Annotated in this window: 47 protein-coding genes and 1 riboswitch (1 of these 48 cut by a window edge); of the genes, 25 read left to right on the top strand and 22 right to left on the bottom strand. The window is 68.2% G+C overall.

Annotation, left to right across the window (positions count from 1 at the left end; genetic code table 11):
• The first annotated feature begins 7 nt into the window (after positions 1–7).
• Entirely contained in the window at positions 8–1,507 is a 1,500-nt protein-coding gene (locus ACFQGD_RS06675) for an SMP-30/gluconolactonase/LRE family protein (RefSeq protein WP_345405894.1), read from the top strand.
• Positions 1,507–2,274, top strand: a complete 768-nt coding sequence (locus ACFQGD_RS06670; protein WP_345405891.1) for an SDR family oxidoreductase — start codon at positions 1,507–1,509, stop codon at positions 2,272–2,274. The genes ACFQGD_RS06675 and ACFQGD_RS06670 overlap by 1 nt, the downstream gene beginning before the upstream one ends.
• Before the next feature lie 66 nt (positions 2,275–2,340).
• On the opposite strand, the gene ACFQGD_RS06665 is transcribed toward ACFQGD_RS06670, so the two are convergent.
• The 3 genes from ACFQGD_RS06665 to ACFQGD_RS06655 all read right to left on the bottom strand — a co-directional run bounded on the left by ACFQGD_RS06665 (position 2,341) and on the right by ACFQGD_RS06655 (position 6,076).
• Positions 2,341–2,679, bottom strand: a complete 339-nt coding sequence (locus ACFQGD_RS06665) for a hypothetical protein (RefSeq protein ID WP_345405888.1) — start codon at positions 2,677–2,679, stop codon at positions 2,341–2,343.
• Positions 2,680–2,710: 31 nt separating this feature from the next.
• Positions 2,711–4,195, bottom strand: a complete 1,485-nt coding sequence (locus tag ACFQGD_RS06660; protein ID WP_345405885.1) for an acyl-CoA synthetase — start codon at positions 4,193–4,195, stop codon at positions 2,711–2,713.
• A gap of 687 nt (positions 4,196–4,882) precedes the next feature.
• Complete coding sequence (locus ACFQGD_RS06655) at positions 4,883–6,076, bottom strand: ROK family transcriptional regulator (protein WP_345405882.1); 1,194 nt, start codon at positions 6,074–6,076, stop codon at positions 4,883–4,885.
• 65 nt (positions 6,077–6,141) lie between these two features.
• On the opposite strand from ACFQGD_RS06655, the gene xylA reads away from it, so the two are divergent.
• Both xylA and ACFQGD_RS06645 read left to right on the top strand, forming a co-directional pair.
• Positions 6,142–7,320 carry a xylose isomerase gene (gene xylA, locus ACFQGD_RS06650; protein WP_345405879.1) on the top strand — a complete coding sequence of 393 codons (1,179 nt, stop codon included), beginning with the start codon at positions 6,142–6,144 and terminating at the stop codon, positions 7,318–7,320.
• Positions 7,317–8,783, top strand: a complete 1,467-nt coding sequence (locus ACFQGD_RS06645; RefSeq protein ID WP_345405876.1) for a xylulokinase — start codon at positions 7,317–7,319, stop codon at positions 8,781–8,783. The genes xylA and ACFQGD_RS06645 overlap by 4 nt, the downstream gene beginning before the upstream one ends.
• A gap of 6 nt (positions 8,784–8,789) precedes the next feature.
• Here ACFQGD_RS06645 and ACFQGD_RS06640 read toward each other — a convergent pair whose 3' ends face one another.
• The 7 genes from ACFQGD_RS06640 to ACFQGD_RS06610 form a co-directional block, all read right to left on the bottom strand.
• Complete coding sequence (locus ACFQGD_RS06640) at positions 8,790–9,221, bottom strand: type II toxin-antitoxin system VapC family toxin (RefSeq protein WP_345405873.1); 432 nt, start codon at positions 9,219–9,221, stop codon at positions 8,790–8,792.
• Positions 9,208–9,465, bottom strand: a complete 258-nt coding sequence (locus tag ACFQGD_RS06635; protein ID WP_345405870.1) for a ribbon-helix-helix domain-containing protein — start codon at positions 9,463–9,465, stop codon at positions 9,208–9,210. The genes ACFQGD_RS06640 and ACFQGD_RS06635 overlap by 14 nt, the downstream gene beginning before the upstream one ends.
• Before the next feature lie 28 nt (positions 9,466–9,493).
• The gene (locus ACFQGD_RS06630) at positions 9,494–10,495 is read right to left on the bottom strand and encodes an ABC transporter substrate-binding protein (protein WP_345405867.1); all 1,002 of its coding nucleotides are present in this window, start codon (positions 10,493–10,495) and stop codon (positions 9,494–9,496) included.
• Complete coding sequence (locus tag ACFQGD_RS06625; protein WP_345405864.1) at positions 10,492–11,316, bottom strand: ABC transporter ATP-binding protein; 825 nt, start codon at positions 11,314–11,316, stop codon at positions 10,492–10,494. Before ACFQGD_RS06625 ends, ACFQGD_RS06630 begins: the two co-directional genes overlap by 4 nt.
• Positions 11,313–12,380 carry a FecCD family ABC transporter permease gene (locus ACFQGD_RS06620; protein ID WP_345405861.1) on the bottom strand — a complete coding sequence of 356 codons (1,068 nt, stop codon included), beginning with the start codon at positions 12,378–12,380 and terminating at the stop codon, positions 11,313–11,315. The genes ACFQGD_RS06625 and ACFQGD_RS06620 overlap by 4 nt, the downstream gene beginning before the upstream one ends.
• 118 nt (positions 12,381–12,498) lie before the next feature.
• A riboswitch (cobalamin riboswitch) is annotated at positions 12,499–12,682 on the bottom strand.
• Positions 12,683–12,782: 100 nt separating this feature from the next.
• Positions 12,783–13,772 carry a pirin family protein gene (locus tag ACFQGD_RS06615; protein WP_345405858.1) on the bottom strand — a complete coding sequence of 330 codons (990 nt, stop codon included), beginning with the start codon at positions 13,770–13,772 and terminating at the stop codon, positions 12,783–12,785.
• A gap of 132 nt (positions 13,773–13,904) precedes the next feature.
• Complete coding sequence (locus ACFQGD_RS06610) at positions 13,905–15,821, bottom strand: propionyl-CoA synthetase (protein WP_345406119.1); 1,917 nt, start codon at positions 15,819–15,821, stop codon at positions 13,905–13,907.
• A 98-nt stretch (positions 15,822–15,919) separates the two neighbouring features.
• Between ACFQGD_RS06610 and ACFQGD_RS06605 the strand changes: the two genes are divergently transcribed.
• Positions 15,920–16,171 (top strand): FitA-like ribbon-helix-helix domain-containing protein, encoded by a 252-nt coding sequence (locus ACFQGD_RS06605; RefSeq protein WP_345405855.1) that lies wholly within the window; start codon positions 15,920–15,922, stop codon positions 16,169–16,171.
• Positions 16,168–16,572: a type II toxin-antitoxin system VapC family toxin gene (locus ACFQGD_RS06600; RefSeq protein ID WP_345405852.1), complete on the top strand. Its 405-nt coding sequence runs from the start codon at positions 16,168–16,170 to the stop codon at positions 16,570–16,572. The genes ACFQGD_RS06605 and ACFQGD_RS06600 overlap by 4 nt, the downstream gene beginning before the upstream one ends.
• 79 nt (positions 16,573–16,651) lie before the next feature.
• On the opposite strand, the gene ACFQGD_RS06595 is transcribed toward ACFQGD_RS06600, so the two are convergent.
• Both ACFQGD_RS06595 and ACFQGD_RS06590 read right to left on the bottom strand, forming a co-directional pair.
• The gene (locus ACFQGD_RS06595) at positions 16,652–18,193 is read right to left on the bottom strand and encodes an FAD-dependent oxidoreductase (protein WP_345405849.1); all 1,542 of its coding nucleotides are present in this window, start codon (positions 18,191–18,193) and stop codon (positions 16,652–16,654) included.
• A 4-nt stretch (positions 18,194–18,197) separates the two neighbouring features.
• The gene (locus ACFQGD_RS06590; protein ID WP_345405846.1) at positions 18,198–19,100 is read right to left on the bottom strand and encodes an AurF N-oxygenase family protein; all 903 of its coding nucleotides are present in this window, start codon (positions 19,098–19,100) and stop codon (positions 18,198–18,200) included.
• 264 nt (positions 19,101–19,364) lie between these two features.
• Here ACFQGD_RS06590 and ACFQGD_RS06585 point away from each other — a divergent pair, with 264 nt between their 5' ends.
• From ACFQGD_RS06585 to ACFQGD_RS06545, 9 genes are all read left to right on the top strand, one after another.
• Positions 19,365–20,195: an SDR family NAD(P)-dependent oxidoreductase gene (locus ACFQGD_RS06585; protein WP_345405843.1), complete on the top strand. Its 831-nt coding sequence runs from the start codon at positions 19,365–19,367 to the stop codon at positions 20,193–20,195.
• Positions 20,192–20,629, top strand: a complete 438-nt coding sequence (locus tag ACFQGD_RS06580) for a Zn-ribbon domain-containing OB-fold protein (protein ID WP_345405840.1) — start codon at positions 20,192–20,194, stop codon at positions 20,627–20,629. Before ACFQGD_RS06585 ends, ACFQGD_RS06580 begins: the two co-directional genes overlap by 4 nt.
• Positions 20,626–21,105: a Zn-ribbon domain-containing OB-fold protein gene (locus tag ACFQGD_RS06575; RefSeq protein WP_345405837.1), complete on the top strand. Its 480-nt coding sequence runs from the start codon at positions 20,626–20,628 to the stop codon at positions 21,103–21,105. The genes ACFQGD_RS06580 and ACFQGD_RS06575 overlap by 4 nt, the downstream gene beginning before the upstream one ends.
• Entirely contained in the window at positions 21,098–22,168 is a 1,071-nt protein-coding gene (locus ACFQGD_RS06570; RefSeq protein WP_345405834.1) for a lipid-transfer protein, read from the top strand. The genes ACFQGD_RS06575 and ACFQGD_RS06570 overlap by 8 nt, the downstream gene beginning before the upstream one ends.
• Positions 22,165–23,328 carry a thiolase domain-containing protein gene (locus tag ACFQGD_RS06565; protein WP_345405831.1) on the top strand — a complete coding sequence of 388 codons (1,164 nt, stop codon included), beginning with the start codon at positions 22,165–22,167 and terminating at the stop codon, positions 23,326–23,328. The genes ACFQGD_RS06570 and ACFQGD_RS06565 overlap by 4 nt, the downstream gene beginning before the upstream one ends.
• Positions 23,325–24,503: a thiolase C-terminal domain-containing protein gene (locus ACFQGD_RS06560; protein ID WP_345405828.1), complete on the top strand. Its 1,179-nt coding sequence runs from the start codon at positions 23,325–23,327 to the stop codon at positions 24,501–24,503. Before ACFQGD_RS06565 ends, ACFQGD_RS06560 begins: the two co-directional genes overlap by 4 nt.
• A gap of 16 nt (positions 24,504–24,519) precedes the next feature.
• Positions 24,520–26,100, top strand: coding sequence for a fatty-acid--CoA ligase FadD8 (gene fadD8 / locus ACFQGD_RS06555; protein WP_345405825.1), 1,581 nt, complete (start codon positions 24,520–24,522; stop codon positions 26,098–26,100).
• 176 nt (positions 26,101–26,276) lie between these two features.
• On the top strand, positions 26,277–26,969 hold the full coding sequence (locus ACFQGD_RS06550; RefSeq protein ID WP_345405822.1) for a hypothetical protein: 693 nt from the start codon (positions 26,277–26,279) through the stop codon (positions 26,967–26,969).
• A 158-nt stretch (positions 26,970–27,127) separates the two neighbouring features.
• The gene (locus tag ACFQGD_RS06545) at positions 27,128–27,817 is read left to right on the top strand and encodes a class I SAM-dependent methyltransferase (RefSeq protein ID WP_345405819.1); all 690 of its coding nucleotides are present in this window, start codon (positions 27,128–27,130) and stop codon (positions 27,815–27,817) included.
• On the opposite strand, the gene ACFQGD_RS06540 is transcribed toward ACFQGD_RS06545, so the two are convergent.
• Positions 27,797–30,109, bottom strand: coding sequence for a DUF6351 family protein (locus ACFQGD_RS06540; RefSeq protein ID WP_345405816.1), 2,313 nt, complete (start codon positions 30,107–30,109; stop codon positions 27,797–27,799). The two genes, ACFQGD_RS06545 and ACFQGD_RS06540, sit on opposite strands and share 21 nt — an antisense overlap.
• A gap of 83 nt (positions 30,110–30,192) precedes the next feature.
• Positions 30,193–31,230 (bottom strand): NAD(P)H-dependent flavin oxidoreductase, encoded by a 1,038-nt coding sequence (locus ACFQGD_RS06535; protein ID WP_345405813.1) that lies wholly within the window; start codon positions 31,228–31,230, stop codon positions 30,193–30,195.
• A 239-nt stretch (positions 31,231–31,469) separates the two neighbouring features.
• On the opposite strand from ACFQGD_RS06535, the gene ACFQGD_RS06530 reads away from it, so the two are divergent.
• From ACFQGD_RS06530 to ACFQGD_RS06505, 6 genes are all read left to right on the top strand, one after another.
• A complete protein-coding gene (locus tag ACFQGD_RS06530) occupies positions 31,470–32,879 on the top strand; it encodes an alpha-amylase (protein WP_345405810.1) in 1,410 nt (469 codons plus the stop codon).
• A 123-nt stretch (positions 32,880–33,002) separates the two neighbouring features.
• Entirely contained in the window at positions 33,003–34,304 is a 1,302-nt protein-coding gene (locus ACFQGD_RS06525) for an extracellular solute-binding protein (RefSeq protein WP_345405807.1), read from the top strand.
• Positions 34,301–35,308, top strand: a complete 1,008-nt coding sequence (locus ACFQGD_RS06520) for a carbohydrate ABC transporter permease (RefSeq protein WP_345405804.1) — start codon at positions 34,301–34,303, stop codon at positions 35,306–35,308. The genes ACFQGD_RS06525 and ACFQGD_RS06520 overlap by 4 nt, the downstream gene beginning before the upstream one ends.
• A complete protein-coding gene (locus ACFQGD_RS06515; protein ID WP_345405801.1) occupies positions 35,305–36,141 on the top strand; it encodes a sugar ABC transporter permease in 837 nt (278 codons plus the stop codon). Before ACFQGD_RS06520 ends, ACFQGD_RS06515 begins: the two co-directional genes overlap by 4 nt.
• Before the next feature lie 10 nt (positions 36,142–36,151).
• Positions 36,152–37,744 carry a glycoside hydrolase family 13 protein gene (locus ACFQGD_RS06510; protein WP_345405798.1) on the top strand — a complete coding sequence of 531 codons (1,593 nt, stop codon included), beginning with the start codon at positions 36,152–36,154 and terminating at the stop codon, positions 37,742–37,744.
• Complete coding sequence (locus tag ACFQGD_RS06505) at positions 37,737–38,774, top strand: LacI family DNA-binding transcriptional regulator (RefSeq protein ID WP_345405795.1); 1,038 nt, start codon at positions 37,737–37,739, stop codon at positions 38,772–38,774. The genes ACFQGD_RS06510 and ACFQGD_RS06505 overlap by 8 nt, the downstream gene beginning before the upstream one ends.
• Before the next feature lie 12 nt (positions 38,775–38,786).
• On the opposite strand, the gene ACFQGD_RS06500 is transcribed toward ACFQGD_RS06505, so the two are convergent.
• Positions 38,787–39,959 (bottom strand): 4-hydroxybenzoate 3-monooxygenase, encoded by a 1,173-nt coding sequence (locus ACFQGD_RS06500; RefSeq protein ID WP_345405792.1) that lies wholly within the window; start codon positions 39,957–39,959, stop codon positions 38,787–38,789.
• Positions 39,960–40,107: 148 nt separating this feature from the next.
• Between ACFQGD_RS06500 and ACFQGD_RS06495 the strand changes: the two genes are divergently transcribed.
• On the top strand, positions 40,108–40,926 hold the full coding sequence (locus tag ACFQGD_RS06495; RefSeq protein ID WP_345405789.1) for an IclR family transcriptional regulator: 819 nt from the start codon (positions 40,108–40,110) through the stop codon (positions 40,924–40,926).
• 157 nt (positions 40,927–41,083) lie between these two features.
• Positions 41,084–42,067, top strand: a complete 984-nt coding sequence (locus ACFQGD_RS06490; protein WP_345405786.1) for a type IV toxin-antitoxin system AbiEi family antitoxin domain-containing protein — start codon at positions 41,084–41,086, stop codon at positions 42,065–42,067.
• 99 nt (positions 42,068–42,166) lie between these two features.
• Here the strand turns inward: ACFQGD_RS06490 and ACFQGD_RS06485 are convergent, their stop codons facing one another.
• Positions 42,167–45,031, bottom strand: a complete 2,865-nt coding sequence (locus ACFQGD_RS06485; RefSeq protein ID WP_345405783.1) for a patatin-like phospholipase family protein — start codon at positions 45,029–45,031, stop codon at positions 42,167–42,169.
• 238 nt (positions 45,032–45,269) lie between these two features.
• Between ACFQGD_RS06485 and ACFQGD_RS06480 the strand changes: the two genes are divergently transcribed.
• Entirely contained in the window at positions 45,270–45,449 is a 180-nt protein-coding gene (locus ACFQGD_RS06480; RefSeq protein WP_345405780.1) for a hypothetical protein, read from the top strand.
• Here ACFQGD_RS06480 and ACFQGD_RS06475 read toward each other — a convergent pair.
• The 6 genes from ACFQGD_RS06475 to ACFQGD_RS06450 form a co-directional block, all read right to left on the bottom strand.
• On the bottom strand, positions 45,418–46,035 hold the full coding sequence (locus tag ACFQGD_RS06475) for a hypothetical protein (RefSeq protein ID WP_390183707.1): 618 nt from the start codon (positions 46,033–46,035) through the stop codon (positions 45,418–45,420). The two genes, ACFQGD_RS06480 and ACFQGD_RS06475, sit on opposite strands and share 32 nt — an antisense overlap.
• A gap of 32 nt (positions 46,036–46,067) precedes the next feature.
• A complete protein-coding gene (locus tag ACFQGD_RS06470) occupies positions 46,068–46,481 on the bottom strand; it encodes an acyl-CoA thioesterase (protein WP_345405777.1) in 414 nt (137 codons plus the stop codon).
• Entirely contained in the window at positions 46,478–51,958 is a 5,481-nt protein-coding gene (locus ACFQGD_RS06465; RefSeq protein WP_345405774.1) for a type I polyketide synthase, read from the bottom strand. Before ACFQGD_RS06465 ends, ACFQGD_RS06470 begins: the two co-directional genes overlap by 4 nt.
• Complete coding sequence (locus ACFQGD_RS06460; RefSeq protein ID WP_345405771.1) at positions 51,955–52,947, bottom strand: enediyne biosynthesis protein UnbU; 993 nt, start codon at positions 52,945–52,947, stop codon at positions 51,955–51,957. Before ACFQGD_RS06460 ends, ACFQGD_RS06465 begins: the two co-directional genes overlap by 4 nt.
• Positions 52,944–54,791 (bottom strand): CRTAC1 family protein, encoded by a 1,848-nt coding sequence (locus tag ACFQGD_RS06455; RefSeq protein ID WP_345405768.1) that lies wholly within the window; start codon positions 54,789–54,791, stop codon positions 52,944–52,946. Before ACFQGD_RS06455 ends, ACFQGD_RS06460 begins: the two co-directional genes overlap by 4 nt.
• 64 nt (positions 54,792–54,855) lie before the next feature.
• Positions 54,856–55,743, bottom strand: coding sequence for a DUF1702 family protein (locus ACFQGD_RS06450; protein WP_345405765.1), 888 nt, complete (start codon positions 55,741–55,743; stop codon positions 54,856–54,858).
• Between the two features lie 669 nt (positions 55,744–56,412).
• On the opposite strand from ACFQGD_RS06450, the gene ACFQGD_RS06445 reads away from it, so the two are divergent.
• Positions 56,413–57,671, top strand: the 5' portion of a protein-coding gene (locus ACFQGD_RS06445) for a TldD/PmbA family protein (protein WP_345405763.1). 244 nt of this gene lie beyond the right edge of the window; the window shows 1,259 of its 1,503 coding nt (coding positions 1–1,259); it begins with the start codon at positions 56,413–56,415; the stop codon falls past the right edge of the window.

Below are 57,671 nucleotides of genomic sequence, written 5' to 3'. Positions count from 1 at the left end.
AGGCGTCATGGCGGCGAGGGTGTTCCTACGCGCGGCAGCGATATGCGCGACGATCGTTATCGCGGCGACCAGCGTGCCCGCGGCGTCGGCGCAGGTCTGGCTACCGATCCCGCCAGGACCGGCCGACCACCTCGTGCCACGGTTCGAAGGGGCGCCCGCCGTCGCCAAGCCCGTGGCCTCCGCGCCGATTCCCGAGCATCCGTTCCTCGCGGACAACGGGATGAGCAGCATGCACAACGACGCCTACGCTTCCGACGCCTACTCCTGGGGTGGTCCGCTCGGTGAGGACCCGCGGGTCACCTCAGCGACCTACGGCATCGAGGAGTGCGCCACGATGGCCTTCGACAGCGCGGGCCGCATCGTCGCGCTGTGCGGCGGCCTCGAGGGTTCACGGCTGATGCTGCTCGACCCGGAGAGTCTGGCCGTGCTCGGCGCCCATCCGCTCCCGCCGCGCCAGTTGAACCTGGAGAAGTCTCCGCTGGAGGACATCTGCGCCGGGGCGTACTTCTACCTCGACCACCGCGACCGCGCGGTGATCGCGACGACGAACGCCCAGATCTGGGTCGTCGGCCAGAAAGCAGGTCCGCCCGGGTTCGCCCTCGAACGCACCTACGACCTCAGCGCGCACATCCCCGATGACGACTGTCTCGTCGCGCAGCTTCCCGACTGGAGCGGCCACATCTGGTTCGTCACACAAGAAGGCGGTGTCGGCACCGTCGACCCGGACTCCGGCGCGGTGCGGTCGATTCGACTGCCCGGTGAGCGGATCGTGAACTCCTTCGCGGTGGACGAGACGGGCGGCGTCTTCATCGTCAGCACGCACGCGCTGTACCGGTTCGACCGTGGGTCTGACGGCAAGCCGCACGTGACATGGCGTGAAGAGTACGACCGCGGGTCGACGCGGAAGCCAGGGCAGTTGTCACAAGGCTCGGGCACGACGCCAACGTTGGTGGGCGACGATCTAGTGGTCATCACCGACAACGCCGACCCGAGGATGCACGTGATCGCCTACCGGCGAACGGCACAGGAGCGGCCACGGCGGAAGGTGTGTGCCGAGCCAGTCTTCGAGCCAGGGGCGAGCGCCACCGAGAACAGCATTGTCGCGGCGGGCCGGTCGGTCATCGTGGAGAACAACTACGGCTACACCGGTCCGCTATCGACGATGTTGGGCAAGAGCACCGCACCGGGCATCGCGCGGGTGGCGTTCTCACCGTCCGGGTGCGAGACGCGGTGGACGTCAGATGAGATCGCCCCGACGAACGTTCCCAAAGCATCGCTGGCGAACGGGCTGCTCTACGTCTACACCAAACCAGACGGAGTGTGGTGGGACCCGTGGTACTTCACCGCTGTCGACGTCCACACCGGACGGACCGTCTGGAAGCGACTTACGGGTACCGGCGTGCAGTGGAACAACCACTATGCGTCGATCTATCTCGGCCCTGATGGCACCGCGTACCTCGCGACCATCGCCGGCGTCATCAGAATCGCCGACGGCGAGACGTCGTGATGGGAACCTACGTCGTCACCGGATCGGCGTCCGGGATCGGTGCCGCGACGGCGTCGCGACTGCGGGAGGACGGCCACTACGTCATCGGAGTCGACCGCACGCCCGCGGACGTGACGATTGATCTGTCCACAGTAGCCGGACGGAGTGCCGCCCTTGAGCGGATCGTCGCCCTGGCACCGAATGGGCTCGCTGGCGTGGTGCCGTGTGCGGGCATCGGCGGGTTCACCGACACCGACCCTACGGACGTCGTGTCTTTGAACTACTTCGGCGCGGTCGAACTGTGCGCCGCGCTGCGGCCGCTACTCGTAGCACCGGCGGCCGTGGTCTTGCTGAGCTCGAACTCGGTCACCTGCCAACCCGGCTGGGCTCGCGAGATCGCGGACCTGTGCCTCGCGGGCGACGAAGCGGAGGCCCGCACAAGCGCCGCCGCGCACGACGCCGTGCACGTGTACCCCGCGACGAAGGCGGCACTGGCCTGGTGGGCCCGCCGCGAAGGCGTCAAGCCGGAATGGATTGGCGCCGGAATCCGGATCAACGCCGTCGCACCAGGGATGGTCGACACCGCGATGACACAGCGGCTGCGCGACGACGCGCTACTCGGCCAGTTCGCGGACGCCTACCCGTCCGCGATCGGCCGCCCGGGGCACCCGGAAGAGGTGGCCGAGGTCATCGCGTTCCTGCTCTCCGAGCGCGCCAGGCTGGTCGTCGGCGCGACGTTGACCGTGGACGGCGGCACCGAGGCGATGCTGTTCCCGACTGGGACGTGAGCTCGCTTGGCGCGGGGCTCCTGGGGTTATTGCGCGCAAAACCGGGATGAATCGGGCACTAATCTGTCACAGTCCCAGGAAGCCCACAGCGTCCGCTAGCTCGGGGAAGCGCACTTCCCATAGCTCCCGCACCCGTTGCGGCAGAAAGAGCCGCCGCCACACCACAGGCAGCATCGGCCCGTTGAGGTAGCGGCGCAGGTCCTGGACGTCCATGGCTTCGCTGAGCACGACCTCGTACATGAGATTCAGCTCGCAGGGCTCATCCAGGTTGTAGGTACCCTGCTCGGACCAGTCCAGGCGCAACGGCAGTTCGACGAGGCCAACCGTCGGCCCCACCAGCTCGTCGAGGCTGTCCGCCACGAGGTAGGGCCGCTGCTCGCTGTAAAGCACCCGCTTCTCGGCCATGCACCCAATATGACCGATCGCTCGCCGCGCGCTAGCCAGAACCGCGGGAAGGCTCCGCCCGTAGCAGGTCCCGGCCCTTACCTCGGGCGGCCTTGCCGGTCGTGGTGCGGGGTAGCTCGTCGACGAACCGGATCACGCGCGGGTACTTGTACGGCGCCGTGACCGTCCGGACGTGCCGCTGCAACGCCGCCGCCAGGTCATCCGAAGCGTCCGCCTCTGACGCGTCGCCGTTGGCGACAACCAGCGCGGCCACGACCTCGCCCCGCTGCGCGTCCGGTATCCCAGCGACGAGGCAGTCGGCCACCGCGTCGTGACCGCGCAACGCCGTCTCCACCTCCACGGGGTCGATCCGGTACCCGGACGACAGGATGACGTCGTCGGCGCGCGACTTGAAGAACAGCCAGCCATCGTCGTCCTGCTCGAACAGGTCGCCCGTCGGCCACCATCGGCCGTCCACCAGGTCGGTGTCGGGCACGAGCGACAGCGTGGGCAACGTCGTCGCGTCCACCTGCAGCTCGCCGTCGCGCAGCCGCGTCGCGACGCCGGGCAGCGGACGTCCCGCCGAACCAGGCGGCGAGTCCACGCCGGGCGGGGTGCCCGCGATGTGGCCGGTCTCTGTCTGCCCGTAGCCGTCGGCTATGGTCAGCCCGGTCGCGGCGCGCCACCGGGCGATCGTCTCCTTGTCCAACGGTTCTCCCGCCGCGACCAACCGCCGTAGTGATGGCAGCGCGGGTGGATCCCCGGCCGACAGCAGCATCCGCCACTCGGTCGGTGACATGCACAGCACGGTGACGCCTTCGTCCCGAATCCTCGCCAACCGCTGCTCGACGTCGAACCGTGCCTCGTGCAGCACCGCGACCGCTCCCATCAGCCACGGCGCGAGGAACGCGTTGCGGGTGGACTTCGACCAGCCGGGCGCGGCGGTACTCCACACGACGTCCCCGGAGCGGGCACCCAGCCAGTGTTCGGCTTGCGACCGTTGCCCCCAGACGTAGCGCTGGCCGTGCCAAACCGGCTTGGGCGTACCCGTTGACCCCGACGTGAACAGCAGGAACGCAGGGTCGTCATCCGGCAGATCCGGAGCGGATGGGACGTCGTCACCGGGCTCGGCATCCCAGGTGTCCCATGCGGACAGCGGCAGCACGTTGTCGTCGAGCCCTGCCTCGGTGAGGACGTCGAGGTACTGGTCGTCGGCGACCACTAGCCTTGGCTCGGCGGTCCGCGCGCGGGTGCGCAGGTCATGGGCGCGCAGCATTGGACTGCACGGAGCCATCACCGCGCCAAGTCGGAGGCACGCGAGCATAGTCAGCACCCACTCGCCGCGCGATCCGCACAGGGTGTACACAACGTCCCCGCGCCGCACGCCAAGCGCGGCGAACCGGGCCGCCGTCGCGCGAGCGCCGTCAGCCAGCTCACCAAACGTCCACGCACGACGGCGCTTTGCCGCGTCGATGGTGACCAGCGCTGTCTGGCCCCGCGGCGCTTGCTCGACCAGATCCCACGTCACGTTCGCCATCAATCCACCTCGCCGTCCGACAGCGCCGCGATCGCCCTCGGCGGGCGGCGCGACCCAGGTCGCGAGGTTAACCGATGCTGACGGGACGGGCGGTCTGGTGGGATCAGCCGCACACCTTCCGCCGCACGTGATCCGGTTGATTGCCGGGGCAGTGTTCCGGTGGCTCAGCCTCCGATCGATCGGCCTCCGTCGTGGTCGGAGGCGTCGGGGCACGCCGAGTCGTCGTGGTGGGCCGCGCATGTCGAGTCGCGGTCGGGGACGCGGCGCTGGACGACGTGGCGTTCGGTCGCGCGGTCCGCGACGTTCGGGTCGTGGCGGACGTCTTGGCGGTCGTGCTGGTCGTGGTCGGAACGTCGCTGGAGACCGTCCGTTTCGACGTGAGCGGCCGGGCTGGTTCTCGCGTCGACACATCTGGCTGGGAACCACCAGTGAGCAACAAGACCGCGCCGGTGACCAACGCCGACATCGTCAGTCCACCGACCACTGGCCAGACAACCGCGAACGCGCCGATCGAGCCGTTCACCCGGTGCCGACCGGCCGACCGCGACCCTGACACTCTCACCGCACCCTCTTCTCGCGCCGGCTTCAACGGCACGACGGACCCCGAAACGAATGCTAGTTGTCCCTCCAGGAGCAACCACAAGACGGCCAAACGGCGTAAGCCTCAACAGAGCGGTCAACCGGACCTCACCCGGTCGCCGCGACGATCCACGGCGTCGGGTCGTCGACGACAGCTCGCAGCGACGTCGCCGCTCCCCCGGTCAGCGCGGCGTGGTCCGCGACGGGCGCGGCGGAGACGTCGACCGGCGCCCACGGCGCGCCAAGCACCCGCGTTCGCAGCTGCTCGGTGATCTGCGGCCGTAGCAGCGGCACGAGGCCGGTGTAGACGCCGCCGAGCAGCACGCGGTCGATGTCGAGCAGGTTCACCGCGTCCGCCATCGCCTGCCCCAGCGCGGCTCCCGCCGTGCCGACCACCGAGTGGGCATCCGCGGCGCTGAGCCGATCGACCAGAACGTCGTTCGCGACATCGATGTCCAGCCCGAGCCCGGTGACCAGGGCCTCCTTCCCCGCGTAGCGCTCAAGACATCCACTCGCCCCACACCGGCACGTCGGCCCGGCGGGGTCGATGGTGACGTGCCCCAACTCGCCACTCCAACCATGCCTGCCGCTGAACAGCTCACCGTCGATGACGATCGCGGCACCGATACCGACGTCGCCGGAGACGTACAGGAACGTGCGGGAGGTGCGCTCGACGACAGGGCACCCCCACAACTGCGCGAGCGCGGCGAGCTTCGCCTCGTTGCCGACCCTTACCGGAACACCGGCGGGCAGCCCGAGCAACGGCAACGGCTCGACGTCCGACCAGCCGAGGTTCGGCGCGACCCGTAGCACGCTGGAACGCGTGTCCACCAGGCCAGGCAGCGCGAGGTGCGCGCCGGCCACCCGCATGCCCCGCGACGTCACCCGCGCGATGAGGTCGCGGGCGAGGCGGCCAAGCCGCCCCAGCGTCGCCGATGCGGGGCTGCCACGCAGGTTCTCCATGAGGACGATCTCGTCGACGACCGCGCCGGTCAGGTCGACCACCCTGCCACCGAGGTAGTCGACGTTGACCTCAAGACCGAGCCCGACGACCGTGCGCGCGGCGGGCGCCAGCGGGACGGCGGGACGTCCTGGCCCCGACGACACCGCGGGCAACTCGGTGAGCAGTCCGGCCTCGACGAGTTGATCGACAAGGGTGGACACCGTCGCCCGCGTCATGCCGGTGCGCGCGGCGACGTCCGCCCTGGACAGCGGCTCGGGAGCGTCGACGACCGCGCGCGCCACGATCGCGAGGTTGCGCTCACGCAGCGATGCTTGGCGGGCGGGTCCGGTGGTGGTCACGTCTTGACCCTAACGCCATCGGCGAATAAGTTCAGTGGATATACAAACTTTCTGAGGAGGTCCTCGTGCCCGGTGAGCAAATCCCCTTCTCGTTCGGTCTCTGGACGGTCGGCTGGCAGGCGCAGGACCCGTTCGGCGCCGCGACCCGGCCGGTGCTCGACCCGTCCTACGCGGTGCACAAGCTCGCTGAGCTCGGCGCGTGGGGGTTCACCTTCCACGACGACGACGTCGTACCGTTCGACGCGGACGACGACACCCGCGAGCGCGCACTCGCGTCCGTACGCAAGGCCGCCGACGAGACCGGCCTGGTCATCGAGATGCTGACCACCAATCTGTTCGGCCATCCCGTTTTCAAGGACGGCGCGCTGACGTCGAACGATCGTTCGGTGCGACGATTCGCCCTACGAAAGGTGCTGCGCAACGTCGACCTCGCCGCCGAGCTCGGCGCGCGCACGTTCGTGATGTGGGGCGGTCGCGAGGGCACTGAGTACGACGGCGCGAAGGACCTCCACGCCGCGCATGAGCGCTACGCCGAGGGCATCGACACCGTGGCGGCGCACATCAAGCAGCGGGACTACGACCTGCGGATCGCACTGGAGCCGAAACCGAACGAGCCGCGCGGCGACCTGCTGCTGCCGACCATTGGACACGCCCTCGCGCTGATCGCGCGGTTGGACAACGGCGACATCGTCGGGCTCAACCCCGAGGTCGGCCACGAGCAGATGGCTGGCCTGAACTTCACGCACGGCATCGCGCAGGCGCTGTGGGCTGGCAAGCTGTTCCACCTCGACCTCAACGGGCAGCGCTCCATCAAGTACGACCAGGACCTCGTCTTCGGCCACGGCGACCTGTTGTCCGCGTTCTTCACCGTCGATCTGCTTGAGCATGGTTTCCCAGCTGGTGGCCCGCGCTACGAGGGCGCGCGGCACTTCGACTACAAGCCGTCGCGCACCGAGACCGAGCGCGGCGTCTGGGAATCCGCGCAGGCCAATATGGACACCTATCGCAAGCTGGCCGAGCGAACCGCGGCGTACCGGGCCGATCCGCGCGTGCGGGACGCGATGCTGCGGGCGGGCCTATTCGAGTTGGCCGAGCCGACCCTCAGTGCGGGCGAATCCATCGGCGACTTGCTGGCCGATCGGTCGGCGTACGAGGACTTCGACGCTTATGCCGCCGCCGAACGTGACTACGGCTTCGTGCGGCTGAACCAGCTCGCCGTCGAGCACCTACTCGGAGGGTCATGACACTGGTCGCCGGCGTGGATTCGTCCACGCAGTCCTGCACCATCGTCGTCCGCGACGCCCACACCGGGCGGCTCGTCCGCTCCGGCGGCGCGCCGCATCCGGATGGCACCGAGGTCGACCCAGCCGCATGGTGGGACGCCTTCCGCGCCGCCGCTGAAACCGCCGGTGGGCTGACCGACGTCGCGGCGATCGCCGTGGGCGGGCAGCAGCACGGGATGGTGGCACTCGACGTCGACGGCGCGGTGGTGCGGCCCGCGTTGCTGTGGAACGACACCCGGTCGGCGGATGCCGCCACCGACCTGATCCGCGACCTCGGCAGCCAACGGGCGTGGGCGGAAGCGGTGGGGTCGGTGCCGGTCGCGTCGTTCACCGCGAGCAAGCTGCGCTGGCTGCGCGACCACGAGCCGGACAACGCCGCGCGGGTGGCCGCAGTCGCGTTGCCGCACGACTGGTTGTCGTGGCGTATCGCCGGGCACGGGCCCGGTGACGGCTCGGGACGCGGGCGGCACGCCGCCGGGCGCGCGTCTGACGGCGGGTCCGCCCTGGACGCCCTGGTGACCGACCGTTCCGAGGCGTCCGGCACCGGCTACTGGTCCCCGCGGGACGGCGATTACCGGCGCGACCTACTCGACCTCGCCGTAGGCCGCGAGGTACAGGTGCCCCGCGTGCTAGAACCCGCCGAGTCGGTGGTCGCGCGGGGCTCCGAGGTGGTGGCCGACGGCACCGTCGTCGGTGCGGGCGCTGGGGACAACGCGGCCGCCGCGCTCGCACTGGATATGCGACCCGGCGACGTGACGGTGTCGATCGGCACGTCCGGTGTGGTGTCCGCCGTCAACGCGGCGGCGACCGCCGATCCGTCCGGCAAGGTCGCCGGGTTCGCGGACGCGACCGGCGCATACCTACCGCTGGCATGCACCCTGAACGCCAGCCGCGTGCTGGACGCCGCGTGCGAGTTGCTCGGCATCGACCACGACCGGCTAGCTGAGCTGGCATTGGCCGCGCCGCCCGGCGCCGATGGACTCACGTTAGTCCCGTACCTCGAAGGCGAGCGGACACCGAATCGCCCGGACGCTACCGGCACGCTGCACGGACTGCGACTCGCCACGACCACGCCGGAACACCTGGCCCGGGCCGCCGTCGAGGGCATGCTATGTGGGCTGGCCGACGCGCTCGACGCGCTGCGCGCCCACGACGTCCCGGTCAACCGGCTGCGGTTAATCGGTGGTGGCGCCCGGTCCGAGGCGGTACGGCGGATCGCACCACAGGTGTTCGGCCTGCCGGTCGAAGTGCCGGAACCTGGGGAATACGTCGCCGATGGCGCGGCGCGGCAGGCCGCGTGGGCGCTGTCCGGTTCCGCGACGCCGCCAGCGTGGGACGCCGCTGAGCCGCCAGTCGTCTACGACGGCCCCGCCGAGCCGCACATCCGTCAGCGCTACGCCGAGGTGCGCGACCTCGCGCCGTGAGGCAACCTAATCTTCCAACGGATGTACCCAGCGCACTCGTTTAAAACGGGCGAACCCTCGGTCCGCGCTGAGCCACGTGGCGTTGTTGTCAAGCGCGTAGGCCGCGAGGTAAGCGTCGGGAACGTCGTTGCCACGCGCGTCGATGTCGTCAGCAAGTTGCCGGAACAGGTCCCAGTGACGGGGACTTGGTGACAACTTCATTGCCGCCGGTGAAGCCAACAAGGCATCGACCGCCTGCCATGCTTCGTCGGTAGGCATCGGCTTCGCGAAGACCCGGCGGTTCGTGATCAGCCGGACGAAGCCGCTCAGAACAAGGTCGGGCAACCCCAGTGGCTCGTCATCATTGGCGAGCCGCTCGAGCAACGGCCGGTAATCGGCATGCTCCGCCAGGTCCGCGCGATGCGCGTAGACGAGGACGTTGACATCAACGCAGCGCATCGAGCGGTTCGCCTTCGTCCATCGCCTCGGCGATTGCGGCGTTCGAGGATAGGTCGACACCAGGCTGCAGCCCACCTTCACCGAACGGCCGGACGACGTAGCGACCAGCCTTCCGCTGCTCAGGAGCGTGCAGCCCTCGCCGAACCGCGTCCTCAAGAACGGAAGCCACGGTGCGCCCGGAGCGTGCCGCCTTCTCCTTCAGTTCGCGGTAGAGCTCGTCGTCAAGCCGAATCGTGGTGCGCATGGTGTCATCTTAGCATTAGACTTAAGCATCAAGATGCTTCCGGCACGAGATCCCACCCTTCCAGCGCCGCCCGTACCTGCTCGGCGGCGTCGATATTCAGTGGCCCCGACGTCCACAGCGCGTACGGCAGGTTCAGGAACCGCTCCTCGCGCACCGCTTCGAGGTCCTTCGTCGCCGCGTGTTCCTTCAGAATCCGCACCTTGTCCTCGAACGTCTGTGGCGGGTAGTCAACGAACAGGATCGCGTCCGGCTCCGCCGAGGCGAGCCGTTCCCACGACACCTCGGTCCACGTGTCCTTGAGGTCGTCCAGCGCGTTTCGGCCACCACCCGCGGTGATGATCGCCTGCGGCGCGCCGAGGTTGCCGCTGGAGAAGATCGTCTTGTCGCCGCTGTCGAACAGGAAGATCGTCGGCGGCTCCTCGGCCTGCGGCGCGGCTTCCAGCGCGTTCAGGCGCTCGTCGATGTCCGCGACGACCTCGTCGGCCCGGTCCTCACGACCAGTGATCGCGCCGAGATTCCGCAGGTCCGTGCGTAGCGCCGTCCACGGATCGACGATGCCGCGCGCCGACCCGGCCCCCTGGCGGCAGCTCTCGGTCAATACATAGGCGTCGATCCCGTGCTGGCCGAGCGACGCTGGGGTGAGCTTTTTCGTCTCGTCGTAGCCGTAGTTCCAGCCCGCGACGACGACGTCCGGTCGCTGCGCCAGCACGGTCTCCCTACTCGGGTACGTCTTCGCGACGTCGTTGAGTTCGTCGACCGAGTCGCCGTAGTGCTCGCGCAGCACCGGACGGTCACGCTGCACGCTGCTCACGGCCGCCACCTGCTCCTGCGCACCGAGCGCGAGCACCATCGAGATCATGTTGCCGTCGTTGACGAACAGCCGCTCGGCGGGCGACGGGAACGACACCTCCTGGCCGCAGTTCGTCACGGTCACGTCGCCGCCCGACGCCGTGTCCGACTCGGCGGTGGAGCAGGCGGACAGCACCGCCGCGGCGGCCAGTGCTGGGGCGAGGATGCGAGCAGGTCTCACGGGTGAGGCTCCGTTTCGTCGGCGGAAAACAACAGATGGGTGCGCCCGGTCCGGGGATGGGTAACCGGGGTGGCGAGCACGCCGAACGCGTCGTGGATGACGGTCGGGGTCAGCGCGTCCGCCGGGGTACCGATGGTCAGCAGGGTGCCGTCGTGCAGCACCGCGATGCGGTCGCAGAACGTGGCCGCGAGGTCGAGGTCGTGCATGGCCACGACGACGGTCTTGCCCAGTCCGCGCACCGTGCGGAGCAGGCCAAGCTGGTGGCGCAGGTCGAGGTGATTGGTGGGCTCATCCAACAGCATCAACGGCGTCTGCTGCGCCAGTCCCCGCGCGAGCAAGGCACGACGTCGTTCGCCGCCGGAGAGCTGCTCGACAGGATGGTCGACGGCGTAAGCGAGGCCGACCTGGTCGAGCGCGGCCAACACGGCGGCGCGTTCGGCCGCGTCGCCCCCTGCCCACGGCGGGCGGTGCGGCGTGCGGCCCAGCGCGACCATCTCGCCAACGACGAGGTCCGCAGGCAGCGCTTCCTCCTGCCCGACCAGCGTGATCGCCCGCGCGCGACGCCTGGCGGACAACTGGCCAAGCGGGACGTCGTCCAGCAACACATCGCCCGCGACGGGCTTGCGGACCCCGCCGAGCGCGCGCAGCAACGTCGACTTGCCCGAGCCGTTCGGGCCGACCAGCGCCAGCAGCTCGCCGCGTCGCACCGCGAAGTCGACGTCGCGCAGCACGACACGCTTGCCCGCAGCGCAGGCGAGGCCCGACACGGTGAGGTGGTCGTCGGTGGCCTGGATCGGCTGGGTCTCTGCTGGCGCGGTCATTGGTCGGCTCCGAATCGGTAGTGCCTGCGGCCCATCAGCACCAGAAACACCGGCGCGCCGATCAGCCCGGTGACGACGCTGAGCGGGATCTCAGTGGGACGCACCGCGACGCGTGCGGCGATGTCCACCCAAATCAGGAACACCGCACCCGACAGCGCGGCCACCGGCAGCACGGCTCGATGTCGGACGCCGACCAGCATCCGGCTGATGTGCGGGAGGACGAGGCCGACGAACCCGATGCTGCCCGCGACGGCGACCAGCACGCCGACCAGCGTGGCGAGCAGCACGAACAGGCCGCCACGTAGCGCGCGGACCGGTACGCCCAGCGCGGCGGCGGTGTCCGGGCTCGTGGCGAGCGCGTCCAGCCAGCCGCTGCCCGCGACGAGCACCGCGCCGATGACGACGACCGCGCCCGCGACCAGCGGCAGCTGGTTCCACGCCGCACCGGAGAGGCTGCCGAGCAGCCAGAACAACACCGACTGCGCGGCCTGCGGGTTGTCGCTGCGGAACACGAGAAAGCTGGCGATCGCGGAGAACGCGGCGGAGAGCACCGTGCCGATCAACACCAGCCGTAGCGGGGTGAGCCCACCCTGAGCCATGGCGACGCCGAACACCAGCAGCGCGGCACCCAGTGCGCCGAGCAGCGCGCCGACGGACAGCGCCCACAACCCGGCCGCCGCCAGCACGCCGAACGTGATCACGGCCGTCGCACCGACGCTGGCTCCCGCAGACACGCCGAGCAGGTACGGGTCCGCGAGTGGGTTGCGCACGAGTGTCTGGATGCCGACTCCGGCGACCGCGAGACCAGCGCCGACGACGATCGCCAGCAGTGTTCGGGGCACCCGGATGTCCCACACGATGATGTCGTACGTCGCGTCGCCGGTGCCGTCGGTCAGCCGATTGGCCAGCGCGTCGATGACGACGGACCACGCCAGCGGCTCCGCGCCGAACCCGACCGACGCGATCGCGCTCGCGGCGAGCAGCACCAGCAGGACGGGGACGACGACCGGCGCTGGCAGCCGTCGCGCGGACTTGCGCCGCGGGACGTCCTCAAACGTGTGCACGGCCTGCCCCGTCCAGCGGCGGCAGGACAGGCGGGCGACAGGGCGGCTCGGCGGTGGTGCCTCGGTGACGGTTCATGCGTTACGACCTTTGCGCTCGGGAGCTTGTACGCGAAGCTCGGATCGGCTCGGCGAGCCAGCAGGTCTTCGGACTCGGGTTCACCCGGACGAGGCACCTTCCCAGACCCGCTGATCCAGTGGCGTGTCGCCTCGCCCGTCGCCCTCACCGCTGCGCGTCAGTTCCGGAGTCGCACCGGATTCCCCTGCATCCGCTATCGGATGCGACTGGCTCGACGTCGGATCGTAGCGGGTATCGCCTCGCCGGGCGGGCCGGGTGTGGCGTGACCGACACCCGTGTGCGTCGTTGGCTCGGGCGTCACCATCCCGCGCGTCACGGCCGCCGAGTCAGCGTCCCGGACGACGTCGCGGGCGGAGCCGGACCTTCGGCAGCGGCGGCGCGGGCAGCCGCATCGGCTCGCCGACGTAGCCCTCTACCTGCCCGAACCGCTCCGACTCCTGCTGCCACGCCGCCCGAAACCGCACGATCTCGTCGTGGCTCCGGCCGACGAAGTTCCACCACATGACGATGTCTTCCTCGAACGGTTCCCCGCCGAGCAGCACCACCCGCGCCTGCTCCGGTGAGGGGTTGGCAAGTCGCAGACAGGCGGCGCCGACGCCCACGTAACCCAGCTGGGCTGGCGCGATGGAGGTCTCGCTGACGCGGACCGGCCCCCGGTCCACCAGCACGCCGTGCTCGAAGCTCGGATCGACGTCCAGCTCGACGACGGATTCCGGCGCGAGCGTGATCTCCGCGCCGAGCAGTGGCGTGAACGTCGACACCGGCGAGGAGGTCCCCGCCATGGAGCCGAGGAAGACACGGACGTCCGCGCCATCATGATGGACGACGTCGGGCACGTGGTGCTGGAAGTCGCGGTCCGCGTCCCGGTGCGCGTCCGGCAGCGCCACCCAGAGCTGCACCCCGTGCAGTACCGACGTCGCCGCCGTCGACACCTCGGAGTGGCAGATGCCATAGCCGCCGGTCATCAAGTTCAGCTCACCCGGCTCGACCAGCGCCCGCGCACCTGAGCTGTCCCTGTGCTCGATCTCGCCGGAGAACAGCCAGCTCACCGTCTGCAATCCGGTATGCGGATGGGGTGGCACCACCATGCCGCCGACGTTACGCACGTCCTCGGGCCCATAGTGATCGACGAAACACCACGCACCGATGAGCGACCTGGCGCGCTGGGGCAACGTGCGGCGTACCCGCATCGCACGGGGACCGCCGAGCGGCACCTCCCGCGATGTGACGATCTCGACCGCCGGGTGCTGTGGCTCGACCCGCTCCGCCCGCGCCCTGCAGCGGGTCTCGATCGGATCGGTCTCGATGTTGCTCATCTCGGCGCCCGGCCCCCTGCCGCGTTATCGGCTTCCATCGCGCCCCCATCATGACCGATTCGCACCGATCCGCCACTCAAGGTGCGGCCTGGCGCCGTCCCTAGCGCCCTGGCGGACTCAACGCGAGTCGCCTCAGCTTTCGGCGCGCAGCACCGAGCGGAGACTGTCCAACACGCCGACGTCCTCGATCGTCGACGGCACCGGCTCGTCCCTGCCGTCGGCGATACCGCGCATCGTCTTGCGCAGGATCTTGCCGGAGCGGGTCTTGGGTAGCGCATCGACGATCGAGACGTCCCTGAACGCCGCCACCGGCCCGATGTCGCGGCGCACCGCGGCGACCAGCTCGTCGCGCAACGTGCTCTCCTCGACGTCCACACCGGACTTGAGCACCACGAACCCGCGCGGCACCTGGCCCTTGAGCGCGTCGTGCACGCCGATCACCGCGCACTCCGCGACGGCCGGGTGGCTGGCGAGCGCGGCCTCGATGGACCCGGTGGATAGCCGGTGACCAGCGACGTTGATGACGTCGTCCGTCCGGCCCATGACGAACAGGTAGCCGTCTTCGTCGAGGTAGCCGGAGTCGCCGGTGAGGTAGTAGCCCTCGTAGCGGGACAGGTACGACTCGACGTAGCGGTCGTCGTCGCCCCACAACGTGGGCAGCGTGCCCGGCGGCAACGGGAGCTTGATCGCGATGGCACCCTCCTGCCCCGCTGGCAACTGGTTGCCCCGCTGGTCGAGGATCTGGACGTCGTAGCCGGGCATCGGCACGGTCGCCGATCCTGGCTTGACCGGCAACGTCTCCAGTCCGCGCGGGTTCGCCGCGATCGGCCAGCCGGTCTCGGTCTGCCACCAGTGGTCGATCACCGGGACGCCGAGGACGTCGTGCGCCCAGTGGTACGTCTCCGGGTCGAGCCGTTCGCCAGCGAGAAACAGCGTCTGGAACGCCGGCAGGTCGTACTTGGCGACCTCGGTCGCCTTCGGATCCACCTTCTTGATGGCACGCAACGCGGTCGGCGCGGTGAACAACGCCTTCGCGCGGTGTTCGGAGAGCACCCGCCAGAACGCGCCCGCGTCCGGCGTGCCGACCGGTTTGCCCTCGTAGAGCACGGTGGTCGCGCCGATCAGCAGCGGCCCGTAGACGATGTAGGAGTGCCCGACGACCCAGCCGACGTCGGACGCCGTCCACCAGACCTCGCCGGGCGCGACGTCGTAGATGTTGCGCATCGACCAGGCCAGCGCGACCGCGTGCCCACCGGTGTCGCGCACGACACCTTTCGGCTTCCCGGTGGTGCCTGAGGTGTAGAGGATGTAGAGCGGGTCGGTCGCCGCGACCGGCACCGGGTCGACGGGGCTCGCGCTCGCGACGAGGTCGTGCCAGTCGACGTCGCGCTCGGTCATCTCGGCGGTCGCGGTCTGCCGCTGCAACATGACGACGTGGTCGGGCTGGTGCGTGGTGGTGGCGAGGGCGTCTTCGATGATCGGCTTGTACTCCACCACCCTGGTCGGCTCGATGCCGCAGGACGCCGCGACGATCACCTTCGGCTGGGCATCATCCACCCGTGCCGCGAGCTCCTTGGGAGCGAACCCGCCGAACACGACGGAGTGGATCGCACCGATGCGCGCGCAGGCGAGCATCGCGACGATGGCCTCCGGCACCATCGGCATGTAGATGATGACCCGGTCGCCCTTGGTCACTCCGAGCGAGCTGAGCGCGCCCGCGAAGATGGCGACGTACTCCCGCAGTTCGGTGTAGGTGTAGGACGCCTTGGTGTCGGTGACCGGCGAGTCATAGATCAACGCCGTTTGCTCGCCCCGGCCGGACTCGACGTGCCGGTCGAGCGCATTGTAGGCGGTGTTCAACTCGCCATCGGGGAACCAGCGGTACAGCGGCGCGCGGGAGTCGTCCAGCGCCTTGGTCGGCGCGCGGGTCCAGTCGATATCCTCGGCCGCCGCCAGCCAGAACCCCTCCGGGTCGGCCAAGCTCCGGTCGTAGATCTCCGCGTACGCACCCATCGACGTCTCCTCTCGACTACCGATCCGGTGGTTCAGGAGTACACCGATACGTGCCCGGCTGGCTACCCTCCACGCGGAGAGGCACACGGTAGCCGGCGTTACACCCAAGCCGCACTCGCATGTAAAATGCATGCATGGTGAACGTACAGATCAGGGACGTGCCGGAGCAGGTGCGCGACGTCTTGGCCGACGTCGCGCGGTCGCGCGGACAGTCGACCCAGGCTTACCTGCGCAACCTGCTCGAAGAGGAGGCGCGGCGGGCGGGCAACACCGCATTGCTGGACGATGTACGGGCCGTCGGCGGCGGCTATGCGGCCCAGCCAGGCGAAACCGCGCGTGAGATCGAGGAGATCCGAGGCGACCGAGATCGGCGGAACACCGCGTGATCGTCGTTGACGCCTCGCTCATGGTCGCCGCGCTCACCGACGACGGTGAGCAAGGCAAGCACGCATACGCGGCGTTGACCTCGGACTCGCATTGGGCGGCACCCGCGCACCTCCCCGTGGAGGTGACGTCGGCGGTTCGGGGTCGCTGGCTAGCTCGCAAGGTCAGCGACGAACGCGCAAGCCACGTCGCGGTCACCCTGCCCCGGCTCAGCGTGGAGTTCACGCCATGGGGTGACATCGCCGAGCGCATCTGGGAACTGCGGCACAACTACACGCCGTACGACGCCGCCTACATCGCTCTGGCCGAACTTCGGGGCTGCGTGTTGGTCACCCTCGACCGCAAGCTCGCCAACACGGGCTCCCACCATGCCACCGTGCACGTCGTCGACGCTGAGTGTTGATCACGTCTACTCGCGTTGTGGTGCGAGAACGTCCGCTTCGCACGGTTTTCCGAGCAACAGCGCGAGTAGACGTGATCAACTATGTCCGCAGTCGCTGCGCCACCCGCCGGACGACGCCGGACCGCTTCCGGCGGGGCAGACGTCCTGAGGTCGCGTCGTCCAACAGCGTGCCCACGGTCTCCTTCGCGCACGCCCGGTTCGCGCCGATGCCGCCGGACGGTCCGCGCTTGATCCAGCCGACGACGTAGTCGCCCCGCCGCCCCTCGACGCGACCCGCCGTGTGCGGAATCGTCCCGGTACGTTCCTCGAATGGCAGCCCCGCGACGGGCGTGCCGCGATACCCGACCGCGCGGATCACCAGACCCGCCGCGACCTCGACGTCGCCGGCGTTACTGGCATCGCCAGCGTTCCCATGACCGCCCGCCGAACCGGTGACGCGGAGCCCACGCACCTGCTGGTCCCCCGCGAACTCGCGCGGCGCGGAGTGGAACCGGAGCACGATGCGACGCTGTCCGTGCGGCGGCGGCGCGGACCAGTCCACGACCTCTCGCCGGACGCCTCGCAGCAACGCAGCCTTCGAGCCGTCGGGAGCCGCGTCGATGACCTCCCCGACACGGGGATCGTGGTCGTCCACTACCAGGTCGACGTCGTGCTGCTGGGCCAGCGCGAGCAACTCAGGCCGCGTATAGGCGGCGTCCTCCGGCCCCCTGCGCCCGAGGACGACGACCTCCCGCACCTTGCTCGACCGCAGCGATGCCAGCGCGGCGGGGGAGATCGTGGTGTCCGCCAACGTTTCCGGATCCATCGTCAGGATTCGCGCGACGTCGAGTGCCACGTTGCCGTTGCCGACGACGACCACCCGCTCGGCGGAGAGGTCCACAGCGTCGGCGGACATGTCGGGGTGATCGTTGTACCAGGCGACGACGTCTGTCGCGGCGAGGCTGCCAGGCAGTTCCTCGCCAGCGATACCCAGCCGGCGTGCCGACGACGCGCCCACCGCGTAGATCACGGCGTCATGCCGCGACGCCAACTCATCCGCGGTGACGTCAGAGCCAACATCGACACCCAGCCGCAGCCGCAGCCGGGGATGCTTGTGGAAGCGCGCGAACGTCTCCCCGATCTTCTTGGTCGCCTGATGATCCGGCGCGACGCCGTGGCGTACCAGGCCGCCCGCCACCGGCAGCCGGTCGATCAAGGTGACCCGCGAGTTGGTATGCAGCAGCAGATCCTCGACGGCGTACATGCCAGCTGGCCCCGTGCCCACCACCGCGACGTCGAGTGGCGCGAAGTCGGCGGGCAGGACGCGGTCGAACACCGGCTCGTCCCAGGCGTGGAAGTTCGGGCTCGGGTCCGCGCCCTGAACACCCCGATCCGCATAGTAGGAAGCGTTGATGTCCGCATACGGCTTGAGCTGCTCGGTCAGGCTCTCCACGGGGAAGATCGCATCGACCGGGCAGGCGTCCGCGCACGCGCCGCAGTCGATACAGGCCTGCGGATCGATGTAGAGCATGTCGGTGCTGCCGAAGTCCGGCTCGCCCGGCGCGGGGTGGATGCAGTTGACCGGGCACACCGACACGCACGATGCGTCGTTGCAGCAGGTCTGCGTGATCGCGAAGGCCATGGCGTCAGGCCAGGTTGGCGCGTCGGTAGAACCACATCGACGCCTTGGTGAGCAGGCCTGCTGAGTTGAGGAACTCCATCAACCCAGCACAGCTCGACCGCAGCAACGACTTGTGGTGCTCGTTCGCCTTGGCCTCCCGCCGCGCGCGGTCGACGTCCAGGCCGGCGTGCTCGTACACCTTCGGGTTCACCATGCTGGTGACGATGAAGTACGACGCGATGGCGACGACCAGTGCGTCGACCTGCCGCCGAAGCCAGCCCGAGCCCTCGAGCCGCTTGCGCGTCTCCTCGCGGGCGAACTTCATGTGCCGCGACTCTTCGACGACGTGGATGTTGTTGATGGTGCGCACGAACGGCGCGACTCGCTCGTCCCGCATCCAGTCGCGCTGCATGACGTCGAGGACTTCCTCCGCGACGAGGATCGCGGCGTAGGCGGACTCGCCGAACGCGATGGTCTTGAACAGCCTGCCAAGCTCCACCACGACACGCTTCGGGCGGTATGCGGGCGCGCCTAGCTTGGCCGCGCCACGCGCGAACATGATCGAGTGACGGCACTCATCAGCGATCTCGGTGAGCGCCCATTGGAAGTTCGGGTCCGTGGGGTCCTTGGCGTAGAAGTCCCGCAGCACCATCTGCTGCAAGATCATCTCGAACCAGATGCCAGTGCTGGCGACGGAGGCGGCTTCCTGACGCGTCAGCTCGCGCTGCTGCTCCGGCGTCATCTCATCCCAGTAGGACGTGCCGTACAGCGTGCTCCACTCCGGGCTGGCGCCGTGGTGATCTGTGTCGAGCGGGGTATCCCAGTCGACCTCCTCGACCGGGTCGTACGACAACGTCTCGGACGAGTGCAGCAGCCTGCGCGCGACGTCGTCGTGCTGTTCGGCCCGCGCCGGAGTGCTGGTGGGCATCGTCGCCTCCATAGCTGTTACTCGAAGTAACGTGACACCTGGTAACACTAACCGTTCACGTCTCGCGAAGGGAAAGCGAATGTGACCCACGGCACATCAGCATCGCGGTCCGCGCGACACCCTGCCCGCCAAAAAGCACTAGTACTCGTTTCAACTAGCGCGAACGATCGTGGCGTGACTACCTGACTCTGGGGTTGTCAGCGATTGGAACATGTTCTAGTTTTGACACTCGTAGGACGTCCGCCGGTCGGCACGGAGGTAGAAATGGCGCATTCACTGGCGGACAAGGTAATCGCGGTGACCGGCGGGGCCCGTGGCATCGGAGCGGCGACAGCGGCCGCCCTGACCCGCGCGGGCGCGACGGTCGCGATCGGTGATCTCGAGCCCGAGGCGGCGAACGCTGGCCACCACGCGCTCGCGCTGCGGGTCGACGTAACCGATCGCGATGGGCTGACCGCGTTCCTCGACACCGTCGAGCAGCAACTCGGCCCGATCGACGTCCTGATCAACAACGCCGGGATCATGCCGCTCGCACGCATTGAGGACGAGGCGGACACGACGACGGAGCGCATCCTGGCCATCAACCTGCACGCGGTGATCCACGGCAGTAGGGAGGCGATCGTGCGCATGCGACCTAGGGGCGGCGGCCACATCGTCAACGTCGCATCGGCCGCCGCGAAGATCCCGTTCCCCGGCGGCGCGACGTACGCGGCGACGAAGTCCGGGGTGTTTGGGTTCTCCGAGGCGATCAGGGCCGAGCTGCACGGCTCCGGCATCGATGTCTCCTGCGTGCTGCCAGGGTTCGTCCAGACCGAACTGGCGGCGGGCCTGACCGGAGTGCCGGGCTTCGCGCCGATCACGGCGGACGATGTCGCGGAAACCATCATCAACACGCTGCGACGACCTCGATTCGAGGTGTACGTCCCCCGGCGTATCGGACCCGCCCTGCGGTTCGGCGCCCTCACCGGCCGCCGCTTCTCGGAATGGCTACAACGGGTGCTCCGCGCCGAGACCCCGATGCTCGCCGCGGTTGGCTCCCCCGAACGAAAGGCCTACGAGCAACGCGTCACGACGCGGCGGAAAGGAACCCGATGACGGCGGACAGTCTCAGCGCCCCCTACACGGTCGAGTTCCCCTTCGAGCGCACGGTCGGCCCGAAGATCGGGACCTTCCTGGGTGGTCTGCGCGACGGCCAGCTCTACGGCGTGCGGACCGCGCGCGGCGTGCTGTGCCCACCGCTGGAGTTCGAGCCGGAGACCGGTGCGGAAACCGGTGAGCTGGTGCCGGTCGCCGACACCGGCACCGTGACGTCATGGACATGGGTACCGTCCCGGTCTGGCGACCCGGTGCCGCACGACTTCGCCTGGGCGCTGATCGCGATCGATGGCACCATCGGCGCGCTGTTCCACGCCGTCGACGTCGGCGGCGACAGTGATCGCGTGGCGACTGGATTGCGTGTCCGAGCACGGTGGCGCGCCGAACGCGTCGGTCAGCTCAGCGACATCGAGTGTTTCGAGGTGGCGCCATGACCGAGGTGCTGCCGGAACCCGTCACGACCATGCCCAGTCCATTTCGGATGGACTACACCTATGTCGCGGGATCAGGCCGATCCGTATTCCTACGTGGACTCGCCGAGCGCAAGCTGATGGCACGCCGGTGCGCCGGGTGCGAGCAGGTGTACCTGCCACCCCCGGAGTTTTGCTCGCGCTGCCTACGTGAGTTGGAGCCACCGTTCGAACTCGACGGTCGCGGTGTCGTATCGACGTTCTGCGTCGTCAGCTTCCCGTTCCCCGGACAACGGATCGACCCGCCGTACGTGGTGGCCCACATCCAGCCGCACGGTGCCGGAACCCGATTGATGCACCTGGTGCGCGAGGTCGAGCCCGCGGACGTCCACATCGGAATGGAAGTCGAGCCGGTGTGGGTCGCGGACGACGAGCTGGACACCTCCCTGCTCAGCATCCGCCACTTCCGTCCGGTTCCCCAGGGAGGCACCGATGCGTGACGTCGCTGTCGTAGCGTTCGCCCAGTCACCGTGTCAAGTCGCGAACCGCCGTGACGACATGGCCGACATCCTGCTACCCGTCATCCGGGAAGCCGTCGAGACCGCGGGCATTGACAGGGACGACGTCGACTTCGTCGTCTCCGGCAGCCATGACTTCTACGAGGGCCGCACGTTCTCGTACATCGACTCGCTGGACGCTGTGGGAGCATGGCCGCCGATCTCGGAGTCGCATGTGGAGTCCGACGCGGCGTGGGCGCTGGCCGAGGCGTGGTCATGGTTGCAGCTCGGCGAGGGCGACATCGCACTGGTGTACGGCATCGGCAGGGGTTCGCTGCCCACCGACCTCGACCAGGTGGTACCCGCGCAGCTCGATCCGTACTTTCTCGCGCCGCTCGCGCCGCATCGAGACGCGATCGCCGGATTGCAGGCACACGCCGCGATCGAGGCCGGGCTCACCAGCGAACAGGGCATGGCCGAGGTGGTGGCCCGCTGTCTCAACGCCGCGACGGACAACCCGCTGGCGCAGCGGTCGGGGCACGTCGACGTCGCACGGCTGCTCGATGCCCCATACGTCAGCTCGCCGCTGCGGGAACACGACGTCGCGCCGGTTGGCGATGCCGCCGCCGTCGTGGTGCTCGCCGCCGATGACGCGGCGCGGCGGTTGGCAGAACGACCGGCGTGGGTGCGCGGCGTCGACCACCGGATGGACACCCACTACCCCGGCGTCCGGGACCTGACCGAGTCACCATCCACCCAGCGGGCAGCAGGCAGGGCTGCCGAGCAAGCGGGCTTTTCGATGTCCGATGTGGACATCGCGGAGCTGCACACCGAGTACAGCCACCAAGAAGCCGTGCTGACGAACGCGCTGGGGCTCAACGGCGCTGTGGTGAACCCGTCCGGCGGACCACTCGCCGGACGTCCAGTCACCGCGACCGGGCTGATCCGCATGGGGGAAGCGGCGCGACGGATCCGCGATGGCAAGGCCGACCGGGCGCTCGCGCACGCCACCAGCGGCCAGGCACTGCAACAGAACCTCATCTGCCTGCTGGAGGGAGACGGATGAGCCGCGGGATCGCCGTCACCGGCGTCGGCCAGAGCAAGCAGGCCAAGCGCCGGGAGGTCAGCATCGGCGCGATGGTGCGCGAGGCCGTCACCGAAGCGATGGCCGACGCCGAACTGACCTTCGCCGACATCGACGCGGTGGTACTGAGTAAGACGCCGGATCTGTTCGACGGCGTGATGAACCCGGAGCTGTACCTGGCCGACGCGATGGGCGCCGTCGGGCTGCCGGTGACCCGTGTGTTCACCGGCGGCAGCGTTGGCGGCCACGCCGCGATCTTCGGCGCCCACCTGGTGCAGGCGGGCCTGGCCGAGCGGGTGCTGGTGGTGGCCTACTCCAAGGAGTCCGAGGGCAACTTCACCTGGGCCCTCTCACGCGGGCTGCCGTTCAGCGCGCCGCTTGGGGCGGGTGCCGGCGGCCACTTCGCGCCGGTGATCCGGGAATACATCCGCCGGTCCGGCGCACCAGAGCACATCGGCTGGCAGGTCGCGGTGAACCACAGGCTCAACGCCGTCCGCAACCCGTACGCCCACGTGCACCGCCCCGACATCACCGTCGAGGAGGTGCGGGACTCGCGCATGCTGTGGGACCCGATCCGATACCTGGAGTCGTGCCCGTCCTCGGACGGCTCGTGCGCGATCGTGGTCACCGGAGAGGAACACGCCGGACACACGCCCAGGCCGCCCGCGTGGATCCACGGCATGGCCTGGCGCACCGAGACCGGCCACTTCGCCGGCAGGGACGAAGTCAACCCGAAGGCGGGCCAGGAGTGCGCCGCCGACGCCTACCGCCAAGCGGGCATCGACGATCCCCCCGCACAGGTCGACGTCGCCGAGCTGTACATCCCATACAGCTGGTACGAGCCGATCTGGCTGGAGAACATCGGGCTGGCAGCGGAAGGCGGCGGCTGGAAGCTGGTCGAGGACGGCCGCACCACATTCGACGGCGACCTACCGGTGAACCCGTCCGGCGGCGTGCTGTCCGGCAACCCCACCGGTGCGACGGGGTTACTGCGCTTCGCCGAGGCCGCGCTGCAGGTGCGGGGTCTGGCAGGCGAGCACCAAGTCGACGCTCGCCGCGCGATCGGACACGCCATGGGCGGGGCCTCACAGTTCCACGCGCTGTGGGTGGTCGGCAGCGACAAGCCGGGGGTGAACACATGAACGCATACGTGGCCGGTGTCGGTTTGACGCGGTTCAGCAAGAGCGGCGCGGGTGGGCCGTCGTATCCCGCGCTGGTGACCGAGGCTGTCGGGGACGCGCTGGCCGACGCCGGCATGAGCTACGACGACGTCCAGCGCGCCGCCGTCGGCTACGTCTTCCAGCCGTCGGCGGCGGGACAGCGAGCGCTATACGACGTCGGCCTCACCGGGATTCCCGTCGTCAACGTCAACAACAACTGCGCGACCGGGTCGACCGCGCTCATGCTCGCCAGGGAGTGGGTCGAGGCTGAACTGTCCGATGTGGCGCTCGCTGTGGGCTTCGAACAGATGACCAAGGATGCCATGTCCGGCAGCGCCGCCGGCGTGTCCACTGTTGATAGGCACCTCGACGTCATGCGGTCGCGGCACGACATGGCGGACGCGCCGATGATGACCCAGTTCTTCGGTCATGCCGCCGAGGAGCACATGCGTCGCCACGGCACGACTCCGGAACAGCTCGCCAGCATCGCGGTGAAGAATCACGAGCACTCCACCCGCAATCCACTCGCCCAGTTCCAGGAGCCGTACTCGTTGGAGCGGGTGCTCGGCGACAAGCCGGTGCACGGCCCGCTGACGCGGTCACAGTGCTCACCGGTCTCGGACGGGGCCGCCGCGGCCGTCGTCGTGAGCGAGCGGGTGGTGCGACACCGAGGCTTGACGGCGCAGGCGGTGGAGATCGCGGCGCAGTCCCTGGTCACCGACACGACGTCATCGTTCGAGACCGGCTCGATGATCGACGTTGTCGGCGCGCCAATGACCCGCCGCGCCGTTGACGACGTCTTCAACCGCGCCGGAGTCGGCATCCACGACGTCGACGTCATCGAGTTGCACGACTGCTTCTCGATCAACGAGATCATCAGCTACGAAGCGCTAGGCCTGTGCCCGGAGGGCAAGGGCGGCGTGCTGGCCGAGTCCGGCGCGACGACCTACGGCGGGCGCTGGGTGGTCAACCCATCAGGCGGCCTGATCTCAAAAGGACACCCGCTTGGCGCGACCGGGATCGCCCAGTGCGCCGAGCTGACCTGGCAGCTGCGTGGGCAGGCGGGCGAGCGACAGGTGCCCGGCGCTCGCTGGGGGCTCGCGCACAACCTCGGCCTCGGCGGCGCCTGCGTGGTGACGCTGTACTCCGCCCCGTGACGAAAGGGAGAACACCATGAACGACGACGCGCTGCGGCGGCCCAACCACGTTGGCCACCTGACCATCGCCGCGCTGCGGCGGCACCGCGACAAGCCCGTGCTCGAACTGGGCGACACCACACTCACCGGGGCACAGACGGCGGACGCGTTCAGTCAGTACGCGCAGGCGTTCTCCTCCCTCGGACTCGGTACGTCCTCCCCCGTAGCGCTACTCGCGCTGAATCGGCCCGAGGTGCTGATGATCATCGGCGCAGGGCAGTTGCAGGGATCGCGGCGCACCGCGTTGCACCCACTCGGCTCCCTCGACGATCACGCCTACGTGCTCGACGACGCTGGCATCACGACGTTGATCATTGATCCAGTTCCAGCGTTCGTTGAGCGTGCGCGGGGCCTGCTGGACAAGGTGCCGAGCTTGACCCAGGTGCTCACCATCGGCCCCGTACCCGAAGCGCTGTCCGACGTCGGTACCGATATCGCCGGACTGGCCGCGACGTTCGAGCCGAAGCCGCTCGAGGCGGCTGACCTCGACCCGGAACACATCGTCTCCATCACCTACACCGGCGGCACAACAGGCAAGCCAAAGGGCGTCATCGGTACTGCGCGGTCCATCACCACCATGACGCAGATCCAGCTCGCGGAGTGGGAATGGCCCGACGAACCGAGGTTCCTCATCTGCACCCCGCTCTCGCACGCGGGTGCGGCGTTCTTCGCGCCGACGCTGATCAAGGGCGGGTCGCTGGTGGTACTGCCGAAGTTCGACCCGGCCGAGGTGTTGCGGACGATCGAGGAGCAACGGATCACCGCGACCATGCTGGTGCCGACCATGCTGTACGCGCTCATGGACCATCCCGACTCGCGCACGCGGGACCTGTCGTCGTTGGAAACGGTGTACTACGGGGCGGCGTCGATCAACCCGGCGCGCCTGCGCGAGGCCATCGACCGGTTCGGGCCGATCTTCGCCCAGTACTACGGCCAGTCCGAAGCGCCGATGGCGATCAGCTACCTCGCGAAGAACGAACACGACGACAAACGGCTGTCATCCTGCGGCAGGCCGTCCGCATTCGTACGGACCGCGCTACTCGGTGAAGATGGCAAGCCGGTGCCGCGAGGCGAGCCAGGCGAGATCTGCGTGGCGGGCCCGCTGCTCGCCGGGGGCTACTGGAAGCTGCCCGAGACCACCGCCGAGACGTTCCGCGACGGCTGGCTGCACACCGGCGACGTCGCTCGTGAGGACGAGGACGGTTTCTGGTTCATAGTCGACCGCACCAAGGACATGATCGTCAGCGGCGGGTTCAACGTCTTTCCGCGCGAGGTCGAGGACGTCGTCGCGGAGCACCCCTCGGTCGCCCAGGTTGGCGTCATCGGCACACCAGATGAGAAGTGGGGCGAGGCGGTCACGGCGATCGTCGTGCTCCGCGACGACGCACCGCGCGACGAGGACGCGATCTCGCGGCTGACCGAGGAGATCACGGCATCAGTGAAGGAGCGCAAGGGGTCGGTGCACGCGCCGAAGAGCGTGATCGTGGCGGACTCCATCCCGGTGACCCAGCTGGGCAAGCCTGATAAGAAGGCGCTCCGGGCGACCTACGGCAGCTGACCTCCGACCGAGCCGTTCGGGATACCGCCGATCGCGCCGCGTAAAGGGTGACCACGCCCCGCCAATGACCTCGTTTGAGGCGACAAGACCGCCCGGCGCGCTACCATCCGGATAAATCTGGCAAACCGGGTGGCTGCCAGGCCGGTTGGCTAGGCACCCAGGAAGTGAGCGGCGCCATGACACCCGAACCAGGCGCGACACCAGAACCGAGCTGGTCAACCGGGTTCAACGGCGCCGATGGATCAAGTGGCTTCGGCGGGCCAAGGGGCGCCGCGGGGCCGGGTAACGTGCCGACGGCGAGCACATGGAGTAAATGGACGCTGCGACTGCTGATCTACGGCGGCGCGATCGCCGGAATCACACTCGTGGTCGCTGCCGCGCTCACCGAAACACCTACCTGGTACTGGTGGCTCGGCTCGCCGCTGGCCGTGGTCTGCGGCGGACTCGCCTCGATGGGAATCCGGTTCCGGCTGCGGCACCGCACTCTTGAGGAGCGACGGCAAGCACTTGCCGAGTTAGCCGCGCGCAAGAAAACCCTCGGCGAGCCGCTGGAACGGTCTACCCTCGCGCATCGCGAGACCAAGCACAAGAAGCGCGTGCTGCGGACAGGGGTGGATGCCGACGCCGTCATCACATTCCGCGCTGATGGCAAACGCGGTGACGACTTCAAACGCCTGGTGTACCTGGAGCTCGACGTCACCATCCCCGGGTCCGCGCCGTACCCAGTGAAGACCGGCGAGTACCTCACCGCGGCGTCCACGGGGTCGGTCGCGCCCGGCCGCAGACTGCGAGTGAAAGTGCTGCCCGACGAGCCGCAGCGGGTCGCGGTGGATTGGGAACGCTCGCTGCGACTAGAGCCTGACCGCTAGCCGTACTCCCACGACAACGGCGCCGTCGCTTCTCGCCGCGCACGTGCCCGCGTCGATCCGCCGCCGCCGCGACTAGCGAAGCCCACCGCCGTGACGTGAGAATTCCGTAAGCACCAAACCACTGCCCTCACCTGTTGGAATGCCGCAGAGTCGGCATCATGCCCGATACGTTCACGGCGGCTCTGCTCGACCACGACTGCTGGTTGGAAAGGGCGAGTGGGGACCAACTACCGCTGCGGGCACGATCCTGGCACCAGGAGCCCTCCGCCACCGACGAGGCACTGCTCGCACACTGCGTCGGCCCCACGCTCGATGTCGGCTGTGGTCCAGGCAGATTCACTAGCGCGCTACTGCGCCGAGGCGTCCTCAGCATCGGCATCGACAGCTCACCACTGGCCGTCAGGCTCACTGGACTGCGAAGTGGGATCGCCATCCACGGCGACGTCTTCGGCGCCGTACCCGGTGAGGGCCGCTGGCATCACGTACTACTCGCGGACGGCAACATCGGCATCGGCGGCGACCCGGAGGCCCTGCTGCGACGGGCCCACCAACTGATCGCGCCGCACGGCACGGTACTTGTCGAAGCGGGTCCACCTGAGCTCGGATTACATCGTGAACAGGTCAGGATCGCGGGCCGCCACGGCGGCGGAGCTTGGTTTCCGTGGGCCTGGCTCGGCGTTAACGTCCTACGCTCACTAGCCAGGCACGCCGGACTCACCTGCGTCGCATCATGGCATCGCGAGTGCCGATGGTTCGCCGAGCTACGGCCTCGTCGGCCCGCATCACTCGATCACGGCGGCGAGCCAGTGGCGCAAGCCGTAACCGCGTCACTGATCAAGCAATGGTAGGAACGACGCACTCATCGTCCCCACACCCGATCCGGCAGGACGGGCACCCAACGACGTCCCACCGTAGACGACGTCGCCCTCGGTGTCCTGATAGGTCTGCCAAGTGCGGGTGTCGCCTTGGCCGACGCCCGGCTCGGAGTAGTCGCACACGCCATTCGGGAACGTCTCGGTCAGCCGCTGCCACTGCGCGTCGGTGAAGCTGATCGGGTAGTAATCCAGCCGCCGGAGCGGCTTGAGCTCGCAGGCATTAACGTCGTTGGTGACAGGACCGCCCGCGACACCGCGCGGCGTGCTGTAGCGGGTCTGTACCTCGGGACGTTCGCACACCGTGCCGACGCCAGGCACCTCGATGTCCTCGAGACCGTCCAGGTTGGAGCAGCGGTCCTGGAGGTCGTCCGGCCGGTTGGCGACGATCTTGTCCGGCAGCGACGACGCGCTGGTGTCGGCCTCCACCTCCGACAGCCACTCGTCCATGGCCAGCATCGCCTCGGTCGCCCAGTCCGGATTCCCGATCAGCGGCGCCTCGCCGAACCACATAACCATGTTGCGGGTGTGACCCTGCTCCCGCTCCAACCGGGACTTGGTCCAGAACGCGTGACCGTAGTCGTGCGCCGCGCCCGGATCGGGGCCGCCGTGGTTGATGATCGCGACGCCGTCCAGGTTGTTGGCCGCGTTGATCAGTCCGCTGCGGTACGCGTTGTCCAATGCGGGCCGGTCACCGGGATACCGTCCAGGCGTGGGCTTGCCATCGATGGTCAAGGTGCCGACCTTGGCGTTCAGGTCGACGAACTGCGCGGCCGTGATCTCGCCACGCCGGAGCGCTTCGAGTCCATATTGGACACCCTCATTGCCGGCCGGAATACCGGCGAAACCGCGCCCGATCCGCTGTTCCCGCGGCGTCCACACCTCCGGATCGCGCGGGCCCAGCGCGTTGATCATGTAGTCGAGGATGAAGCAGCGCACGCCACCGGGGTTGGTGTCCGGGTCGTAGCGGGTGCCTTCGTCGCCAGGCTCGGTGTCCGGCACGCCCTCGCACGGGTACGTCGGATCGGATAGTCGTTTGGTGAACAACTCGTCCGACACGACGGCGTTGAGGTGCGAGATGTGTCCCTCGACCTGTCCGAACTGCGTCGGCGACCAGACGACGCCAGGCGCCCACGAGGTCGGGTCCTCGAAGTAGCGTCGCAACAGGTGGTAGTCAAGGAACTGCGCCAGCGTGCTCATCGCGTCCGGGTAGGAGCAGGTGGTGACGAGGCCCTGATAGACACCCGGATAGGCGTTCGCGACCGTGTTCTGCACGATCGAGCCGCCGGAGCAGCCGGTGCCGATGGTGTAGCGGATGGTGCCGTACTGCTCGACAAGGCGTTCCTTGGCCATCACCAGCGACTCGGCCTGAGTAAGCAGGTTGCAGTTGTGGCCTAGATTGTTCAGCGCGGTCGACATGACGGCAAAGCCCCTGCCGAGCGCCGTGACGTAGCTGTCGGTGTAGCCGGGGACGTCGTTGAACGTGCCGGAGTAGTCCGCGAGCGGCGCCTCGCCCGCCGCGTGGTCGGTGCCGCAGTTGCCGCCGTGCGGAACGAGCACCTTGTGGTTCCACTGCTCCTGCGGCGCCCACGGCTGCCAGTCCTCGCCCGGCTGAAACAGTTGCAGGATCTTGTACTGGTCGCGGTCCTGGTAACCGATCTCCTGACGCACGATGAACGGCACCTCGACGCCCTGGTCAGTCGTCGTCATCGCGACGTCCGACGGCGGGTTGTCCGGGTCGTACGGCTTCAAATCCCTCTCAGCCGGGTTGGTCGACTTGTAGCGGAACGTGTACTCCGGGGACTGGTTGCACTTCGCGTCCCGCGCGCCGTCCTGGCACTGCCAGGGCTGCACGTGCGGGCCGGAGAACACTGGCCCACCGTTCGGGTGGTTGGTGATGACGACGTCGTCCGACGCCCCGCCGCCCGTCGCCCTGAGGGTGCTCTCACCGATGGGGAGCCCGGTCACCAACCCCGCGAACTGGCCGTTCGGCCTCGGCGCGAAGGCGTCCGTGACGTCACGGTTGCCGAGGCGGACCCGCACCTGGGACGGGTCGACGCCCTCCGGCAGCGCGATCGCCACCAGCGCGTCGCTGCCGGAGATGAGATCCGCGCGATTGGAGAGGACATCGATCCGCAGCGCGTCCGGTGCGGCCGACGCGGGCGTGAGCGGCGTGATCAGGCCGCCCGCTCCAGCGGCCAGCGCGGCCGCGAGCATGAGGACCGCACCACGGCGGCGAATCCGGGACATCCAGGAAGAGGCACCCATGCCCTCCCTAACGGCCATCCGACGTCGTGGTAACGCCAAACACGAGCAGTAATCGCATCTGCGGCTCGGCCGCGAGTCCCAACTTATGGTGCCGCGAGTCCCACGGCGGACTCCCACAGGTCAGTGGTCAGCGTTTCCGCGGGCGTCTCCGAGGCGTGGCGGTAGCCGGTGCCTGCCCAGAGGGCGAGGCCGTCGGGGTCGTCCCGCGACGCGGCGGCGGCGCGCAAGGGCTGGGTCAGCTGGTTGACCAGTGGATACCCGATGGGCGCCGTGGGGTCGTGGTCCGCGATGAAGCGGTTGCGGAGCCCGCGTGCGGGACGCCCAGAGAACGCGCGAGTCATCGCCGTCTCGGAGAACCGCGGGTCGGCCAGCGCTCGCTTGTGTGTCGGTTTGGCCCCGGACTCCGGTGTACGTAGATACGCCGTCCCCAACTGCACCGCCCGCGCGCCCGCGCGGAGTGCGGCTGCGATGTCGGCGCCGGTTGCCAAGCCGCCCGCGGCGATCAGCGGCAACGACGTCTCCGACCGCACCGCGGCGAGCAGCTCCAGCAGCGGCACCGCAGGGGGCGGCGCGTACGGGTCGTGCATGCCGCTGTGCCCACCGGCCTCCGGGCCCTGCACACAGAGCGCGTCGACCCCGAGCGCCGCGACCGCACGCGCCTCCGTCACCGACGTCACCGTGCCGACGACGTACGTGCCGACCCGGTGTAGGTCCGCGACGACATCGGCAGGCGGTGGGCCGAAGGTGAACGACACGACTGGCACCGGATCGGCCAGCAACAGCGAGACCTTATCGTCCCACCGATCGTCATCGCTAGGATCGGGTTCAGGGAGCTCGACGTCGTAGCGCGCCGCCTCGGCGGCCAGCTCCGCCCGGTATGCGGCGATCGAGTCGACGTCCGGCACCGGCCCAGGCACGAACAGGTTCACCCCGAACGGCGCAGCCGACAGCTCGCGCAGCTCCCGAATCCGCGCGGCCACCGCCTCCGGCGTCTTGTAACCCGCCGCGAGAAAACCCAGGCAACCGGCGCGCCCTACCGCCGCGGCCAGCGCTGGCGTCGACGCGCCACCCGCCATCGGCGCGGCCACGATCGGCGTGCGCAGTGTGGTGAGATCGAACATCGGACATCCCTTCGGGTGCACGCCACAAAGCCGTATGGGCGATTCGACGCCGTCACGGTATCCGTTCGATTCCGCGGAGCGACATGTCAGCGCTCACACCTGCCCGCACCGTCAACCGGTCGAAGTGACCGGCATGCCTGAAAGTTTTATGCAATTTATTGACACGACTTGCAGAGCTGCGCCATCCTCTGTGCGACGCGCGTCACGTCCCCACTGGTTCACGCACTACTGGAGGTCTCGTGCGTCTCACCCTGCCCGCGGCACTGACCGTGACCGCGCTGACCTGCGGCAGCCTGCTCGCCGCAGCACCCGCTACCGCAGCCCCGCCCGGCAACCCGAACCACGACGTCATCGCGAACCTGTTCGAGTGGAACTGGGACTCGGTCGCCGAGGAGTGCGCAGGCGTCCTCGGCCCGAACGGGTTCGGCGGCGTGCAGGTCTCGCCACCGCAAGAATCCGCAAGCCTGCCGCAGTACGATCATCCCTGGTGGGAGGTCTACCAGCCGGTCAGCTACGAACTCACCAGCAGGCTCGGCGACCGCGCTGAGTTCGCCGCCATGGTCGCCGCCTGCGACGCGGCGGGCGTCGACGTCTACGTCGACGCCGTCATCAACCACATGACCGGCCAGAACGACGGCGGCACCGGCTACGGCGGCTCGACGTTTCCTGACAAGTACACCTACGACGGCCTGTATTCGCGGCAGGACTTCCACAGCTACCCGGAGGACTGCCCCAACCCGGCGGGCGAGGTGTGGGACTACGACAACCAGACCGAGGTGCAGAACTGCGAACTGCTCGGACTCGCCGACCTGAAGACCGGTGACGTCTCCGTGCGCGACCGGATCGCTGGGTATCTGAACGACCTGGTCAGCATGGGCGTGGACGGCTTCCGCATCGACGCGGCCAAGCACATGCCCGCCGCCGACATCGGCGCCATCGCCGACCGGCTCCCCGAGGACGTCTACCTGTTCCAGGAGGTCATCCCGGGTGGCGCGGTGCGGCTCGCGCCGTACCAGGACAACGGCGACCTGCTGGAGTTCACCTACGGCCACAAGCTCAAGGAGCAGTTCGAGGGTGACATCGCGAACCTGCGCACGTTCGGCAAGCGCTGGGACCTGCAACCGAGCGAGAAGTCGGTGACCTTCATCGATAACCACGACACCGAGCGCAACGGCAGCACACTGTCCTACAAGGACGGCGACACCTACACGCTGGCCAACGTCTTCTCGCTGGCCTGGGGTTACGGCTCCCCGCAGGTGTTCTCCGGTTACGCATTCACCGAGCGCGACGAGTCACCACCCGCTGAGGACAGCGGCCACGTCACCGACGCCGAATGCGCCAGCGGCGCGTGGACATGCTTCCACCGCGAGCAGGCGATGCTCGGCATGGTCGGCTGGCACAACGCCGCCGCGCACCTGCCGGTGCGGAACTGGTGGAGCGACGGCTCCGACGTCATCGCGTTCAGCAAGGGCAAGCGGGGCTTCGTCACGATCAACAACTCCAACAGCCCGCTGACCAGGACGTTCGCGACCGGACTGCCGGAAGGCAGCTATCCCGACGTCATCGGCGGCGGCGAGGTCAGCGTCGACGCATCGGGCAACGCCAAGATCACCGTGCCCGCGATGGACGCCGTGGCGATCCACCGCTGATCCGCCTCGCAGGACAGCCGAAGAAACTTTCTGCAAACTCTTGCAACGTTTACATCCGACCGGCTACCGTTCCGACGCCCGGTCTCGGACCCGGTCTCGGCACCGGTCTCAACGAGGAGAGCCATGACACGACGTAAGAGCATCACGGCACTTGCCGCGACCACCGCACTCGCGGCCACACTGGCGGCCTGCGGAGGCGACGGCGAGCAGCAGGCGTCGGCCGACCAGGCGATCGACGACCCCCAGTCGGTCTCCGGCACCGTCACCTGGTGGGACACCTCTGACGCGACGAACGAGGCGCCCGCCTTCAAGGACCTGATCGCGAAATTCGAGAAGCAGTACCCGAAGATTGACGTCGAGTACGTCAACGTCCCATTCGACGGCGCGGATGACAAATTCAAAACCGCCGCGCAGGCCGGGGATGGCGCGCCCGACGTGATGCGGGCCGACGTCGGCTGGACACCCACGTTCGCAGCGCTCGGCTACCTCCAGCCGCTGGACGGCACACCTGCCATGGACAGCGCTGACGACTACCTCGACACGCCGATGGCGAGCAACCATTACGAGGGCAAGACCTACGGCGTCCCGGAGGTCACCGACACGCTCTCGCTGCTCTACAACAAGGAGCACTTCGCCAAGGCTGGTATCGACGGCCCGCCCGAGACGTGGGACGAGCTGAAGGACGCCGCCACGAAGCTGGAGAAGGAGATCTCCGGCACGGACGGCATCTTCCTCACCGCTGACTCATACTTCCTGCTGCCGTTCGTCTACGGCGAGGGTGGCGACTACGCCGACGTCGAGGGCAAGAAGATCACCATCGACAGCCCCGAGGTCGCCTCGGCGATCGAGACGGTCGAGGAGCTGTCCGCCGACGGTGTCGGCACCATCGACACCAGCGCGAACAAGTACACAAACATGCAGAACGCCTTCAAGAGCGGCAAGGCCAGCATGATCCTCAATGGACCGTGGGCGGTCTCCGACATCCTCTCCGGTGCGGCGTTCAAGGACGAAGACAACCTTGGCATCGCCACGGTCCCAGCGGGACCGGAGGGCCAGGGCGGTCCGGTCGGCGGGCACAACCTCGTCGTCTACGCGGGCTCGCCGGACCTCGCGGCGTCGTACCTATTCGTCAAGTTCCTGAATTCGTCGGAGAGCCAGGCACACGTGGCCGCGGAGAACAACACGCTGCCGACCCGCGCGTCGGTATACGACATGCCCAAGGTGGCGAAGAACGAGATCATCGCCGCGTTCCAGGAACCACTTGAAGGCGCCGTCCCCCGGCCTGCCGCGCCGGGCGCGGGTGACCTCTACGACACGTTCACCCCGTTCTACGAGCAGATCATGGGCGGCCAGGCGTCCATTCAGGATGGTCTGAGCGAGGCGCAGCAGAAGGCCAAGGGCGCCATCCCCGGCTTCGAGTCATGACGACGCTGACCACACGCCCTGACGCCGGGGCGGCACCGGCACCGGTGCCGCCCCGGCGGCGGGTCCGCAACCCGTTCCACACCAACTGGCTGCGCAAACACTGGTACGCCTGGGCCATGGTCACGCCGGTCGTGGCGGTACTCGGTGTGCTGGTGCTCTACCCGCTCGGCCGAGGCATCTTCCTCTCGCTCACCAACGCGAACGAGATGAATGTCGGCCGCACGATCGGCGAGAACGAGATCGAGCCGACCTATGACTTCGTCGGGCTGAGCAACTACATCGACGTCCTCTCCGGCGCGGAAGGCACGTTCTACTCGCGACTGATCTGGACGCTGGAGTGGACGGTCGCGTGTGTATCGCTCCACTTCGGTCTCGGTCTAGGCCTGGCGCTGCTGCTGAACCGCGCACTTCGGATGCGCGGCATCTACCGGATGCTGCTGATCCTGCCGTGGGCGGTGCCGCCGTTCGTGGCGGCGTTTGGCTGGCGGCTGATCCTCAACGACAAGGGCGGCGTGCTCAACGCCGTCCTCCAGGGTATGGGCTTCAACGGTGTCGGCTGGCTCAGCGAACCCCTCGCCGCGAAGTTCGCGGTGATCATGGTCAACGTCTGGCTCGGCGTGCCGTTCATGATGGTCGCGCTGCTCGGCGGGCTCCAGACCGTGCCTAAGGAGCTGTACGAGGCAGCCGAGATGGACGGCGCGTCGGCGTGGCAGCGGTTCCGCGCGGTCACGCTGCCGGGGCTGCGGCCGGTGTCCGGGACGGTGATCCTGCTCGGCACGATCTGGACGTTCAACCAGTTCCCCGTGATCGCGCTGCTGACCGGCGGCGGACCGGGCGGCGCGACGAACATCCTGGTCACCGAGGCGTATGAGCGTGCGTTCCAGGGCATCCGTGACTACGCGGGCGCGGCGACGTACGGCGCGATCATCGCCTCGATGCTGGTGGTGTTCGCCTCGCTGTACCGCCGCTGGCTTGAGCGACAAACCACAGGAGCACTCGCATGACCGCGCGCGGCACTAGGAGCAGGCTCTCGTCGACGGCCCTGCACACCACGCTGATCCTGGCGAGCGCGACCGCCGTGTTCCCGGTCGCCTGGGTCGGGCTGACGTCGTTGCAAACCGACCGCAACGCCTGGTCACAGCCGGATACTCTCGGCACGCTCGGCCTAGACAACTACGTCGACGTCCTCGCCAACACGCGGTTCGCGACATGGTTCGCGAACTCGCTCATCGTGGCGGCGGGCACCACGGCGCTGGCGGTGTTCATCGCGGCGACGGCGGGCTACGCGGCGTCGCGCATGAAATTCCCAGGGCAACGGCCACTGATGTGGATGTTCCTTGTCACGCAGATGTTCCCGGCGGCGGTGCTGATCGTGCCGCTGTACAACGTCCTCAGTGACCTCGGTCTGCTCAACTCGTACGGCGGGTTGATCCTGGCGCAGTGCACTGTCGCCGTCCCGTATTGCGGCTGGATGCTGAAGGGGTACTTCGACACGATTCCGGTGTCGATCGACGAGGCGGGGCTGATCGACGGGCTGAGTCCATTCGGGACGTTCTGGCGGCTGATCGTGCCACTGTCCAAACCGGGCATCGCGGTGACGGTGTTCTACTCGTTCATCACCGCGTGGGGTGAGGTCGCGTTCGCGAGCGTGTTCTTGCAGAGCGAGAACACCTACACGCTGCCGGTCGGCATGGCGACGTTCGTCAGCGACTTCACCGCGGAGTGGGGCATGCTCACCGCCGCGTCGATGCTCGTGATGGTCCCTGCCGCCGTGGTGTTCTTCCTGGTCCAGCGCCATCTCATCGCCGGCCTGACCACCGGTGGAGTCAAGAGCTGAAAGGATACCGATGACGCAGAATCTGAGCTGGTGGCGCACCGCGGTGATCTACCAGGTCTACGTCCGCAGCTTCGCCGACGCCAACGGTGACGGCGTCGGCGACCTGGCCGGCGTGCGTGGGAGACTCGGCCACCTGCGTGACCTGGGGGTAGACGCACTGTGGCTGACCCCGTTCTACCGCTCCCCGATGGCCGACGGCGGCTACGACGTCGCCGACTACCGGGACGTCGACCCGCTGTTCGGTGACCTCGACGACGCGAAGGCGTTGATCGCGGACGCGCACGCGCTGGACCTGCGGGTGATCACCGACATCGTGCCGAACCACACGTCGTCCGAGCACCCGTGGTTCCAGGAAGCGCTCGCCGCCGAGCCGGGGTCGCCCGCGCGGGATCGGTACCTGTTCCGTGACGGCCGAGGTCCCAGCGGGGATAAGCCGCCAAACGACTGGGAGTCCGTATTCGGCGGTCCAGCGTGGACCCAGGTGGCCGACGGGCAGTGGTACCTGCACCTGTTCGACCCCGCCCAGCCCGACCTGAACTGGCGGAACCCCGAGGTGCGCGAGGAGTTCGCCGACATTCTGCGGTTCTGGCTCGACCTGGGCGTGGACGGGCTGCGCATCGACGTCGCCCACGGCATGATCAAGGCGGACGGCCTGCCGGACACCGGCCGCACCAAGCAGATCGGACTGCTCGGCCGCGCGGAGCTACCGTACTTCGACCAGGACGGCGTGCACGAGATCTACCGCGAGTGGCGAAAGATCCTGGACTCCTACCCCGGCGAGCGGATCGGCGTCGCGGAGGCATGGGCGCCAAACGCGGAACGGCTAGCGCGCTACCTGCGGCCGGACGAGCTGCATCAGGCGTTCAACTTCCATTACGTCGAGGCTGGCTGGTCGGCCGACGAGTTCCGGCAGGTGATCGACGAGTCGCTTGCCGCCGTGGATCAGGTCGGGGCACCGTGCACCTGGGTATTGTCCAATCACGACATTGAGCGACACGTCACCCGCTACGGCGGTGGCGAGACAGGGCTGCGGCGGGCGCGGGCCGCGGCCCTGTTGACACTGGCGCTGCCCGGTTCGGCCTACGTCTACCAAGGCGAGGAGCTGGGGCTGCCCGAGGTGACCGACCTGCCAGAGGACGTTCTCGTAGATCCAAAGTGGACCCGATCGGGATTCACCGAACGCGGCAGGGACGGCTGTCGGGTGCCGATCCCCTGGTCCGGCTCCGAGCCGCCGTTCGGGTTCGGCGCGTCGTCGTGGCTGCCGCAGCCGACGGAGTGGGCGGCGCTGACCGTGGAAGCGCAGGCCGGCGACCCGCACTCGACGTTGTCGCTGTATCGGGACGCGTTGCGGCTGCGGCGCGAACTGCCGGAGGCACCGCTGGAGTGGGTGGACGCGCCGGACGACGTCCTGGTGTTCCGGCGCGATGGCTTCACCTGCACGGTCAACTTCGGCGCGTCACCGGTGACGCTGCCCAAGCCAGGGCGACTAGTGTTGACGAGTAGCCCGACCAACGAGTTCACCGTTTCTGACGGCGCTGCTGGCAGCACGGTGACGGTACCGCCGGACAGTGCCGCGTGGTGGAGCGGAGACGCCGATGACTGAGCAGCCCGGCGAGCTACGGCTGGCCGACATCGCCGAGCAGGCGCGGGTCAGCGAGGCGACGGTCAGCCGTGTCGTCAACGGCAAGCCAGGCGTCGCCGCGAGCACGCGACAGGCGGTGCTCGCGGCGATGGACCAACTCGGCTACCAGCGGCCGATGCGGACGCGGCAGCGCACCAAGGGGCTGATCGGGTTGCTCATCCCCGAGCTGGATAACCCGATCTTCCCAGCGTTCGCGCAGGTCATCGACCGGACGCTGAGCATGCGCGGGTACCAGTCGGTGCTGTGCACGCAGTCACCCGGTGGGGCGACCGAGGACGAGCACCTGGAGATACTGACCGACCGGGGCGTGTCCGGGATCGTCTTCGTGTCAGGGCTGCACGCCGACACCACCGCCGACCACGGCCGCTACCTGCGGCTCATCGAGCGGGGCGTGCCGGTGGTGTTCGTCAACGGCTACGCGCCGGGGATCACCGCACCGTTCTTCTCCGACGACGACGCCTCAGCGGTGCAGCTCGCGGTGACGCACCTGCGGGAACTGGGGCACGAGCGGATCGGGCTGGCGGTCGGCCCGGAACGGTTCGTGCCCGCGCGGCGCAAGGCGGCGGAGTTCCGACGTCTCATGGCCCCGGTGGTCGGGTCCGCCGACGACGTCGACAAGCTGATCACGCACTCGCTGTTCTCCGTGGAGGGCGGACACTCGGCGGCGGCATCCCTGCTGGACCAGGACTGCACGGCGGTGGTGTGCGGTAGCGACCTGATGGCCCTCGGCGCGATCCGCGTGGCGCGCAAGCGCGGGCTGTCGGTGCCAAGGGACTTCTCCGTGGTGGGCTACGACGACTCGCCGCTGATCGCCTTCACCGACCCGCCGCTGACGACGATCCAGCAGCAGGTGTCGGCGATGACGACGGCGGCAGTGCGCACGCTGCTGGACGAGATCGCGGGCGTCGACGTCCCAACCGGCGAGTACCTGTTCCAGCCGGAGCTGGTGGTCAGGGGGTCGACAGCGGCGTGCCCGGAGCCGCCGACGTAGGCGAATCGCCGCTCAGTACTCCAGCGGCCAGCCGGTGTACGCCTGGGCGAGCTGCGTCGCCGCCGCGGTGCTGCTGGTGACCAGGTCGAGCTCGCCGAGTTGGCGGTGGTAGTCGAACGGCTCTCCGTCTGGCGGTGTGTGCAGCATGGACGTCATCCACCACGAGAAGTGCTGCGCGCGCCACACCCGGCGCGACGCGGTGGCACTGTAATGCTCCAGCCGCTCGACCGACCCCTTCGCGTAGTAGTCCTCGAACGCGCGGGCCAGCACCACGACGTCGGCGATGGCGAGATTGAGTCCCTTGGCGCCGGTGGGCGGCACGGTGTGCGCGGCGTCGCCAGCCAGGAAGAGGTTGCCGTACCGCATCGGGTGGCAGACGTAGCTGCGCATCGGGATCACACCGCGCTGGAAGATGCGGCCCTCGGTAAGCCGGAAACCGTCACCCGCGACCCTGGCCTGCAGCTCCGCCCAGATCTCCTCGTCACTCCAGTCGTCCGCGTTGGCCTCCGGATCGCACTGGAAGTACATGCGCTGCACCTCGGGAGTGCGGGTGCTGATGAGCGCGAAGCCGCGCTCGGAGTGCGCGTAGATCAGCTCGGGCGCCGACGGTGGCGCCTCGACCAAGATGCCGAACCAGCCGAACGGATAGGCCTTGAAGTAGTCCGTGCGCTCGCCGTCGGGGATCGTGTGCTTGCTGATCCCCGCCGAACCGTCGCATCCCGCGATGACATCGCAGCGCAGCTCGATCGGGGTGCCGTCGGCGTCGGTGAAGGCGATGACCGGGTCGGTGGTGACGTCGCGCAGCTCGACGTCGCTCGCCTCGAACCGGATGTCGGCGCCCGCCTTCACCCGTGCGGCGATGAGGTCCTTGAGTACCTCGTGCTGCGGGTACAGCCACACTGACCTACCCGCGAGCCTCGCGAAGTCGATGCGGTGACCGCTGCCCCCGAACCGCAGCTCGATGCCGTCGTGCTTGGCGCCCTCGGTGAGCACGCGCGACCCGACGTCGGTGTCCGTCAGGAGATCGACGGTGCCCTGCTCCAGCACCCCGGCCCGGATGGTCTCCTCGATCTCCGCCCTGCTCCTGGCCTCGACGATCACCGAGTCGATACCGCGGGCGGCAAGCAGGTGCGACAGCATCAACCCGGCGGGACCAGCACCGACGATTCCGACTTGAGTACGCATGCGCCCACTTAACCCCGGCTTCGGCGCGCAAACCAGAATGTGCTTCCGCCCAGCGGAATGATATCGGCTCCATAAGCCGGGATGGACGCTCACACTGGTCCTGGCGCGGCCGGCCTGGCAGCCTTCCGTCCAGTAGGAAAGGAGCGTCATGGCAGGCAACAGCGGAAAGCAGGGGCAATCGGTAACCGGGAGGGCCCTCGCACTGCTCGGCGCGTTCGACATCACGCACCCCCGACTCACCCTGTCCGAGCTGGCCCGCCGCGCTGACCTGCCGCTGGCCACGACGCACCGGCTGGCTGGCGAGCTGGCAGCGTGGCGCGCACTCGACCGCGATGATGACGGCTACTACCGCATCGGCCTCCGGCTCTGGGAGGCTGGCTTGCTCGCCCCGGTGTCGAGCAGACTCCGCGAGATCGCGCTGCCGTTCATGCAGGACCTCTACGAGGTAACCCGAGAGAACATCCACCTCGCCGTACGCGACGGTTTCGACGCCCTCTACGTCGAGAAGCTGTCAGGACACCGGTCGGTACCGATCATCTCGCGGATCGGGACGCGGCTACCGATGCACTCCACCGGCGTGGGCAAGGCGCTGCTCGCCAACGCCGAGGAAGCGTTCATCCAGGCCTACTGCGAGCGGCCATTGCCGCGGTTCACCCGTTACACCATCGCCGAGCGCGGCAGGCTGCTGCGCGAATTGCGCAACACGGTCGCGCGTGGCTACGCCCAGACGAACGAGGAGATGACGCTCGGCTCCTGCTCGGTCGCCGTGCCGGTGCCCAGCGAGCGCGGCGCACCGAGTATCTCGCTGGGCATCGTCGTGCACTCCCTCCGCGCCGACCTGCCGAAGCTGGCACCGACCCTGCACAGCGCGGCCGACGCGATCGCGCGACGGCTCACCGAGACCGCGGACGACCCGGCGCCGGGCTTCCTGCACGACCTGCCCCCGCTGTCCGCTCGCGCCCCGTAGAGCGGCGATTGATGTGTTGGTAGTCGCCCGCAGTTGATCAGCTTCCCCTGGGCCACGACAAATGAAATCGATCAAACCGGACATGCCGTGGTAGCAGACCAGGGTAAGTTGATCGAGTTCAGCTACAGTGTCGGACCGTCTCGCTACGGTCCGTAGCGTGACTCACCTCAGCGCTACCGCCCCGGTGTTTACCCCAGCCCAAGCGCGGGCAGCGGGACACTCGGAGGCGCATATCCGCCAGATGCTGCGACGCGGAACCTGGGTGCCGCTGCGACGCGGCATCTACGTCCCAGCGTCAATCCGCGCCGCTGTCATCGGGGACGGCGAACGCGAACACGCGCTCGTCGCGACAGCCGCACTGCTGTCGTTGAACCGTGACGCCGTGGCGGCAGGGACGTCGGCAGCCCGGATCCATGGCCTACCACTACTTGGCCGCCCGGCTGAAGACGTAGTCCTCGCGACCGAAGACCCTGCCGCCTGTGGCAGACGCGATGGCTATGTGCTGCGATGCGCCGCACTGCCTGCCCATCACAGGGCCGTGCGCCACGACGTCGCCGTCACCTCGGCCGCCCGCACCGTCGTCGACCTCGCCCGCGAAAGTGGGTACACCCAGGGCGTTGTGGCGGCCGATGCCGCACTGCACCGCTGCCAGGTGTCGCCGCGTCAGCTCGCCGACATGCTGGTCGACTGCCTCGGCTGGCCGGGCATCGACCAAGCACGACGTGCCGTAACCTTCGCCGATGCCGCTTGTGAGTCTGTCCTGGAGTCGGTCTCCCGAATCGCCATCCAGCAACAGGGACTGCCCGCGCCACGTACCCAGGTCACCCTCGGCGACGCTACAGGCCCCATCGCGCGGGTGGACTTTCTCTGGGAGCACGCAGGCGTTATTGGCGAAGCCGACGGCCTCGCCAAGTATCTAGGCGCTGGCGGCAACGGCATATCGTCAGCCGCACCGGACTTGCGGATGATGCGCGAACTCCTGCGCGCGGAGAAGCGCCGAGAGGAACAGCTGGCCGACCTCGGCTACGAGGTCGTCCGGTGGGGATGGGAGGACGCGATGGACCCGCCTCGCCTCGCACGCCGACTCGATGCTGCATTAACCCGCGGTCTGGAACGCCAGCGTGGTCGCCTGGCTAGTTGATCAGCTTCCCCTGCGTTAACACCAGCGGAATCCGGCAAACCGGACACCATTTGGTAATAGGCCAGGGCAAGTTGATCGACTTAGGTGAGGCGCGGCACCTCAAGGGCTGGACGACGCTGCTGCCGCCTCCGACGATGATGCGGGTGCGCGAGCCGACTCCGCCGCGACTGCCGCTTCGCGCGCCGCCGCGGGTGCAGCGGGTTCCGCCGCAGGTGCCGCCGCCGGGTGCAGCGCCCGCTCGCCTAGACGTCGTCCCAGCTCGGTATACGCCGAGAACTTGCCTTCGCCGAACCACTGGTCTCCGGTGCTGTCGTGCGGGAACTCCGGGTGCTTCGCTGCGTATGACAGCAGCGAGTAGGGCAGCTCGGGCCACAGCCGCGCTTTCGCGATCACGATCCTGCCGGTCACACCGTCCAAACCGGACTCAGGCGGGTACAGCACCGTCCCAGTGATGATCGGGTTCTTCACCAGCCGCGCGTTCAGCGTCGCGAGTGGGTCCTCCGGCGGCAGCGGCGTGCCGCTACCCGGTTCGGCGTCGGACGGCCAGATCTGGTCAAGCACCACCTGCACCCCCAGCTCATGCCGCGCCAACCGCAGTGCTTCGGCCAGCGCCGTCGCGGTCGGCGGCTCGTCCGCGCTCGCGTCGATGCAGTAGATCTTGGTGCAGCGCCGCCGGAACAGCTCGACCAGCCCGAGGTTGTCGTAGTGCCCGCCGTCGGTAACGTGCAGCAACCGGTCGGCGTACGGGTGGATACCGAAAATCTCCTTGAGGAGGTACGGCAACCGTCGTGCGACCGGCAGCCGCCGCCGTGTCCACTCCGCGCTCGCCTGCCGCGCGGCGTGCAGGAACCCCGGGTTCGGCAACCAGGTGCCAAGACGCGCACCCGAGACCGCGAGCAGCACCTGGTACCAACGTGCGGCCCTGCCCATCGACGACGCGAACGCCGCCCCGCTGATCGCGACCGCGCCTTGCACCGTGAGATCTCGACGGAACCGTGTCGTGACGACGTCCTCCAACTGCCGTGTCGCGACCCAGCCAACGTCGGGACCGCCGACCCAGCGCGCGCTCATCGTGTACGACACGCAGTTCAACCCCGGTGGTGTGCGTGACTCCCCCGTCAAGTGCGCCGCCGCCGCGAATATCACCTCAGGGAACGTCAGCCCGTCCTTCACGGTGCCGTATGTCGACAGCGATGTCCGTTCCGTGCTGGGGTACGGCACCGCGACGACCCTGCCGTCGCGCTCGCGGCGCACCGTGCGCACCGCGAACGTCCGCGCGAGCCGTTCCCGGTAGAAGGGGTGCAGGCTCAACGACGTCTCGTCGAACACGAACCCGACGACGAGCAACGCCACGCCCACACCGAGCGCGGTCCACAGCGCGGCGGCCTCGCCTGAGGTCGTGGCGGATCCCGCGAACAGCAGCAGCCATGCCAGGCCGAGCAACGCGGTCGTGAGCACGACGAAGACACGTTGGAGCAACCCACTCGGCACCGCGCCGGTGACGGCCCGCGCGGCGTCGCGCGAGTTCCTGATCGTGGTGCGGTGCTTCCAGAGCACCGCGACCAACGTCGCGACGTAGGTAAGCACCACGGTGCCGACCGGACCGCCGACCTCGACCGCCATGCCCGTACGGGACAGCACGCTCGCCACGACACCGATGAGACTCGGAACGACCAGTGTGAGCGCGGCGACGACCAGGGTCAGCCAGGTCAGCCCGGTCGCCGCCTGCCGAGCCCAACGCCCCTCTGGCTTCCCGGCGGCGGCCCCATGGCCGAACAGCGAGAGGAGGAAGGTCAGCACGACGAGCGCGACCAGCAGATACAGCGCGCCGACCCGGGGCCGTGCGACGACGTCGCCGATGGGCGTGATCGGCACCGCCTGGTAGAACCAGCCCGCGAGCACGCCGAGCACCACAGCGGGTGCGAACAGCATGAACAGTGACAGCAGTAGTCCCCGAGCGACGACGCCGAGCGCGGTCACCACCTCCCACGGAGTGTCAGCGAGGTACGCCGAACGCCGTCGGACGTGGTTCTCCTCGGCGGTGCCGTGCTGGTAGGCGTGCTCCGGTTCACGCAGCACCTCGACGTCTCGGGCGATCGCGAACCGCGGGTCGCGGACCGCGCCGGTGAGCGACTGCTGCAACGCGCCCGCCGTGTAGCCACCACCGGAGACCGACACCAGGTATCGCGCGCCAAGCAGTTCGGAGCGCAAGGTCTGAAGCGCACCCATCGCGACGCTCGCCGCGCGAATTCCGCCACCGGACAGGCAAAACCCAACAGTGTCGTCGCCCTGGGCGAACCGACGCTGGACGTCGGCGGGATCGACGTCTGGCACCCGGTATCCGGCGCGCCATCGCGCGGCGTCGCCGGGGTCGGTGTCCACCGTGGCGGGCGGATCATCGAGCTCCAACGGCTCACCGGGCCAGACGTCGCTGAGCACGCCGGGTCGTGGCGGTGTGAAGGTCACCGCACGCCACAGCACAACCCCGACACCGCTGAGCGCCACCGCGGCGGCGGGTAGCAGGGCGGCGAACTTCAGGACGGCCGCCGCGGTGGCGACGTCCAACAGCCACGCCACCTGGACCAGCAGAAGGATGTTCTCCCCGACGTCGGCTACGACAGCGACCACGGCCGCGGCCAGACCGAACCACGCGATGCGACGTCCGCGCGAGGTGGCGACCCACCGCGCCGCGGTAGTGCCGAGCAGCAGCCCCGCGCCGTAGCATGCGATGAACACGAAATCCCACCACAGCGCGGTGGTGGCGCCGTCGGGCAGCGGTGGCTGTCCGCTGCCACCGAGCTCGATGGCGATGATGTCGACGTGTGGAGCGTTCACGGCGTACAGCCAGCCGCCGACGCCGGGGAGCGCGAGCGCGACCAGTGCCACGGCAATGCCCACCGCCCGTCCAGGTGGCTCCCCTCGGCCACCGGCGGTCTCCGCCCCCAGCGTGTTATCCCGGCCCATGGCTGCCTCCTCGGCACCCGTCAGGGCCAAGCATGCAGCTCGGCGTTCACTCGAGAGTCGCGTTTCGGCCGCGGAAAGTTACGGCCGCCGTCCCATCCGGTGCGATGCCGGGTCCGAATACGTAACGAACTACGTAGCTTTCCGGGTACAAAACGGCGCTGGCTAGGTCACGCTGGAAACGTAGTCCCGGCGGACAGCGACAGGAAGCCAGACGCTCCCAGACACCGAGGCAGGCGACATGAACACCACATCGGACCGGCCCGCGACCGAACACGTGCAGCGCGAGGTGTGGCAGGCGTGGCTGCGACTCAAGCAGGCGAGGGTGGACTGCGACATCACCGCGATGCTGGAGGCCGAGGGCGAGATGAACTCCCTGCTGGACCAGCTCACGACGCGGAAGCTGGCCGCGGCCTCGTAGAAGGGGCAACGGGCACGGCACAACCGCACGCCATATGCTTACGCTCCCGGCGGAGCGGATACCGATGGTGGAACATGGCCATCACCATGGGAACGAACACCAACGAGTTGTAGATCAGGTGCAGCTCCACCCGAGGCACGATCAGCTGCACCAGGCTCGTCGGGACGGCACGCCCCGCGATCGTCACCCCGAGTACGGCCTGGCCGAGCAACAGCAGGTGTTCGATGTGATGCCAGACCTGGATCCCCAGTGCCACGTTCCACCATGTCCGCGAACGGCCCGTGAAACCAGGCGCGAGCACGATGAAACCGACCAGCATCACGACGGCGTAGGCGTAATGCAACCATTCCGACGAGATCAGCCATGGGAACGGGATTCCCAGCACACCCCGCGCCTCAGGAATGGGCCACCCGAGTAGATATATCTGAATGGCCTGCGCGATGTGCTCCGCCCAATGCGAGAGCACGACGATCAGGAACAGCATCAGCATCGTCTTGTGTCCGCCGGTGTTCATCCAGCGGAACCAGCCGCGGATCCGACCATCCCTTGCGTTCGCTCCGGGTACCGGCGTGACACCAGTGGTCATCGATGTTCCTCCCGTTCCGTTCCTCACCCTGATTACCGGTAGTTCTCTAAGGCCTTGACCAGAGACGACGGCACATCGACCGGCTCGGTGCCAGTCGGGGTGCGCCGCAAGCACGCGACGGTCTGCGTTCCCCTGGCCACGAGTTGCTCGGCGCGCCGGAAGTCGAAGGCCATCGTGATCCGGCTTCCCCGGCATTCCCGCAGGGACATCGCGACCTCGATCTCGTCCAGCGCGAAGCACTCCTCGTAATAGTCCATCGCACAGGCGACCGTCGCCAGCGCGAGGTCGCCCGCGCGCACGGATTTGAGCACGTCGGGGACCATGTCGGCGAGGAAGTGTTCCCGGCAGTGGCCCTGCCAGTGCAGGTAGTGGGCGAAGTAGACGTTGCCGACCACGTTGGTCTCGTCGAACGTAACCACGTGCCGATAGCGGTATACCCGGGTCACCGGTGACCATCCACCGCGACGGCGACGGCGAGCATGCCTGGCAGGTCGGTGTCGAACCAGCCGGTCACGACACTGGCGTCACCGCACCGCAGTACGGTCAGGTCAGACTCCACCCGATCCAGCGTCGCCCGATCGGTGTCTGCTACGCCGGCGTCCCGTAGGGCTTGTTCGGCGAGCTCGCGCAGCTGGGACGTGTCCTCCTGTCCGTGCCGGATGGCCGTCGCGACCCCGATTTCGGCGTCCGACGCCGCCAACGCTCCCGCACCGGTCTCCGATACGTCGCGCCCCGTGGTCAACTCGACGTCGTCAGCGATTCCCAGTTCGACGATCCGCCTGCTCAGCAGCGGGCCAAGCAGCCGCACCGGCATCGGCCGCCGCCATTCCCGCATGCTCACGGCCCGCAGCCGGAGACCGTCCCACCGGCACACCAGTTCGCCGGTGGCGTCGACGGCATCGACGTCGAAGACATACTCATCGGCGCTGTGCCAACGTTCGGTAGCCAGTACGCGCAGCTGGCCGGCTGGTGCGCGCCACACCGTGACGCGCTCCGCACCGACAGGAAGCGCCTGCCGATGTGGGACGCAGGCGAGTAACACGTGGAGAACGGCATCGTGTGCGCCGGGGTCGCCGAGCAGGAGACGCTGGCCGTGGAACTGGGAGAACCAGCGATCCTCCTCAGCCGTCACCAGCGCACGCACCCGGAAAGCGGACAATGTCTCGTAGTCGACCAGGCGGCGGAACCGTCCGGCATGGAACAGCAACGTGCCGTAGTAGGGATGCGGCCCGGACATGGCGACGCCATCGGGGGCAGGCGTCGGGACCGAAACCGCCTCCGGCGGGGCGGGCGGTGGAGACACGGTGGCGGCGAAACGGACGCTGCCGAAGTCATCCGCGTCGTCACGCAGGTCGACGTCGATAGCGCTGCCCCTGTCGTCGGCCAGTGCCGCGACCCGCAGTACCCGTGGCTCGTGCTCTCCGACCGTGATCGGCGCTCGCAAAGAGACATCGGTGAACGACACCGGTTCCTGCCGGTCCCGCCCGGTGACCGCCATGGCGGCCTGCGCCATCGCCTCAAGCCCGATGACAGCGGGCACCATCGGTACGCCATCGACACGATGATCGTCGAGGTACGGGTCGGAACCGAGTGAGAGCCGCGCCTGCAGCACGGCTTCCACACCGGGGACGCGCACCAGCTCCTCCTCCGCGAAACGCAGCGTCGGCCAGCTCTCCGATCGCTGCCCCAGCGTGGCCGTCGCGGGAAACCGGCCCGCGAGCATCACCGTCGGCGGAGCGGTGTCGTCGGTCAGCACATCGAGCATCGCCGCCGCGCCCGCCTCCGGGGTGATCGGAGCGATCCCCTGGTCCCGAAGCCGGTCGACGACACCGAGCCGTTCGCCCATCCCGATATCGGACCACAGCGACCATTCCAGTGTGTGGACGCGAGTCTCCGGGTGCTTCTCGGCCCATGCTTCGAGGTCATGTCGCATCCAGTCATTCGCTACGCAGTACTCCGACTGCCCAGCGAGGCCCATCCTGCCGATGATCGACCCGAACCCGAGCACGAGCGTGAGCTCATCACCGACCTCGGCGAGCAGACGGCGGAGTCCGGCGACCTTGGGACGCACCGTCGCTCGTACGGTGTCCTCGTCCAGCGCGCTGAGCAGGCGCGGCTCGTTGCTGCCAGCGCCATGCAGCAAGCCTCGGATGGGGCCGCGTTCCCGAGCCGCCGCGACCGCGGTCGACACCTCGGCGGCATCGGTGACGTCACAGCGCACGTAGTCCGCCGCGACGCGTTGGCGTAGCAGTTCCAGCCCCGCGGCCACGTCGGGGTCGTCGACGGCTCTGCGCCCAAGCACGACCAGCTTCGCGCCGGTCACCGTGGCTAGTTCGGCCGCACAGTGCGCGGTGATCCCCGTCGTTCCTCCCGTCACGAGGCAGACGTCGCCGGTCCGCAGCGGTAGCGGCGCGCCCGCGGACGGCCGGTGCGGCTCGGTAACCGCCGCCGCCAATCCGCCGTCCTCGTCCAACCGCAGTTCCCGGTAACCGACCTCGGTAGCGCAGGCGAGATCGACCTCGCCGTCGGCTCCAGCGTCAACCACCGTGACAGCACAGTCGTCGACTTCGGCAGCGATGCTGCGGGCGAGCGCGGCAGCGGCGGGATGGTCGTGATGCAGCAGCACGAGCAGGTCGGGCGACACGGCCCTGATGCGGCCCACCATGTCCACGACCTCACTCATGGTCGGCTCGATCTCAGTGCGCGCGCCGACGGTGAGCACGAGTCCTCGGCGGGCGGCGCTGTCGTCGCCGTGTTCCGGCAACGGCACGGGCGGCCCGCCAGGTAGCGAGTGCACGGTCCACGCGACCGGCGCGGTGAGCCCGGTGGTCGGCGTGAACGGGACCCATCGCCTCGTGAAGGCACGAACCCAGTCCCGCACGCCAGGAACACTCGGCGCCTCGCTCGCGCCAACGTCCGGCTGTGCCTCGATAATCTCCGCGAGTTCGCTGACCGTGACGTCGGTGACGAACCGATCCGCCGCTGGTGGCTGTTTGCCGAGTCCACTCGCGACCGTGGCGACCAACTCGATCAGCTGCAGCGAGTTGAGATGCAGCTCGCCAAGCACGGAACTCTTCGCGTGAATGCTCGCCAGCGGCAGCTCGAGCGTGTGACCAAGCTGTTCTCGTAGCGCTGTGAGCGGGTCGTCGCCGCGTGACACGACCATCTCGGTCGCCACGTCCGCCTCCGGTCGCGGCTGGCTTGGCGGGGCGTCGACCGCAGGGGCGCTCGACGCCTCGCACGGATTGGACAGCAGCGACAGCGGTTGGTCGATGTCGACATCGCGATAGCCTCGTCCCGCGAACCACGGTTCGAGCTGGACCGCGCCGGCGGCCGCCATCGCGGCGGTGGCGAACGCGCCAGCGCCGGCGGAACCGCCACAATCCATACTCACCGACGGGATGCCTGCCGAGCCGTGTTCCATGATGCGGCGCAACGTATCGCCTGGCCCCACCTCGACCAGCAGGTCACACCGTTCGGCGAGTGCCGCGGCAGCCTGCTGGAACCGGACCGGGGTCACCAGTTGCTCGGTGAGCAATTCGACGAGGTCGTCGTCATCATCGAGGAGACCTCCCGTCACCGTCGAGTGCACGGGGCTCATCGGGCGCCCGATATCGCATTGGTCGAGCACCCGCCGAAACGGCTCGACCACCGGTGCCATCGCCGCGCTGTGGAACCCGTGTGACACCGGCAGTGTCGTCGCGGCGATACCGTCCCGCTGACACCGGCGCACCACATCGTCGACCTCGGATTTCGGACCGGCGACGGTCGTCTGGACGGGTGAGTTGTACCCGGCGATCTCGACCGCCGTGCCGGACAGCAACCGTCTGACCGTGTCGGGGCCCGCGCTCACGCCCGCCATCGTGGTCCCGGAAACCCCGTGGCGCGCCATCAACTGACCGCGCCGGGCCGCCAGCCAGAGCCCTTCTTCTGGAGTGAGCGCCCCCGACCAGACCAACGCGCTGATCTCACCGAGGCTGTGCCCGACAGCACCTACGGGGCGGCAACCCAACGTCGAGAGCCACGCGAGTCCCGCGAGGGACTGCCGGATGATCGCTGGTTGCGCGACCGAGGTGTCGGTGTCCCCTTCGCTGATGGTCACGTCATCAGGGAGCGGGGGAACGTCTACCCGGACGGGCCACTCCGAAAGGACGTCCCTTACCGGCGCGGCCTGGCCAGGAAACAGCAGGCCAATCCTCGCCCGGGAACCAGCGCCGAGCACGTAACCACCGGCCTCATCCACAACGAGTCGCCGGTCGCCATCAGTCAGCCGCTTCCGTGCCTTCGTCGCCGCGGCGACGAGCTCCTCAGGGGAACGCACCACCAGCGCGCACCGCACGGGGGCGTTGCTCGACGACGTCTGCGCCACCGTGCTGGCGAAATCATGCACCTCGGCAGCGCTCAGCGAGCCGCAACGTTCGACGATCTGATCCAACCGCGCGGCGAGATCGCTGGCTGTCGACGTACCGAGCAGCACGATCTCGTGCTCGGGCAACGGTCTACTCCAGGCCAGCGTAGTGGCCGGGATTTGTGGCGCCGTCGCCGTTCGCTCCCCTTCGAGCACGACATGGGTGTTGATCCCACCGAACCCCATGGCCGACACCGACGCTCGTGGCATAGCTGACCGCCACGGTTCGGCATCGGGCTGAATACGTAGTGACGAACCATGTTCCGTTAGCAAGGGGTGCGGCTCGCGGCAGCCGGTCGTCGGCGGGATCACCCTGTGGTGCACGGCCAAGGCAGCTTTCATCAGCCCAGCCACTCCCGCAGCCGCCTTCGTGTGCCCAATGTTCGCCTTGATCGAACCAAGCGCGGCCTGCCGCTCCGTGTCACCCCTGATCTCACGCAACACGGTGAGCTCAGCCGCGTCCCCGACGTGCGTACCGGTGCCATGGCCCTCAACGAGGTCAATGGTGGCGGGCTCGACGCCGCTCATCTCATACGCGCGCCGCAAGGCACGCGCCTGGCCGCTCGACTCGGGCCGGGTGAGGCCACCCGCGCCGTCCGATGACGTTCCCCATCCGACGATGTGCGCGTAGCTCCGCAGACCCGCCGACTCGGCGTCCTCGGCGCGCATGAGCGCGACGACACCGCAGCCTTCCCCTGGAAGGAAGCCGGTTGGCTCCGCGTCATACACCCGCATCTCACCGTCGGCGAGCGCACCCAGCCTTGCGAAGCCAACCAACTCGAACGGGTCAAGACTGAGATCAACGCCCCCGGCGAGCGCGAAGTCGAGCTCACCAGTCGCCAACGCCCTGCTTGCGGTCATCACCGCGAGCAGGCTTGACGCGCACGCACCGTCTACTGTGTACCCGGTTCCGTTGAAGTCGTAGTGGTTGCAGATCCTACCCGCTATCGTGTTGGCGAGCGCACCGGCGAGCGAGTCTTCCCCAGGCACCGGAAACGGCTCCTTGAGTAACTCTTCGAGTGCGGCGATGGTCGCCGCACTCGTCGATTCGTCCGCACCAGCGCGTTCGAGGGCAGCGACGGCGGCGCGGTGCACGAACGGCCACCGCAGCCTGATCTGGTGGGCGCGGGTGAACTCACCGGTCAGCGAGTTGCCCATGACGACACCGACCTGCTCGCGGTCAAGTCCCGCCGCATCGGGGAATCCCGCGTCGGCGAGCGCTTCCGTCGCGACCTGAAGCGCCATCCACTGCGTCTCGTCCGTCGCCCGGTACAGCGCACCGCCGATGCCGAAACGCGTCCGATCGAACTCCCAGTCTCGTAGCAGACCGGCATGCGTCACATAGGTATGGTCCGGCTCCTGCCGCGAGCCGATGTAGGCCGACGAGAGCCGATTCCCAGGAATGGCCCGAAAACCACGCCGCCTGCCAAGAACGGTCTGCCATAGCCGCGTCGGATTGTTCGCGTCCGGATAACGGCACGCCATCCCGACGATCGCGATGCGGTGTCGCGTCATTTGCTCGCACCTCCAGTGCGTACACCCGAGAACGCGCGTCGCAACATGGGCTTCATCGGCTCGGCGACCAGCACCAGCCCGCGCAACAGGCAGGTGATCACCAGCGCGAAGAACAGTCCGAAAACGACCTCCGAGACGACGAGCACGCCGTACACGGCCGCGGTGACCAGCCCGAACACAACTTGGTTACGGGTCTTGAACGGTGTCGTACCAGGGTCGGTGATCATATAGTTGGTGAAGAGAAGGAACGCCACGCCCGTGACGGGAAGCAACGCACCGAGCAAGGCGTGATCCAGCAGCGCCCATCGCAGTACCGCCTGCGCGACGAACCCACCGACCCAGCCAAGCACCAGCGGCATCTTGCCGGTCAGACCCGCGTTGAGCATCGTGCCGAGCACGAGGATGCCCAGCGGCACGAGCCAGTCCAGAGCGCCGCTGATGTTGTTGGTGAAGTGATAGGGCGGCGCGATCCCCACCCACGGGAACAGGATCAGTGTGATCGCGATGCCCGCGTTGGAGGGGTTGAGAACGTGGCGCAACCTGCCTCTGGCGCGCACCCGGACGACGTACTTGCTCGCGTTGGCCACCGTCACCGCGAACACGTACGGCCACACCGAGGAGTTCCCCCACAACAACATCGCGCAGGCGAGGCCACTGATGTGCGCCGGAAGCAGGAAGATAGCCAGCGCGGAAAGGCCGCCGCGAAACTCGGGATCGCGGCCGAGCGCCCACGCGTCGAGCGCCTCGAAAAGCACCGCCGTCGCGTAGCTGACCAAGATGGCCATGATCGGGGCTATCGGTGCCTGCTCGAACCCGAGCACGGTGTGACCGAGCACGGTGAACACCGTGATCGACAGGGCGAAGCGCTGGAGTGCGCGTACCCGCCGCACCTGTGGGGACATGTCGACTTTTGGACCGCCACCGGACTCGGGTGCGCTATCGCGGGTGGGTTCGTTGGTCGTGGTCGATACCGGAGCTGTTGTCGTCATCGCACTACCGCCGTTCCACTGTCGTCAACGGTTACGGTTCGATGGCCCGGCCGCAGTTCGACGCGCGCGCTGTGCTTCCCGTCGGCGTCACGCCAGCTCACCACGGCGGGAGCTGGCTCGCCGCCAGGCAACACGAAGTGCAGCTCGCTCGCGGAGACGCCCGCGTGACCGTTCGCCGGATACAGCTGCCGCCGTTGCGGCCGATCCGGATGGCGCAACTCGATTCGCGCACCGATCACATCGACTTTCCCGGTCCCGCTGCCGGTGACCGACTCCCGCACGACCCTCACGTGGGCCGCATCATCGGCGGGTACCTCGTTACGCAGCAGGACGGAGTCTTCCCACTGGTTCGCGACGACGACGTCGAGGCTGCCATCGCCGTCGACATCACCGAAGCCAAAACCCCTGCTGTTGTACGGCGCCGCGATCCCGACCTCAGCGGCAAGATCGGTATACCTGCCATCAGCGTCCGCGACCCACAACGGATTCGATTCGTGACCTGACAGGTCATCCTCCGGCCCGAATTCTGGCCACACTTCCGGATAGCGCAGCAGATCGTCATTGCCCATCGCCAGCTCCTGCAACAACGGCCAGCGGTCGACATCGCCCTCAAGGAACCCGTTGGCTTGCATGACCTCGTCGACACCGTCGTTGTCGAAGTCTCCCGCCTTGATGTCCCAGCACCAGCCACCACGCGCGATGCCGAGTTCCTCACTGCGCTCGTCGTACGGCAACGTACCGTCGAGCAGCTCCGCTGGGTCGCCATCCGGAACGAAGGCGAGGTTGCTCTCGTGCAAGGCGTATGGCGTCGTGATGTTGCTGACCATGATCGCGGGCAGCTCCGCGTCGCCCTGATAGGTAAAGGTCACCCCCATGCCCTTGAACGAGTCATGGCCGAGCACCTGCGACTTCGGGGTGGTCAGATCGCGTTCACCGGTCACCTCGACCAACCGGACGTCCCCTGGTGTCGACCGATTGACAAGAAGCTGATCCGGCCCGAAATCATTAGCCTGGTAGAGCTCAGGCAGCGCGTCACCCGTGAGGTCCTGCAGTCCCATGGCAAGCGTCCAGGCACTCGCCGCGTGGGCGGGTAACGCGTTGCTGTGGTCGACCAACGCCGGCTTGGTGTCTGGCTCACCCGACGGCGTCGTCAGCAGTACCCGGTTAGTACCGGCGTTGCGCGCCAGCGCCATCGAGTCCTGCATCGCCATCCTGCTCTCCTCCGTCGCGGTCGGATCAAGCACCCGTGCGCCATCGGGGAAGTAGTTCGCGACCAAGACGTCAAGGTGACCGTCGCCGTCGACGTCCCCCACGTTGAGCCCGGTCGAGTTCCACACCTCCATCGGCTCGATCAGCTCGACGGCGCGGAACGTGCGTGCGGTGGGCGGTCCTGGCTCGGTAGCGGTGTTGAGGAACAACACCGGGGAGCGGCCCCAGTAGTAGACGAGCAGGTCACGATCGCCGTCCTCGTCGAGGTCGGCGGGCACGCAGCCCATCGGCGCCATCGTGTCGTCGTAGCGCAGGCCATCCGGTGAGAGCCGCACCGGGTCATAAGCGCCGCCATCGCCCGGCACCGGCCGGACGGTTACCGAGTCATCCCTTGGATCGACAAGGCACACATCAGCGGGAAATCCAGATTCGCGCAGATCGAACACGGCGGTAGCCGCACCGACGGCGGAGATCCAGCTCCGGATCCGTTCCACGGCGGGTGCGACCGATCGTTCCTTCGCGGCACCGTCCGGCTCGCTGTTGACCCGCTCGACGGTGAAGTCGAACCGTTCGGCCATGCGGCGTGCTTCGGCCGCACCGACGTCGGGACGGATAGTGAACAGGCTGAATGCCACACATAATGCGAGGGTGACCGACAAGGCGACAATCCTGCGGGCGGCAGGCGGCATACGCGACTCCTCAATCGTGGGTGACGATGGTGGAAAGCGACTCCCTGATCCGGGTTCGCCAGTTCAGATACGCGGCGATGTCGCCTCGGCTCGTCAGCCCACGTGCCGTGACATCCGACAAGGAGGCGGCTTCCGTGGCATCGACCTGAAGCAACTGCCTGCACGCACGTTCGGTATGGGTGGGAATGATGGCGGCGCGTGCCCGCGCACCCGCGGCGAACACCAGTCCCTGGGCGAAGTGTTGACGATAATCACCGCTGGCCTGCGACAATCGTCGTCGCCCTACGTCGTCGGTTGCACCCGCATAAGCGCAAGCAAGCCCGACACCACTCCATACCGGCGCGCGGGCTCGGGTGGGCAACGCGGCGACGCGGCGAGCGATGCCATCGACGTCGCCAGCCTCGATGAACCACAACGCGCGGCCATAGCCGCCGTACCTTGCCTCGGCGCGTTCGTCCGGTCCGGCCACGCAGCGGCGCACCACCACTTGCCAGCCACCAAAGAATGCCTCGGCGAAACCCGCGCCGTCGAGGGCGAGCCACCGCACGAGGGGCGTTGCGGGAACGGCTACCGGCAACCGTAGCCGTAGCAGGCCGAACGGCCAGCCAGCACCAACGTGGATGAGATGGACGTAGCACTGCCCGTGGCCGGCGAGCAGGCGAGCCAGCGCGCGAGAGCGCCCGAGGGTCGTGATGTCGATGAGTCGAGCGAACATGGCGGCGCCTTCGTAGGCGAACCCGCGCTCCTCTTCGGCGATCGTGGCAAGCGCGGGATGCGGGTCGCGCCAATGGGCGACCGCGAGATTGAATCCAGTCAGGAAGCTCCTGGCATGTCCCTCGAGGATCGCTCGCGCGTCGGGCCGGTCCGTCCGGAACCCTCGACGGGAGAAATCCGCCATACGCAACGGTAATCGCACGAACGGGCGACCGCGACCGCTCGCACCGTCGTGAGTCGATGTCTTCGCCGCGAACGATCGCACCATAGCTGCCCCCACCGCGGTAGCGCCAACCTCATAATGACTACACTATTTGTCATTTGTTTATGAGTGCTATGACAGAAGGCCGAAATAGTCACTGGCCATGACCACGGCCGGGCCCCCCGCCGCGACTATCACGCTGACCAGATAATGATCACAATCGCCACTACCGCTCACAGTGCCGTCAAGACTGGAACGCACTGACCCGATCAAGCCCCACCTCCGGTGGCCGATTTAGCCCGATCCCCATCGCCGCGGCGAACGAAAACCGTTCACTCAGGACACTTACAGCAGGCATTCCGCCTAGCCAACCGCTGATCCTTAAGTTTCACTCAGTCATCGCAACGGTCATACTCTAGGGCTGGGCCACCCGGAGCAGTACTTGACGCCGGACCGACAATCACTGTCACAACGCCAAATTCCGTATCGTGAATTCTCGTTACGACAACTGTGCCACGGCAGAAGCACGCAAGTCCGAAGGGTTCGAGCTGGCGGCAACAGCCTGGACTTTCACATAAAAATAATATAGCGTTCAAATGACCATGCGGACCCTGCCCCGTCACCGCCCGTTCACCGACCCGAGGTGTGTCCGTGCACGATTCGATCGATCCCGTTTTCCTCGCCCACCAGCCACAATCGATCGCGGAAACCGGACTGGCTCATGCCTCGAAGCGAGGGGCTCGGCACGCATCGGTACGGCTGGAACAGACGCGCCACGCCGAGACGATCCTGCTCGACGGCGTTCTCGCGGGCGAGGGGGATACGACCGAACTCGGCCTCTCGGTTCAGGTGCGACCGAACGGCGGCGCCACCGGCTTCGCCGCGACGACCGAGATCTCCCCCGGCGCCGTAACGTCCGCGGTGGATCACGCGATAGCCATGGCCACGGCGAGTTCTCGGATCGGGGGCGACTATGGCGAACCCGCCGATGAGCCCATCTACCGCGACGAGGTCTGGCTGTCCGACTACCGCGTCAACCCGTTCACCATCGCCGCGGACGAGCGCGCCCGGTTCCTCACGAAATGGTCAGACGCGTTACTGAAACACGACGACGTCGCCAGCGTGCACGCCAAGCTTGTCGCCGTACAGGAAACCAAGTTCTACGCCGACCTCGCGGGAACCACGACCACGCAGCAACGCGTCCGGGTTCACCCCAGGGTAACGATCACGGGGCGGCGTGCGGACGGCTCCGCCGAGACGGTAAGCACACTCGGCCCGCCTACCGGGCGAGGCTGGGAATATCTGCTCGGCGATGGCTGGGACTGGGAGGCCGAGATCGCGGAGCTACCCGGGCACCTCAGCGACAAGCTTCGCGCCACGGAGCTCGCCGATGGGTGTTACGACCTTGTGGCTGACCCGTCACACCTGTGGCTGACGATCCACGAGACCATCGGTCACGCCACCGAACTCGACCGCGCGCTCGGCCACGAGATGTCCTACGCGGGCGCCACCTTCACCGCGCCCCACGACATCGGAACGCTACGGTTCGGCTCGCCGTTGCTGAACGTCATCGCCGAGCGGACATCCGCACACGGACTGGCCACGGTCGGGTTCGACGACCAGGGAGTAGCGGCGCAACGCTGGCCGCTCATCGAAGACGGCGTCCTCACCGGCTTCCAGACCGACCGCGACACTGCGGTAGCACTCGGCGCCGCCCGGTCCACCGGATGCGCTTTCGCCGGGTCCGCACTGCACCCGCCACTGTCCCGACTACCGAACGTCTCAGTACTCCCCGGCGAGGACGATGTCACGACGCGACACCTGATCGGTGACGTCCGCGACGGCGTCTACGTCGTCGGACCGAGTAGCTGGTCCATCGACATGCGACGGTCGAACTTCCAGTTCACCGC

The sequence above is a fragment of the Haloechinothrix salitolerans genome, from assembly GCF_042662605.1.
Classification (GTDB): Bacteria; Actinomycetota; Actinomycetes; order Mycobacteriales; family Pseudonocardiaceae; genus Haloechinothrix_A; species Haloechinothrix_A salitolerans.
This window is presented reverse-complemented; position numbering and strand designations above follow the sequence as displayed.

Excerpts from the sequence above, each read along its gene's own strand:
- ACFQGD_RS06675 (WP_345405894.1), top strand. The coding sequence starts at position 8 with ATGGCGGCGAGGGTGTTCCTACGCGCGGCAGCGATATGCGCGACGATC.
- ACFQGD_RS06670 (WP_345405891.1), top strand. The coding sequence starts at position 1,507 with ATGGGAACCTACGTCGTCACCGGATCGGCGTCCGGGATCGGTGCCGCG.
- ACFQGD_RS06665 (WP_345405888.1), bottom strand. The coding sequence starts at position 2,679 with ATGGCCGAGAAGCGGGTGCTTTACAGCGAGCAGCGGCCCTACCTCGTG.
- ACFQGD_RS06660 (WP_345405885.1), bottom strand. The coding sequence starts at position 4,195 with ATGGCGAACGTGACGTGGGATCTGGTCGAGCAAGCGCCGCGGGGCCAG.
- ACFQGD_RS06645 (WP_345405876.1), top strand. The coding sequence starts at position 7,317 with ATGACACTGGTCGCCGGCGTGGATTCGTCCACGCAGTCCTGCACCATC.
- ACFQGD_RS06640 (WP_345405873.1), bottom strand. The coding sequence starts at position 9,221 with ATGCGCTGCGTTGATGTCAACGTCCTCGTCTACGCGCATCGCGCGGAC.
- ACFQGD_RS06635 (WP_345405870.1), bottom strand. The coding sequence starts at position 9,465 with ATGCGCACCACGATTCGGCTTGACGACGAGCTCTACCGCGAACTGAAG.
- ACFQGD_RS06625 (WP_345405864.1), bottom strand. The coding sequence starts at position 11,316 with ATGACCGCGCCAGCAGAGACCCAGCCGATCCAGGCCACCGACGACCAC.
- ACFQGD_RS06615 (WP_345405858.1), bottom strand. The coding sequence starts at position 13,772 with ATGAGCAACATCGAGACCGATCCGATCGAGACCCGCTGCAGGGCGCGG.
- ACFQGD_RS06605 (WP_345405855.1), top strand. The coding sequence starts at position 15,920 with ATGGTGAACGTACAGATCAGGGACGTGCCGGAGCAGGTGCGCGACGTC.
- ACFQGD_RS06595 (WP_345405849.1), bottom strand. The coding sequence starts at position 18,193 with ATGGCCTTCGCGATCACGCAGACCTGCTGCAACGACGCATCGTGCGTG.
- ACFQGD_RS06590 (WP_345405846.1), bottom strand. The coding sequence starts at position 19,100 with ATGCCCACCAGCACTCCGGCGCGGGCCGAACAGCACGACGACGTCGCG.
- ACFQGD_RS06585 (WP_345405843.1), top strand. The coding sequence starts at position 19,365 with ATGGCGCATTCACTGGCGGACAAGGTAATCGCGGTGACCGGCGGGGCC.
- ACFQGD_RS06580 (WP_345405840.1), top strand. The coding sequence starts at position 20,192 with ATGACGGCGGACAGTCTCAGCGCCCCCTACACGGTCGAGTTCCCCTTC.
- ACFQGD_RS06575 (WP_345405837.1), top strand. The coding sequence starts at position 20,626 with ATGACCGAGGTGCTGCCGGAACCCGTCACGACCATGCCCAGTCCATTT.
- ACFQGD_RS06570 (WP_345405834.1), top strand. The coding sequence starts at position 21,098 with ATGCGTGACGTCGCTGTCGTAGCGTTCGCCCAGTCACCGTGTCAAGTC.
- ACFQGD_RS06565 (WP_345405831.1), top strand. The coding sequence starts at position 22,165 with ATGAGCCGCGGGATCGCCGTCACCGGCGTCGGCCAGAGCAAGCAGGCC.
- ACFQGD_RS06560 (WP_345405828.1), top strand. The coding sequence starts at position 23,325 with ATGAACGCATACGTGGCCGGTGTCGGTTTGACGCGGTTCAGCAAGAGC.
- fadD8 (WP_345405825.1), top strand. The coding sequence starts at position 24,520 with ATGAACGACGACGCGCTGCGGCGGCCCAACCACGTTGGCCACCTGACC.
- ACFQGD_RS06550 (WP_345405822.1), top strand. The coding sequence starts at position 26,277 with ATGACACCCGAACCAGGCGCGACACCAGAACCGAGCTGGTCAACCGGG.
- ACFQGD_RS06545 (WP_345405819.1), top strand. The coding sequence starts at position 27,128 with ATGCCCGATACGTTCACGGCGGCTCTGCTCGACCACGACTGCTGGTTG.
- ACFQGD_RS06540 (WP_345405816.1), bottom strand. The coding sequence starts at position 30,109 with ATGGGTGCCTCTTCCTGGATGTCCCGGATTCGCCGCCGTGGTGCGGTC.
- ACFQGD_RS06535 (WP_345405813.1), bottom strand. The coding sequence starts at position 31,230 with ATGTTCGATCTCACCACACTGCGCACGCCGATCGTGGCCGCGCCGATG.
- ACFQGD_RS06525 (WP_345405807.1), top strand. The coding sequence starts at position 33,003 with ATGACACGACGTAAGAGCATCACGGCACTTGCCGCGACCACCGCACTC.
- ACFQGD_RS06520 (WP_345405804.1), top strand. The coding sequence starts at position 34,301 with ATGACGACGCTGACCACACGCCCTGACGCCGGGGCGGCACCGGCACCG.
- ACFQGD_RS06515 (WP_345405801.1), top strand. The coding sequence starts at position 35,305 with ATGACCGCGCGCGGCACTAGGAGCAGGCTCTCGTCGACGGCCCTGCAC.
- ACFQGD_RS06510 (WP_345405798.1), top strand. The coding sequence starts at position 36,152 with ATGACGCAGAATCTGAGCTGGTGGCGCACCGCGGTGATCTACCAGGTC.
- ACFQGD_RS06505 (WP_345405795.1), top strand. The coding sequence starts at position 37,737 with ATGACTGAGCAGCCCGGCGAGCTACGGCTGGCCGACATCGCCGAGCAG.
- ACFQGD_RS06500 (WP_345405792.1), bottom strand. The coding sequence starts at position 39,959 with ATGCGTACTCAAGTCGGAATCGTCGGTGCTGGTCCCGCCGGGTTGATG.
- ACFQGD_RS06495 (WP_345405789.1), top strand. The coding sequence starts at position 40,108 with ATGGCAGGCAACAGCGGAAAGCAGGGGCAATCGGTAACCGGGAGGGCC.
- ACFQGD_RS06485 (WP_345405783.1), bottom strand. The coding sequence starts at position 45,031 with ATGGGCCGGGATAACACGCTGGGGGCGGAGACCGCCGGTGGCCGAGGG.
- ACFQGD_RS06480 (WP_345405780.1), top strand. The coding sequence starts at position 45,270 with ATGAACACCACATCGGACCGGCCCGCGACCGAACACGTGCAGCGCGAG.
- ACFQGD_RS06475 (WP_390183707.1), bottom strand. The coding sequence starts at position 46,035 with ATGACCACTGGTGTCACGCCGGTACCCGGAGCGAACGCAAGGGATGGT.
- ACFQGD_RS06465 (WP_345405774.1), bottom strand. The coding sequence starts at position 51,958 with ATGACGCGACACCGCATCGCGATCGTCGGGATGGCGTGCCGTTATCCG.
- ACFQGD_RS06460 (WP_345405771.1), bottom strand. The coding sequence starts at position 52,947 with ATGACGACAACAGCTCCGGTATCGACCACGACCAACGAACCCACCCGC.
- ACFQGD_RS06450 (WP_345405765.1), bottom strand. The coding sequence starts at position 55,743 with ATGGCGGATTTCTCCCGTCGAGGGTTCCGGACGGACCGGCCCGACGCG.